The organism is Plantibacter sp. Leaf314 (assembly GCF_001423185.1).
In the GTDB taxonomy this organism is placed as follows: domain Bacteria; phylum Actinomycetota; class Actinomycetes; order Actinomycetales; family Microbacteriaceae; genus Plantibacter.
Map to the genome: position 1 here is coordinate 512,031 of NZ_LMOB01000002.1, position 57,276 is coordinate 569,306.

At 69.9% G+C, this 57,276-nt stretch carries 52 protein-coding genes and 1 pseudogene (2 of these 53 running past the window's edge); 36 read left to right on the forward strand and 17 right to left on the reverse strand.

The window, feature by feature from the left end:
- Together ASF68_RS15565 and ASF68_RS18830 are read right to left on the reverse strand one after the other, a co-directional pair.
- Positions 1-333: the beginning of a hypothetical protein gene (locus ASF68_RS15565; protein WP_056013104.1), read on the reverse strand. 663 nt of this gene lie to the left of the window's left edge; 333 of the gene's 996 nt are visible here — the first part of the coding sequence; its start codon is at positions 331-333; its stop codon lies beyond the left edge, outside the window.
- A 72-nt stretch (positions 334-405) separates the two neighbouring features.
- Complete coding sequence (locus ASF68_RS18830) at positions 406-681, reverse strand: hypothetical protein (protein WP_056013107.1); 276 nt, start codon at positions 679-681, stop codon at positions 406-408.
- 97 nt (positions 682-778) lie between these two features.
- Here ASF68_RS18830 and ASF68_RS15575 point away from each other — a divergent pair, with 97 nt between their 5' ends.
- The 9 genes from ASF68_RS15575 to ASF68_RS15615 all read left to right on the forward strand — a co-directional run bounded on the left by ASF68_RS15575 (position 779) and on the right by ASF68_RS15615 (position 11,209).
- Positions 779-1,474 (forward strand): HAD family hydrolase, encoded by a 696-nt coding sequence (locus ASF68_RS15575; protein ID WP_056013110.1) that lies wholly within the window; start codon positions 779-781, stop codon positions 1,472-1,474.
- 144 nt (positions 1,475-1,618) lie between these two features.
- Entirely contained in the window at positions 1,619-3,112 is a 1,494-nt protein-coding gene (locus tag ASF68_RS15580; RefSeq protein WP_056013113.1) for a glycoside hydrolase family 32 protein, read from the forward strand.
- A gap of 92 nt (positions 3,113-3,204) precedes the next feature.
- On the forward strand, positions 3,205-4,566 hold the full coding sequence (locus tag ASF68_RS15585) for an ABC transporter substrate-binding protein (protein ID WP_235522652.1): 1,362 nt from the start codon (positions 3,205-3,207) through the stop codon (positions 4,564-4,566).
- Positions 4,567-4,636: 70 nt separating this feature from the next.
- Entirely contained in the window at positions 4,637-5,518 is an 882-nt protein-coding gene (locus ASF68_RS15590) for a carbohydrate ABC transporter permease (protein WP_056013507.1), read from the forward strand.
- Positions 5,515-6,429 (forward strand): carbohydrate ABC transporter permease, encoded by a 915-nt coding sequence (locus ASF68_RS15595; protein WP_056013116.1) that lies wholly within the window; start codon positions 5,515-5,517, stop codon positions 6,427-6,429. Before ASF68_RS15590 ends, ASF68_RS15595 begins: the two co-directional genes overlap by 4 nt.
- Positions 6,426-7,466 (forward strand): LacI family DNA-binding transcriptional regulator, encoded by a 1,041-nt coding sequence (locus tag ASF68_RS15600; protein WP_056013119.1) that lies wholly within the window; start codon positions 6,426-6,428, stop codon positions 7,464-7,466. The genes ASF68_RS15595 and ASF68_RS15600 overlap by 4 nt, the downstream gene beginning before the upstream one ends.
- 10 nt (positions 7,467-7,476) lie before the next feature.
- Positions 7,477-8,919: a glycoside hydrolase family 32 protein gene (locus ASF68_RS15605; protein WP_056013121.1), complete on the forward strand. Its 1,443-nt coding sequence runs from the start codon at positions 7,477-7,479 to the stop codon at positions 8,917-8,919.
- 81 nt (positions 8,920-9,000) lie between these two features.
- On the forward strand, positions 9,001-10,587 hold the full coding sequence (locus ASF68_RS15610) for a glycoside hydrolase family 32 protein (protein ID WP_056013124.1): 1,587 nt from the start codon (positions 9,001-9,003) through the stop codon (positions 10,585-10,587).
- Positions 10,588-10,621: 34 nt separating this feature from the next.
- Positions 10,622-11,209 (forward strand): DUF1349 domain-containing protein, encoded by a 588-nt coding sequence (locus ASF68_RS15615; RefSeq protein ID WP_056013127.1) that lies wholly within the window; start codon positions 10,622-10,624, stop codon positions 11,207-11,209.
- A 9-nt stretch (positions 11,210-11,218) separates the two neighbouring features.
- Here the strand turns inward: ASF68_RS15615 and ASF68_RS15620 are convergent, their stop codons facing one another.
- On the reverse strand, positions 11,219-12,199 hold the full coding sequence (locus ASF68_RS15620; protein ID WP_056013130.1) for a YafY family protein: 981 nt from the start codon (positions 12,197-12,199) through the stop codon (positions 11,219-11,221).
- Between the two features lie 98 nt (positions 12,200-12,297).
- On the opposite strand from ASF68_RS15620, the gene ASF68_RS15625 reads away from it, so the two are divergent.
- The gene (locus tag ASF68_RS15625) at positions 12,298-12,756 is read left to right on the forward strand and encodes a VOC family protein (protein WP_056013508.1); all 459 of its coding nucleotides are present in this window, start codon (positions 12,298-12,300) and stop codon (positions 12,754-12,756) included.
- 101 nt (positions 12,757-12,857) lie between these two features.
- Here the strand turns inward: ASF68_RS15625 and ASF68_RS15630 are convergent, their stop codons facing one another.
- Positions 12,858-13,451, reverse strand: coding sequence for a DUF805 domain-containing protein (locus ASF68_RS15630; RefSeq protein ID WP_056013133.1), 594 nt, complete (start codon positions 13,449-13,451; stop codon positions 12,858-12,860).
- 357 nt (positions 13,452-13,808) lie between these two features.
- Here ASF68_RS15630 and ASF68_RS15635 point away from each other — a divergent pair, with 357 nt between their 5' ends.
- Positions 13,809-15,077, forward strand: a complete 1,269-nt coding sequence (locus ASF68_RS15635; protein WP_056013136.1) for an HNH endonuclease signature motif containing protein — start codon at positions 13,809-13,811, stop codon at positions 15,075-15,077.
- Positions 15,078-15,254: 177 nt separating this feature from the next.
- Entirely contained in the window at positions 15,255-16,658 is a 1,404-nt protein-coding gene (locus ASF68_RS15640; RefSeq protein ID WP_056013139.1) for a BNR-4 repeat-containing protein, read from the forward strand.
- Here ASF68_RS15640 and ASF68_RS15645 read toward each other — a convergent pair.
- On the reverse strand, positions 16,630-16,941 hold the full coding sequence (locus ASF68_RS15645) for a GNAT family N-acetyltransferase (protein ID WP_056013142.1): 312 nt from the start codon (positions 16,939-16,941) through the stop codon (positions 16,630-16,632). The two genes, ASF68_RS15640 and ASF68_RS15645, sit on opposite strands and share 29 nt — an antisense overlap.
- Positions 16,942-17,121: 180 nt before the next feature.
- On the opposite strand from ASF68_RS15645, the gene ASF68_RS15650 reads away from it, so the two are divergent.
- Together ASF68_RS15650 and ASF68_RS15655 are read left to right on the forward strand one after the other, a co-directional pair.
- Positions 17,122-18,390 (forward strand): ammonium transporter, encoded by a 1,269-nt coding sequence (locus ASF68_RS15650; RefSeq protein WP_056013145.1) that lies wholly within the window; start codon positions 17,122-17,124, stop codon positions 18,388-18,390.
- A gap of 56 nt (positions 18,391-18,446) precedes the next feature.
- Positions 18,447-19,070, forward strand: a complete 624-nt coding sequence (locus ASF68_RS15655; protein ID WP_056013148.1) for a hypothetical protein — start codon at positions 18,447-18,449, stop codon at positions 19,068-19,070.
- On the opposite strand, the gene ASF68_RS15660 is transcribed toward ASF68_RS15655, so the two are convergent.
- Both ASF68_RS15660 and ASF68_RS15665 read right to left on the reverse strand, forming a co-directional pair.
- Complete coding sequence (locus tag ASF68_RS15660) at positions 19,061-19,579, reverse strand: DUF3592 domain-containing protein (RefSeq protein WP_056013151.1); 519 nt, start codon at positions 19,577-19,579, stop codon at positions 19,061-19,063. The genes ASF68_RS15655 and ASF68_RS15660 overlap by 10 nt on opposite strands.
- A 66-nt stretch (positions 19,580-19,645) precedes the next feature.
- Positions 19,646-20,143 carry a DUF4188 domain-containing protein gene (locus ASF68_RS15665; RefSeq protein WP_056013154.1) on the reverse strand — a complete coding sequence of 166 codons (498 nt, stop codon included), beginning with the start codon at positions 20,141-20,143 and terminating at the stop codon, positions 19,646-19,648.
- A 70-nt stretch (positions 20,144-20,213) separates the two neighbouring features.
- On the opposite strand from ASF68_RS15665, the gene ASF68_RS15670 reads away from it, so the two are divergent.
- Positions 20,214-20,855: a MerR family transcriptional regulator gene (locus ASF68_RS15670; protein WP_056013156.1), complete on the forward strand. Its 642-nt coding sequence runs from the start codon at positions 20,214-20,216 to the stop codon at positions 20,853-20,855.
- A 19-nt stretch (positions 20,856-20,874) separates the two neighbouring features.
- On the opposite strand, the gene ASF68_RS15675 is transcribed toward ASF68_RS15670, so the two are convergent.
- Positions 20,875-21,792 carry a carbohydrate kinase gene (locus ASF68_RS15675; RefSeq protein WP_056013159.1) on the reverse strand — a complete coding sequence of 306 codons (918 nt, stop codon included), beginning with the start codon at positions 21,790-21,792 and terminating at the stop codon, positions 20,875-20,877.
- 25 nt (positions 21,793-21,817) lie between these two features.
- Positions 21,818-22,870 (reverse strand): LacI family DNA-binding transcriptional regulator, encoded by a 1,053-nt coding sequence (locus ASF68_RS15680; protein WP_056013162.1) that lies wholly within the window; start codon positions 22,868-22,870, stop codon positions 21,818-21,820.
- A 150-nt stretch (positions 22,871-23,020) separates the two neighbouring features.
- Here ASF68_RS15680 and ASF68_RS15685 point away from each other — a divergent pair, with 150 nt between their 5' ends.
- The 4 genes from ASF68_RS15685 (at position 23,021) to ASF68_RS15700 (ending at position 27,586) form a co-directional block, all read left to right on the forward strand.
- The gene (locus ASF68_RS15685; RefSeq protein ID WP_056013165.1) at positions 23,021-24,403 is read left to right on the forward strand and encodes a sugar ABC transporter substrate-binding protein; all 1,383 of its coding nucleotides are present in this window, start codon (positions 23,021-23,023) and stop codon (positions 24,401-24,403) included.
- Complete coding sequence (locus ASF68_RS15690) at positions 24,403-25,353, forward strand: carbohydrate ABC transporter permease (protein WP_082456108.1); 951 nt, start codon at positions 24,403-24,405, stop codon at positions 25,351-25,353. Before ASF68_RS15685 ends, ASF68_RS15690 begins: the two co-directional genes overlap by 1 nt.
- An 8-nt stretch (positions 25,354-25,361) precedes the next feature.
- Positions 25,362-26,195 (forward strand): carbohydrate ABC transporter permease, encoded by an 834-nt coding sequence (locus tag ASF68_RS15695; RefSeq protein ID WP_082456107.1) that lies wholly within the window; start codon positions 25,362-25,364, stop codon positions 26,193-26,195.
- Between the two features lie 68 nt (positions 26,196-26,263).
- Positions 26,264-27,586 (forward strand): glycoside hydrolase family 32 protein, encoded by a 1,323-nt coding sequence (locus ASF68_RS15700; RefSeq protein WP_056013513.1) that lies wholly within the window; start codon positions 26,264-26,266, stop codon positions 27,584-27,586.
- A 187-nt stretch (positions 27,587-27,773) separates the two neighbouring features.
- Here the strand turns inward: ASF68_RS15700 and ASF68_RS15705 are convergent, their stop codons facing one another.
- Both ASF68_RS15705 and ASF68_RS18835 read right to left on the reverse strand, forming a co-directional pair.
- A complete protein-coding gene (locus ASF68_RS15705; RefSeq protein ID WP_056013171.1) occupies positions 27,774-28,610 on the reverse strand; it encodes an alpha/beta fold hydrolase in 837 nt (278 codons plus the stop codon).
- Positions 28,611-28,748: 138 nt separating this feature from the next.
- On the reverse strand, positions 28,749-30,347 hold the full coding sequence (locus ASF68_RS18835) for a LuxR C-terminal-related transcriptional regulator (RefSeq protein ID WP_056013174.1): 1,599 nt from the start codon (positions 30,345-30,347) through the stop codon (positions 28,749-28,751).
- A 303-nt stretch (positions 30,348-30,650) separates the two neighbouring features.
- Here ASF68_RS18835 and ASF68_RS15715 point away from each other — a divergent pair, with 303 nt between their 5' ends.
- Positions 30,651-33,674, forward strand: coding sequence for a DUF11 domain-containing protein (locus ASF68_RS15715; protein ID WP_162239364.1), 3,024 nt, complete (start codon positions 30,651-30,653; stop codon positions 33,672-33,674).
- A 146-nt stretch (positions 33,675-33,820) separates the two neighbouring features.
- Here ASF68_RS15715 and ASF68_RS15720 read toward each other — a convergent pair whose 3' ends face one another.
- Positions 33,821-34,447 (reverse strand): amino acid deaminase, encoded by a 627-nt coding sequence (locus ASF68_RS15720; RefSeq protein WP_200936455.1) that lies wholly within the window; start codon positions 34,445-34,447, stop codon positions 33,821-33,823.
- A gap of 144 nt (positions 34,448-34,591) precedes the next feature.
- On the opposite strand from ASF68_RS15720, the gene ASF68_RS15725 reads away from it, so the two are divergent.
- The 8 genes and pseudogenes from ASF68_RS15725 (at position 34,592) to ASF68_RS19430 (ending at position 41,270) form a co-directional block, all read left to right on the forward strand.
- Complete coding sequence (locus ASF68_RS15725) at positions 34,592-35,305, forward strand: HAD family hydrolase (RefSeq protein ID WP_056013180.1); 714 nt, start codon at positions 34,592-34,594, stop codon at positions 35,303-35,305.
- A gap of 31 nt (positions 35,306-35,336) precedes the next feature.
- The gene (phnD, locus tag ASF68_RS15730; RefSeq protein ID WP_056013183.1) at positions 35,337-36,347 is read left to right on the forward strand and encodes a phosphate/phosphite/phosphonate ABC transporter substrate-binding protein; all 1,011 of its coding nucleotides are present in this window, start codon (positions 35,337-35,339) and stop codon (positions 36,345-36,347) included.
- A 56-nt stretch (positions 36,348-36,403) separates the two neighbouring features.
- On the forward strand, positions 36,404-37,228 hold the full coding sequence (gene phnC, locus ASF68_RS15735; protein WP_056013186.1) for a phosphonate ABC transporter ATP-binding protein: 825 nt from the start codon (positions 36,404-36,406) through the stop codon (positions 37,226-37,228).
- Positions 37,225-38,040: a phosphonate ABC transporter, permease protein PhnE gene (gene phnE / locus ASF68_RS15740; RefSeq protein WP_235526846.1), complete on the forward strand. Its 816-nt coding sequence runs from the start codon at positions 37,225-37,227 to the stop codon at positions 38,038-38,040. Before phnC ends, phnE (ASF68_RS15740) begins: the two co-directional genes overlap by 4 nt.
- Positions 38,037-38,918: a phosphonate ABC transporter, permease protein PhnE gene (gene phnE, locus ASF68_RS15745; RefSeq protein ID WP_082498724.1), complete on the forward strand. Its 882-nt coding sequence runs from the start codon at positions 38,037-38,039 to the stop codon at positions 38,916-38,918. Before phnE (ASF68_RS15740) ends, phnE (ASF68_RS15745) begins: the two co-directional genes overlap by 4 nt.
- Positions 38,899-39,771, forward strand: a complete 873-nt coding sequence (locus ASF68_RS15750) for a MurR/RpiR family transcriptional regulator (RefSeq protein ID WP_056013189.1) — start codon at positions 38,899-38,901, stop codon at positions 39,769-39,771. Before phnE (ASF68_RS15745) ends, ASF68_RS15750 begins: the two co-directional genes overlap by 20 nt.
- A 37-nt stretch (positions 39,772-39,808) precedes the next feature.
- Positions 39,809-40,279: pseudogene (locus ASF68_RS19425) on the forward strand (ABC transporter substrate-binding protein); the annotation flags it as partial.
- Between the two features lie 100 nt (positions 40,280-40,379).
- Positions 40,380-41,270, forward strand: a complete 891-nt coding sequence (locus ASF68_RS19430) for an ABC transporter substrate-binding protein (protein WP_369796510.1) — start codon at positions 40,380-40,382, stop codon at positions 41,268-41,270.
- Positions 41,271-41,312: 42 nt separating this feature from the next.
- Here ASF68_RS19430 and ASF68_RS15760 read toward each other — a convergent pair whose 3' ends face one another.
- Complete coding sequence (locus ASF68_RS15760; RefSeq protein ID WP_056013191.1) at positions 41,313-41,918, reverse strand: hypothetical protein; 606 nt, start codon at positions 41,916-41,918, stop codon at positions 41,313-41,315.
- Between the two features lie 45 nt (positions 41,919-41,963).
- Complete coding sequence (locus ASF68_RS15765) at positions 41,964-42,593, reverse strand: isochorismatase family protein (RefSeq protein ID WP_056013193.1); 630 nt, start codon at positions 42,591-42,593, stop codon at positions 41,964-41,966.
- Positions 42,594-42,718: 125 nt separating this feature from the next.
- On the opposite strand from ASF68_RS15765, the gene ASF68_RS15770 reads away from it, so the two are divergent.
- From ASF68_RS15770 to ASF68_RS15780, 3 genes are all read left to right on the forward strand, one after another.
- On the forward strand, positions 42,719-43,666 hold the full coding sequence (locus ASF68_RS15770; protein WP_056013196.1) for a GlxA family transcriptional regulator: 948 nt from the start codon (positions 42,719-42,721) through the stop codon (positions 43,664-43,666).
- 9 nt (positions 43,667-43,675) lie between these two features.
- Positions 43,676-44,791, forward strand: a complete 1,116-nt coding sequence (locus ASF68_RS15775; protein ID WP_056013200.1) for a hypothetical protein — start codon at positions 43,676-43,678, stop codon at positions 44,789-44,791.
- A gap of 137 nt (positions 44,792-44,928) precedes the next feature.
- Positions 44,929-46,563, forward strand: coding sequence for a cell wall metabolism sensor histidine kinase WalK (locus ASF68_RS15780; protein ID WP_082498726.1), 1,635 nt, complete (start codon positions 44,929-44,931; stop codon positions 46,561-46,563).
- Positions 46,564-46,578: 15 nt separating this feature from the next.
- Here the strand turns inward: ASF68_RS15780 and ASF68_RS15785 are convergent, their stop codons facing one another.
- The 3 genes from ASF68_RS15785 to ASF68_RS15795 form a co-directional block, all read right to left on the reverse strand.
- Entirely contained in the window at positions 46,579-47,577 is a 999-nt protein-coding gene (locus tag ASF68_RS15785; RefSeq protein ID WP_056013203.1) for a cation diffusion facilitator family transporter, read from the reverse strand.
- Positions 47,574-48,050 (reverse strand): transporter substrate-binding domain-containing protein, encoded by a 477-nt coding sequence (locus tag ASF68_RS15790; RefSeq protein ID WP_056013520.1) that lies wholly within the window; start codon positions 48,048-48,050, stop codon positions 47,574-47,576. Before ASF68_RS15790 ends, ASF68_RS15785 begins: the two co-directional genes overlap by 4 nt.
- Before the next feature lie 136 nt (positions 48,051-48,186).
- A complete protein-coding gene (locus ASF68_RS15795) occupies positions 48,187-49,023 on the reverse strand; it encodes an alpha/beta fold hydrolase (protein WP_056013206.1) in 837 nt (278 codons plus the stop codon).
- Positions 49,024-49,274: 251 nt separating this feature from the next.
- On the opposite strand from ASF68_RS15795, the gene ASF68_RS15800 reads away from it, so the two are divergent.
- The 5 genes from ASF68_RS15800 to ASF68_RS15825 all read left to right on the forward strand — a co-directional run.
- Positions 49,275-50,312: a LacI family DNA-binding transcriptional regulator gene (locus ASF68_RS15800; protein WP_056013209.1), complete on the forward strand. Its 1,038-nt coding sequence runs from the start codon at positions 49,275-49,277 to the stop codon at positions 50,310-50,312.
- Positions 50,309-51,277: a sugar ABC transporter permease gene (locus ASF68_RS15805; protein ID WP_056013212.1), complete on the forward strand. Its 969-nt coding sequence runs from the start codon at positions 50,309-50,311 to the stop codon at positions 51,275-51,277. Before ASF68_RS15800 ends, ASF68_RS15805 begins: the two co-directional genes overlap by 4 nt.
- Before the next feature lie 7 nt (positions 51,278-51,284).
- Complete coding sequence (locus ASF68_RS15810; protein WP_082498727.1) at positions 51,285-52,262, forward strand: carbohydrate ABC transporter permease; 978 nt, start codon at positions 51,285-51,287, stop codon at positions 52,260-52,262.
- A gap of 115 nt (positions 52,263-52,377) precedes the next feature.
- Positions 52,378-55,446, forward strand: coding sequence for a GH32 C-terminal domain-containing protein (locus tag ASF68_RS19255; RefSeq protein ID WP_235526847.1), 3,069 nt, complete (start codon positions 52,378-52,380; stop codon positions 55,444-55,446).
- Between the two features lie 52 nt (positions 55,447-55,498).
- Positions 55,499-57,276, forward strand: partial view of a hypothetical protein gene (locus ASF68_RS15825; RefSeq protein ID WP_056013217.1) — the 5' portion only. The gene runs 370 nt beyond the window's last position; the window shows 1,778 of its 2,148 coding nt (coding positions 1-1,778); the start codon lies at positions 55,499-55,501; its stop codon lies off the right edge, out of view.

Sequence of the window (57,276 nt, forward strand, 5' to 3'; positions counted from 1 at the left end):
GGCCAGGCGCGCGGCGGTGTCGGTCAGGACGGCGGCATCCACGCCCCACTCACGGAGGTCCTTGAGCGCCCAGGTGGTCGCGACCCAGGGCTGGCCGGGTTGCTGGGCCTCGGGGCTGTCGAAGAAGCCGGCCGGGAAGAACGCACCGCCCGCCCACTGCCCGTCCGGGTCCTGATGCGCGAGGAGTTCCGCGCCGAACCCGGTGGAGGGGATGCTCGCCCGGGTCGCCTCCCACACCTCGGGCGGTGCCCCGGCGAGGTCCCGTTCGACCTGCCACCGGAGGGCCGGGTCGGCGTCGAGCATCCAGTCGAGCAGCTTCGCGTTGATCGCCATGCGGGAACGCTACTCCTCGTGGGGCGCGGCCGACAGGGTGGTGTCGACCGCGTCCGGCATCGGATCGGACCGTCAACGCGGGGTGGCTTTGATGCCGTTCGGTGGGCCGTCGCGATCGGACGAGGTGCGGAGGACGTCGTAGCGGACGAGCGCGTCGGCCTGTTCGAGGGTGGGTTGCACGCTCATCAGGACGCGTTTCGTCGGATCGATGTCCCACGCGATGACGAAGTAGGCGTCGGACCCCGACCGGTCGCGGCGGCGTTCGATGACCGCCTTCGGGATGACCGGGTCGTTCCGCATGACGAGCCACGTGTTGTGGTCGAGTCGGATCGGACGGGGGCGGGTCATGTATCGAACATACGTTCGAATCTGCGGTGAGGCAAGCCGAGATGCGCCCGGCGCGTCGGCAGTTGGCGGCCGAGAGGGATGTCGTTACCGTTGGCACGTGCGCACGCTTCGGGCAGTCGGGTTCGACCTCGACGGCACCCTGTTCGACCACCGTGGTTCCGCTCGCGACGGGGTGCGCCACTTCCTCCGATCACTGGGCGTCGAACCGTCGTCAGGGGCTCTCGAGTCCTGGTTCACGGCGGAGGACATCCAGTTCGAACGGTGGCGGGTCGGGGAGATCGGTTTCCAGGAGCAGCGACGACAGCGCCTGCGAGCCGTGCTGCCAGCATTGGGCGTCACGCTGCCGACGGACGACGCCGGGCTGGATGCGCTGTTCGACGGCTATCTTCAGGCCTATCGCCGGTCGTGGCGGGCGTTTCCGGACAGCCGAGACCTGATCGACACCCTCCGTGCCAGCGGCTACCGGGTCGGCCTCCTCACGAACGGAACGCAGGCTCAGCAACTCGACAAGCTGCATCGAACCGACCTGTTCGGCGGGTTCGACGCGGTGTGCATTTCCGAACACCTCGGCGTGCAGAAACCGGATCCCCAGGCGTTCATCGCCCTCGCCACGCAGTTGAGCGTCGCGCCGGAAGCGGTCCTGTTCGTCGGCGACCATCAGGCGCACGACGTCGACGGCGCCCGGTCGGCCGGCATGCGCGGGCTACTCGTCGACCGCTCCGCGACACATACGGCGGGGATCGCGGACGTCGTTCGGGGTGCGCTTCGCGCCGGCGTCGAGCCCGCCCGATAGGCCGATGCCGAACGGCTCGGCGACCACACGGAGCAGGCCACGTCATCGGCGAGTTGCTTAACTTTGCTTAACCGCTTGACCACCCTCTTGAGGTCCCGCTACGGTAACCGCGTAACCGATTAACCACTCAACGCAGAGGACGTCATGAACCAACGAGGGTTCCACCAGCCGAACGGCGCATGGGTCGGAGACGTCATCCCGTGGCAAGAGGACGGTGTCTTCCACCTGCTCTACCTGCACGAGTCGCGTCGCGTGCCGAAGATCGGCATGCCGTGGCACCGCGTGACCACCCGGAACCTCGTCGACTTCGACGACCTCGGCGAGGCGCTGGCGTCGGGCGGCCCGTCCGCACCTGACTTCAACATCTACACGGGCAGTGTCGTCCTGGACCCCGACGGCGTCCACCACGTCTTCTACACGGGCCAGCACCCCGACCACCGCGGTGCCGACGGCCTGGCGCTGCAACTGGTCATGCACGCTGTCAGCACCGATGGCATGCGCACCTGGGAGCGCCGGGAGGCCGACACCTTCGGCGCCACCGCCGGATACGAGACCGCCGACTGGCGCGACCCGTTCGTCTTCTGGGACGAGGAGGCCGCCCTCTGGCGGATGCTGATCACCGCCCGCCACGCCGACGGACCCGAGCGCCGCCGAGGCGTGATCGCCCAGTGCACCTCCACCGACCTCTCCACCTGGGAACCCGTCGAGCCGTTCTGGAACCCGCGCCGCTACATCGCCCACGAGTGCCCCGAGGTGTTCCAGTGGGGTGACTGGTGGTACCTCGTGTACTCCGAGTTCAGCGAATCGTTCACGACGCGGTACCGGATGTCCCGCACGCTGCACGGCCCCTGGCTCGTCCCCGAGCACGACACACTCGACGGTCGCGCCTACTACGCGGCGAAATCCGCCGCCCGCGACGGACGTCGGTTCTTCTTCGGCTGGATCGCCTCCCGCGACGGAGCCCAGGACGCGGGCGCGTGGCAGTGGGCCGGCACCATGTCCGTCCTGGAGGCCGAGCAGCGTACCGACGGCACCCTCGCCTTCCATCCTCCGGCCGAATTGCGTGACACCTTCGCACCCACCGGGGAGCCGAACGACACCGTCGTCCCCTCGGGCACGGTGCTCAGCGCTCCTGACGGCTATGCCGACGCTCTCTCCTCCGCGGACGCACCGGATTCCTTCCGACTCGTCACCCGGTTCGACATCGCCCCCGGCACGACCGAGTGCGGTGTCCTCCTCCGGGCGAGCGCCGACGGCGACGAGGGCTACGTCCTCCGTCTGGAGCCGAAGCGCGACCGCCTCGTCTTCGACCGCTGGCCGCGCTCCACCACCGGCACGGAGCAGTGGCAGATCTCGGGCGACGTCCCGTTCGCCGTCGAACTCGAACGCCCCTGCCACCTCGCCCCCGGACGGCACGAGCTCGAGGTGATCGTCGACGGCGACCTCTGCGTCGCCACCGTCGACGACACGGTCGTCCTCAGCACGCGCCTCTACGACCGGCCGACCGGCCGCGTCGGTGTCTTCGTCGGCGAAGGGACCGTCACCGTCGAGGACTGCACCCTGCTGGAACGTGGTGATGCCGACCCCGACGACGACCACGCGACATCGCGCCGACTCGTCGCCAGCACCACGTCCTGATCCCGACACCACGCGCCGCCCGCCTGCTCCACCCGCCTGCACCGCCCCGCACACCCGCACCCACCTGTGATCGATCAACGGAGATTCCGACCATGCCAACCACCGCACGCACACGCACCATGCGCCCCACCCGCAGCACCGCCTTCGTGGCCCTCGTCGCGGCGTCAGCGCTCGCCCTCTCCGGCTGCGCCGGCGGATCGAGCGCCACAGACCCGACCGACGTCGACCCGAAGGGCGACATCGTCCCCCGCGAGATCTCCTGGCTGCTCTCCCGCCCGGCCGACGGCGGCGTGATCACCGCGATGGAGCAGATCGCCGACGAGTATGCGAAGGACCACCCCGGCTTCTCGCTCAACCTCATCACCACGCCCGACCGCCCGTCCTACATCCAGAAGTACGAGACCCTCGCGGCGGCGAACAAGCTCCCCGAGCTGTTCGACACCGACGCGACACCGTTCGCCCAGAAGCTCGCGAAGCAGGGTCGGATGGTCGACGTCGACCTGCTCCTCGAGGACCTCGGTCTCGCCGACTCCTACCGCGAGGCGGCGCTCAACTACCAGCGGTTCGACGACGGTTCGCTGTACATGGTGCCGTTCGAGTTCCAGCTGGAGTTCTTCTGGTACAACCGCTCCCTGCTCGCGGACGCCGGTGTCACCGTCCCGGCCACGCTCGACGACTTCCCCGCCATGTGCAAGGCGCTCCGAGCCAAGGGCGTCACCCCGATCGCGCTCGACGGGCAGGACCAGTGGCCGCTCGAACGTTACATGGCCTACTACCCGTTCCGGATGGCGGGTCCCGAGTACATCCAGGACCTGAAGGCCGGGAAGGCCTCGTTCTCCGACCCGGCCGGGAAGGCCGCAGCCGAGTGGCTGTACGACCTCGGGCAGGCGGGCTGCTTCCAGGAGGGCTTCTCCTCGACCGGCTACGCGGACGCTCAAGCGCTCTTCACCTCGGGCAAGGCGGCGGTCTACAACATCGGCACGTGGGAGCTGTCGAACCTCGCGACGGATGCGCTCGACCCGGGCGTCCGTGACGCGGTCGGCACCTTCACCCTGCCGACCATCGACGGCGCCGTCACCGCCGACAACGAGTACGTGACCCCCTCCGGCATCGGCATGGCGGTGAACGCGAAGACGTACGATCCGCTGGTCCGCGACTTCCTCGCCTTCGCCCTCGAGCGCTACCCGGAGCTGTACGCGGCGACCGGCGCGCTGTCGCCGACGACCTCCGCGCAGACGACCGTCCCCGCGAACGCGACCGAGCTGTACGCGAGCTCCGTGGCGCAGGCCGACGGCGTCGGACCGGCGATCGCGATGCCCTGGGACACCCAGCTCGACCCGGCCACGAACACCCGACTCCAGCAGGAACTGACCCTGCTCGTGCAGGGCGACATCACGCCGGACGAGTTCATCGCGACGATGGACGCCGCCCTCACGGAGAACGTCGATGACTGAATTCACCCAGACCGCGGTGGGCGCGGCACCGGCCCGCCCACCGCGGCGGCGGAAGCCGATGTCCACGTCGATGCTGCCCCGCCGGTCGACGCTGTCGGTGCTCGTCTTCCTGGTGCCGCCGCTCGTCCTCTACGGCGTCGCCGTGCTCCTGCCGATCGTGCAGTCGCTGTTCCTCAGCCTCTTCTCGTGGGACGGCATCACCGACATGGCGTTCGTCGGACTCGACAACTACGTCAAGATGCTCACCCGCGACGACGTCTTCTGGACCTCGTTCGGCAACGCGCTCGGCTACCTCGCCATCTGCCTGGTGCTCCAGCTCGGTGGGGCGCTCCTCGTCGCCGGGCTGCTCACCGCCCTCCCCCGAGCCCGTGAGCTCGTCAAGACGCTCTACCTCCTGCCGGCCGTCATCTCGACGGTCGCGATCGCCATCCTGTTCCAGCGGCTGTACGCGCTCGAACCGGTCGGACTCATCAACCAGCTGCTCGCCTGGGTCGGTCTCGGTGACCTCCAGACGGCCTGGCTGTCCAACGTGCAGACCGTCCTCGCAGCCGTCTCGATCCCGGAGGGCTGGCGGTTCACCGGGCTGTACATGCTCATCATCTACGCCGCCCTCATGGCCGTGCCCCGCGACCTCGAGGAGGCCGCCCGGCTGGACGGCGCGTCCTGGTGGCAGATCTTCTGGCGGATCCGCTTCCCCTACATCCGGCCGGTGTGGATCACGACGACGGTCATGGCGACGACCTTCGCCCTCCGCGGCTTCGACATCCCGTACCTGCTCACGAACGGCGGGCCCGGTCAGTCGTCCGAGCTGCTGACCACGTACATGTACAAGACGGCGTTCGTCCACACGGACTACGGCTACGCCAGCGCGATCTCCATGTTCATCGTCGTCGAGTGTCTCGTCGCCGTCGGCCTCATCTTCCTGCTGCTCCGACGGAAGGACAAGTCATGACCGCCACCCTCCCCGCCCGGCCGACCGAACAGGTCGCGCCCCCGGCTGCGCCGGCACCGAAGCGGAAGCCCCGCCACACCCCGCGCGTCCGGGTGCAGCGGACGATCCTCACCGTGACCGTCGTCGCGATCGTGCTGGTTCAGGTCTACCCGCTCGTCTGGTTGCTGCTCACGAGCTTCCGGACAGCGGCGGACTTCGCCGGCGGCAACCCCTTCGCGCTGCCGTCCGAGTGGACGCTCGACAACTACGCCAGAGCGTTCTCCACCGGCAACCTCGGGCTGAACATCGTCAACAGCCTGATCGTCACCCTCGGGTCGAGCGCCCTGATCGTCATCGCCGGCATGATGGCGGCCTACGCGCTCCAGGTCCTCGGCTTCCGGTTCAGCGGGCTCGTCCGCGGCCTGTTCCTCCTCGGCATCATCGTGCCCGTGCAGATCGCGCTCGTCCCCCTGTTCATCGACTACTCGCAGGTCGGTCTGCTCGACACCCACCTGTCGATGATCATCCCGCTGGCGGCGTTCGCCCTGCCGATGGCGGTCTACCTGTTCTCCTCCTTCTACGAGTACATCCCGAGGGAGATGTACGAGGCCGCGTCGCTCGACGGCGCGGGCCCGTACCGGATCTTCGGCCAGATCACCTTCCCGCTCTCCGTCAACACGATCATCACGGTCGTGCTCGTCAACAGCATCTTCATCTGGAACGACTTCATCTTCGCGAACACCTTCGTGCTCTCGGACGGATTGAAGACCATCCCGCTCGGCCTGCAGAACTACATCGGGGCGATGGGGAACACTGATTGGACGGCGACGTTCGCCGCCGTCTGCGTCACGGTCACACCGCTGCTGCTGGTGTTCCTCGTGTTGAACAAAGCGATGATCAGCGGCCTCGAGAGCGGAGCGACCAAGGGATGAGCAGCACCGACCAGCCGAAACCCGGCGCGGACCACCCGAAGAACACCTCGGGCATCACGATGCGCGACGTCGCGAAGGCCGCCGGTGTCTCCGTCGCGACGGTCTCGCACGTCGTCAACGACAAGCCGGGCTCGCGGATCGGCGAGGACGCCAAGCGCCGGGTGCACGAGGCGGTGGCCGAGCTCGGCTACCGACCGAACGCCCTCGCGAAGACGCTGTCCCAGGGGCACTCCCGCTTCATCGGCCTCGTCGCCGACGCGATCGCGACGACCCCCTTCGCCGGCCAGATCATCCACGGCGCCCAGGACGAGGCGTGGCGACACGGCTACGTCCTGCTCGTCGCCAACACCGACGGCAACACGGCCGCCGAGGATGAGGCGATCGCGATGATGCTGGAGCACCAGGTCCGCGGGATCCTGTACTCGACCTGGTTCCACCACGAGATCACCGTGCCGGAGGCGCTCCACCAGACCGACACCGTGCTCGTCGACTGCTTCGCCGGCGGCAGCGGACTCCCGGCCGTCGTCCCCGACGAGGAGCAGGGCGGACGGACCGCGACCGAGGCGCTGCTCGCGGCCGGCCACCGACGGATCGCGTTCGTCAACACCACGACCCCTTCACCGGCACAGACCGGACGGCTCGCCGGGTACCGCTCGGCACTGCAGGCCGCGGGGGTCGCGTTGGACGACGCCCTCGTGTTCCCGGCCTCGCCGGAGCAGGAGGGCGGGTACGCGGTGACCGCCGAGGTCGTCGACTCAGGCGCCACCGCGGTGTTCTGCCACAACGACCGCGTGGCCATGGGACTCTACGACGGGCTGCGGGAACGCGGACTGCGGATCCCCGACGACATGGCGGTCATGGGGTTCGACAACCAGGACGTCATCGCCGCCCACCTCAGGCCGCCGCTGTCGACGGTCGCCCTCCCCCACTACGAGCTCGGAGCGGCCGGTGTCCGTCGGCTGCTCGGCCTCGACGCCACGCCGTCCACCGGGCCGCAGCTCATCGCCTGCCCGGCCGTCCCGCGGCACTCCGTCTGAGGGCGCGGCCATGCACGACGAACCGAGCGTCCTCCCGAGGCCTGGCTTCCACCTGACGCCGGAGCGCAACTGGATGAACGACCCGAACGGCTTGGTCTTCCATCGTGGGCGCTGGCACGCGTTCTTCCAGTACAACCCGGAGGGCAGCGACTGGGGCAACATGAGCTGGGGTCATGCGACGAGCGTCGACCTGCAGCACTGGGACGAGCTCCCGGTCGCCCTGCGGTTCACCGCCGAGGAACAGGTGTACTCGGGATCCGTGGTCGCCGCAGGGACCGACGGACGGCTCACGGCGTACTACACGAGCGTGTCCACCGACGGTCGGCAGGCGCAGTCCCGGGCGACCAGTGACGATGACGGGCTGACCTGGCAGCGCGATCCGGACAACCCGATCCTCGACCGCGGTTCGCAGGCGTTCCGCGACCCGAAGATCATCCGATACGAGGACGGCGCGGGGTTCCGCTGGATCATGCTCACCGTGGAAGCCGTCGAGCGGCAGGTCCTCGTGTACTCCTCCACCGACCTCCGCACCTGGGAGCACGTCAGCACCTTCGGTCCGGTCGGTCCCACCGGCGTCGTGTGGGAGTGCCCAGACCTCATCTCGCTCGCCGTCGACGGTCGTCCCGAGGAGACCCGGTGGGTGCTGCTCCTCAGCACCAATCCGGTCGGTGACGCGCAGGATCCGGACGGATCGTCGATGAGCTACCTCGTCGGCGACTTCGACGGCTCCACCTTCATCCCTGAGCGGTCCGAGCCACAGCGGCTCGACCACGGCCGGGACTTCTACGCGGCGGTCGGCTTCGACAGCGCTCCAGGCGGTGAAGCGGTCATCCTCGGTTGGATGGGCAACTGGCGCTACGCCGCCGACCTCCCCGCCTCGCCGTGGCGGGGTGCGATGTCGCTCCCCAGACGGCTCTCGCTGACCACGGTCGACGACGAGCCACGACTCGTGCAGGAGCCGCCGGCCTTCGTGACGGAACGGTTGGCGGCGATCGAACCGACGACCATCGCCGTGTCCTCGGACGCCGTCGATCTGCCGCTCGACGGCGACGGGGTGGTCGCGCTGCACTGGGATCCGTCGATCACGGGCGAGCTGCGGCTCCGGCTGACGGCCGACACCGACGGCGAGGTCGTCATCGTCCACGACCCGACGGCGGCGACACTCGCCGTCACCCGGTCGGGCGGCACCATGGACACGGTGCACCCCGACTTCGCCTCGACCAGCATCGTCCCGCTCGCCGGTGACCGGCCGGCCCGGCTCCTCCTCAGCCTCGACGGCCCACTGCTCGAGCTGTTCGTCGACGGTGGTCTCGCCACCGTCTCCGACCTCGTCCTCCTCGGGAGCGGGCAGCCCCGACTCACCCTCGCGAGCGAACGCGCCAGCCCCGTCTCGGTCGCCGTCGCCGTCCTCCACCGGGCGTCCGTGATCGACCAGGCGCACGCGTTCGCCTGACCCTCCTCCACCCGCACGATCCAGCACCATCCCGCCACGGGTGCCTTCGGCGCGCCCGTAGCACCGACGAAAGGAACCGCAATGACGCACGACCTCTCCAGACGGACCATCCTCCAGGGCGCAGGCCTCGGGGCGCTCGCAATGTTCGCGAGCACCGGGGCTCCGCTCACGGCCCAGGCCGCTCAAGCGACGACCGCCGCGCAGGCACAGGCCTCGCTCCGCTCGGTGTTCCACATGACGCCGCCCTCGGGGTGGCTCTGCGACCCGCAACGACCGGTGTTCACGAACGGCGCGTACCAGCTGTACTACCTCCACTCCGGCCAGAACAACGGTCCGGGCGGTTGGGATCACGCGACGACGACCGACGGCGTCGCATTCACCCACCACCGGACGGTCATGCCCCTCCAACCGGACTTCCCGGTGTGGTCGGGATCCGCCGTCGTGGACACCGCGAACACGGCGGGCTACGGTGCCGGGGCGGTCATCGCCCTCGCCACGCAGCCCACGGACGGGGTCCGGAAGTACCAGGAGCAGTACCTCTACTGGTCCACCGATGGCGGCTTCACCTTCACGATGCGCCCGGATCCGGTGATCGTGAACACCGACGGACGGACGGCCCAGACCGCGGCGGAGATCGACAATGCCGAGTGGTTCCGGGATCCGAAGGTGCACTGGGACGCGGCGAGGAGCGAGTGGGTCTGCGTCATCGGCCGTGCACGCTACGCGGCCTTCTACACCTCGACGAACCTCACGACGTGGCAGTTGCAGCACAACTTCGACTATCCGAACCACGACCTCGGCGGCATCGAATGCCCCGACCTGTTCCAGATGCGAGCGGGCGACGGCAGCTGGCACTGGGTGTTGGGCGCCAGTATGGACGCCTACTCGATCGGCCTGCCCATGACCTACGCCTACTGGACGGGCACCTGGGACGGGACGCGGTTCACGGCCGACGACCTCACCCCGCAGTGGCTCGACTGGGGGTGGGACTGGTATGCCGCGGTCACCTGGCCGAAGGCGGAGTCGCCCGAAGACCGCCGGCTGGCGATCGCCTGGATGAACAACTGGAAGTACGCGAACCGCGACGTCCCCACCGACGCCTCAGACGGGTACAACGGCCAGAACTCCGTCGTCCGGGAACTGCGACTCGAGGCCCAGTCGGGTGGTCGGTACAGCCTGCTCAGCTCGCCCGTCGACGCCCTCGCCGGGTATGCGACCGCGACCCTCACCCTCCCCGACCAGACGGTCACCGGGAGCGCCGTCCTGCCCTGGAGCGGCCGAGCGTACGAGATCGAGCTCGACCTCACGTGGGATGCCGCGAGCAACGTCGGGCTCTCCGTCGGACGCTCGGCGGACGGCTCCCGGCACACCAACATCGGCAAGGCCGGGGCCGAGCTCTACGTCGATCGGGCGCCGTCCGACCAGGCCGGCTTCTCACTGCAGCCGTACACGCGGGCCGCAGCGCCGATCGACGCGGCTGCGCGCTCCGTCCACCTGCGGGTCTTCGTCGACACGCAGAGCGTCGAGGTCTTCGTCAACGCCGGTCACACGGTCGTGTCGCAGCAGGTGCACTTCGCCGAGGGCGACACGGGGATCTCGTTCTACGCCGACGGTGGACCGCTGACCGTCTCGGGGATCACGATCCGCGAGTTCGGAACAGCGATCTAGGCGAGCGTGCACATCCGTGCGTCAGGATGGACGGATGGATCTCCTAGACCTGACCGAGCACGGACGCTGGACGACGGCCCCTGCGGCGGTGACGAAGGAGCCTGACGGTTCCCTCCTCGTCACCGCCGACGAGGGCAGCGACGCCTGGCGCCACACCTCGTACGGGTTCGTCCACGACACGGAGCACGCCCTGGTCGCCCCGATGCCACGCCGCGGGGCCGTCGAGGTGACGTTCGTCCTCGACGGCTCCGAGCAGTTCGATCAGGCAGGGGTGTTCCTGCGGGTGTCCGAGACGGACTGGATCAAGGCCGGCGTCGAGGTGTCTGACGGGGTCGCCCAGCTCGGCGCGGTCGTCACGCACGGCACCTCCGACTGGTCGGTCGCGCCCGTCCCCGACTGGCTCGGCCGTCCCGTGACCATCCGAGCGAGTCGGGACGGCGACGCGGTGACGGTGCGCGCCCGGGTGGACGAGGAGGACTGGCGCCTGGTCCGGGTGGCGCACCTCGACCCGGATGCCGAGGTCGAGGCCGGGCTGTTCTGCGCGGCGCCCACCCGCGCGGGACTCACCGTCCGGTTCACCGCCGTCCGCCTCGGCCCGCCGGACGAGGCGCTGCACGGCTGACCGCGGTCATCACCGGGGAGTTGCCGCCCCGCGGGTCGCCGTCGCCACGTTGCGCTCGGCGAGCACCGCGAACGCCGCAGCCAGTTCCGGGGGCTCGACCACCTCGATCTCCGTGTCGAAGCGGTTGAGTGAGGCGGCGAGCGCGACCCACGACCAGGCACCGGCGGTGTATCGGGTGCGGTCATCGCCTGCCGCCTCGGCCGCGCCGTCACCGACGAAGGGCTCGACGGCGGACAGCGGGAGGTGCAGGAGGACGGTTCCGACGCACGGCCACCGGTCGGCGTGCTCCGAGCCCTTGAACCGCGCGGCGACGAACGCCCGCACGTCTTCCCCGGGCACCTCGCGCGGGCGGAAGCGCGGTCCGGTCGGCGTCCGCGGCTCGATGAGATCGGCACGGAAGATGCGCCAGTCGTCGCGGTCGAGGTCCCAGGCCACGAGGTACCACCGCTCGTCGGAGAGCACCAGGTGATGCGGTTCCACCCGACGCGGCGGTTCCGGGTCGTCGACCGCCCGACCGAAGCGGAGCACGTGTCGGTCCCGGATGGCGGCTGAGACCGAGAGCAGCACCTCGGAGGAGACCGTGGGCGTCGGCGCGGCTCCGGTGCGGGCCACGTTCGCGACCTCCAGGGCCTCCAAGCGGTGACGGACCCGCGAGGGCAACACCTGTCGGACGGTGGTCAGGGCACGCAGCGCCGCCTCGCCGATCCCCGCACCCGCCACGGCGGCGGTCTGGAGCGCCACGGTCAGCGCGACCACCTGGTCGTCGTCGAACAGGAGCGGTGGCAGTTCGCTCCCGGCGTCCAGGCGATACCCACCGTCCGGACCCATCGTCGCCTCGATCCGGTAGCCCATCTCGCGCAGGCGGTCGACGTCGCGCCTGATCGTGCGGTGACTGACGCTCAGTCGATCGGCGAGGAGCGCGCCCGGCCAGTCCCGCCGGGCCTGGAGCAGGGAGAGCAGCTGCAGCAGACGCGAGGTCGGTGAGGACATGATGCGAGCGTAAACCAAGTAGCGGACACGATCTGTCCTAGACGCCGATGATCATGGTGCTCAGCCGGGAGGAGCCCGGTCCGAATCGAGGAGCACTCATGAGCATCACGACCACCACCCACCTGAACTTCGGCGGCGACGCCCGCACGGCACTGGCCTTCTACGCGTCCGTCTTCGGCGGGCAGACGACGATCGCGAGCTATGCGGACTTCGGCATGCCCAAGGACGCTCCCGGGGCGGAGCTGGTCGTCTTCGGACAGCTCGAGTCCGCCGACGGGTTCCGGATCATGGCCTACGACAGCCCGGGCGCTGTGGGCGGCTCGCTCATCGGAGGAGGCGCCACGCGACGCGAACACGGCACGACCGTCACGGAGCAGTCGTGCTTCGTCTCGGTGCGCGGCGAGACGCTCGCGGAGGTCGAGGCCTTCTGGGCCAAGCTCACCGAAGGCGGCACGGTCGTCGAGGAGCTCGCGGCGTCCGCTTGGAGTCCGGGCTTCGGCATGGTCACCGACCGGTTCGGGGTCACCTGGATCCTCGACGTCGCCGCGGCGTCCTGAGACGACCGCTCGCTGAGCGACCGCACTCACTGAGGCGGAGACAGAACGGGCCGGCGCGGAGGACATCCGCACCGGCCCGTTCCCGGTGATCAGTGTGCGGCTCAGCGCAGCTTGTCGAACCGCTGACCTTCGGGCTTCGAGGGCAGGAGGAAGAGGACGAGCAGGATGATGCCGCCGATCGACGGGATGAGCGAGAAGAAGTAGAACGGGCCGGGGAAGTTGGCGTCGTGCAGTCGGCGCCAGATGAGGGCGAGGCTCGGCACGATGGTCGCCAAGCCGATGAGCATCAGCAGGACGAAACCGACGATGATGAGCGGTGCAGCCCCCGGGATCTCGAGGATGCCGGGCTGGGTGTAGTAGGTCTTCGAGCCGGCACTGTTGTCGAACACGATCGCCTCGCGCTGTGCGGCAGCCGACGACGCACCGATCGCGACACCCGTGATCAGCAGGATGTTCGGGATGAGCGTGACCAGGAACAGGAACAGCGTGACCCACCAGTACTCGCTCCGCGAGGCACGGCCGGAGAAGGTCGCGTACTTGCGGAGGTAGCGCTTCGCCGCCTGCGTGAACGTCGCCCCGTAGAGCGGAAGCGAGAGGTCGTCGGGCGAGGTGGCGCCGCGCGGAGCCTGGGGAGCGTCGTTCGGGGCCGCGTACGACGGGGTTGCGGGGTATTCGGGTGTCGGGTTGGAACTCATGGCTGCTTTCGGTCGAAGTCGGTCGATGACTCAATTCTGGCAGCGCCGGAAAGCACCCCTGGACGGGTTGCGTTCCGGCGGGGTGGACGGTTCCCTTCCGGCGCGATCCACTGAGCCCGAGTCGGTCGCCGAGCCTGTCGAGGAGCGCCCTTCGACAAGCTCAGGGACCGAAACGTGTCCGGTCCGCGACACCCGGTCACTGAGCCTGTCGACGCGCGCCCAGCAGCAGGCGCGCGGCCCGAGCGAACCCATCAACCACACCCGGTCACTGAGCTTGTCGAAGTGCTCACGGAGATGCCTCCACACCCACTCGTACTCGGCATCTGGAATGTCAGTGGTCCATGGTGGACTGGAGTCATGACCGAGACCACCACCGCGACTAGCGCGAGCGACGAGTACGCCGCGCAGCTCGCCGAGTTCTCGGACGAGTACGCGGAGATCGGCCGGCTGCGGGCCGTGCTCGACGCGCGTGAAGCGCGGTTGCTCGCGCGGTCCGCTGCGTATGCGGACGCTCTCGCTGACTCCGTCGTCCCCGCGATCTACCCGCCCGCAGAGCGGCGTGCACTCTCGCGGCGTTCGACGTGCGCGATGCTCGCGATGGCCACCCGCTCGGCCGAGCGGACAGTCCTGCACGCGACGGACGACGCCGAGCGGCTCGTGAACGAGGCCCCCGCAGTGTTGGCGGCGCTTGAAGCGGGCATGATTTCCGGGCGGCATGCGCGGACGATCACCGACCAACTGCGTGAGGTCCCGTCCGCTGGTCGCGCATCGTTTCTCGCCGAGGTACTCCCGATGGCTGAGCGATTGACCGCCGCGCGGCTCAAAAAGCGCGCGAAAGACCTCCGCGAACGACTCCACCCCGAATCCATCACCGCGCGCGCACTGCGTTCCGAGGCGGACCGCCGCGTCGAACTCGAGCCGGCCTCAGACGGCATGGCCTGGGTGCACCTCTTCACCACGGCACCCATCGCGCAGGGCATCGTCGAGCGACTCGAGGCCGCGGCTGCGGAGTCACGCAAGGCCGGCGATACTCGCACCTGTGGGCAGTTGCAAGCCGACGCCCTCGCGGCCCTGGCCCTCACCGGTGTCACCCCGGACGATGTCGCTTCGAACCCGGTCCTCCCGCATCCGATCGAGGTGCAGGAGCACATCAAGCCGACTGTGCAGATCACTGTCCCGGCGCTGAGCATGGCCGGGGTGAGCGACGCACCCGGCACCCTCGACGGATACGGGCTGATCGACCCCACGACCGCAGCGCGCATCGCGGTCAACGCACCGTCCTTCACCCGCATCCTCGTCCAGCCCGAAACCGGCGCCGTTCTCTCCGTTGGGCGGAATCAGTACCGTGTGCCAGCCGATCTTCAACGGGCAGTGCGCCTTCGGGACGGCACCTGTCGCGCACCCGGCTGCGGGAGGCGAGCCAGGGCCTGCGACCTCGACCACTCGGTCGCCTGGCAGGACGGCGGAACGACAGACGTGGGGAATCTCGCCTGCCTGTGCCGACATCACCACCGGATGAAGCACCTGCCGGGCTGGAACCTCGAGCACCGGCCGGGCGGTGTCCTCGATTGGACGACACCCGATGGGAAACACCACCGCACCGATCCGGATCCCGCACCGTTCTGAGCCCCGCCGGTGCCTGAGCCTGTCGAAGGGCTCCTCGCGAGCACTTCGACAAGCTCAGCGACCGACGGAAGCGCGCCTGAAACGTCTCGCTCCCTGAGCATGCCACCTCAGGAAAGCGCTTGCCGAGCGCGCGGTCACGCCGGTAGCCTCGTCCGGAACCCCACCCGGAAGGTCGCAATGCCGCGCCGACACGAGCGTCACTCCACCCGTGACCGCCCCACACCGATCGTCGTCAACGACAACGCCGCCTGGTGCTGGTTCCAGGACGAACGGGCACTCGTCGATCCGGTCGCCGGCGTCCTCCTCGTGGGATCGATCGCCTCGACCACTGGTATCGACGGCGAGCGCCGCGGCGGCAACGTCGAAGTCACCGTCGTCGACCTCACCACCGGCACCGCCGACGTCGTCGTCCTCCACGAGCGACTCGAATCCGACGACCACGACGTACCCGCCCTCTGGCACCGCCCCGACGGCCGCTGGCTCGCGATGTACACCCGCCACAAGACCGACGACCTCACCCGCTGGCGCATCAGCGAACCCGACGACCCACGCCACTGGGGACCCGAGCAGACCTTCGACTGGAGCCCCCACACCGGCGGGTCCGGCGTGACGTACGCGAACGTCCACGAGCTCGACGGTCGCCTGTACTGCTTCGCCCGCGCCGTCAACGACGACCAGTGCGCGCTCGTCTCCGACGACCACGGTGACACCTGGCGGTACGCCGGCAAGCTCTTCACCCGCCCGAAGGTGGGCTACGTGAACGGCTACACCCGCTACACCTCCGCGCCCACCCGCATCGACCTCATCACCACCGACCACCACCCGCGCGACTACGACAACAGCGTCTACCACGGGTTCCTCGACGCCGACGGCCTCCACCGCACCGACGGCAGTGTCGTCGACCCGCACCCACTGAGCGGCGACGCGCCCTCACAGGTGGACCTCACGACGCTCGTCGCCGCCGGGTCCACCCTTCCCGAGGGCGGCCGATGGCCGGGTGTGCGTGTCGGCCACGGCTGGACGGTCGACCTCCGGCGAGCCGCCGACGGCACCCTCGCCGCCGTCGTCTCCGCCCGCGCCGACGACGATCCGGCCCACCCGGACGAGGCCACCGAACGCTTCCGGCCCGTCCTCGACCACCGCTTCCTGTACGCCCACCTGCCGCCGGGAGGCGACTGGTCCGTGCACCCGCTCGCCCTCGCGGGCGCCGGGCTCCTCCCCCACGAGCAGGACTACACGGGTCTCGTCGCGATCGATCCCGACGACCTCGACTCCGTCTACCTCTCGAGCGCGATCGACCCACGCGACGACACGACCCTGCCGCACCACGAGATCTTCCACGGACGGACCACCGACGCCGGGGCGAGCTGGTCGTGGACGTCCGTGACGGAGCATTCGGCGCACGACAACCTCAGACCGATCGTCGCACCTGGCGATCCGTCGACCGTCTCGCTGCTCTGGTTCCGTGGCAGCATGGCGAGCTCTCAGGACTACCGATGCGAAGCCGTCCTCCTGCGCCTGCCCCGCGCCCCGCACCTCTCGCGCGAAGCGGTCACTCCGGCCAGGACACCTCGCCGCTGAAGTCCGGGTGCTTCCGCAGGTAGGCCTGGATGAAGGGGCAGTAGGGCACGATCGTCAGACCGCGCTCGGCGGCGTCGTCGAGGGCCGCTGACGCGAGGACGCTGCCGAGCCCCTGCCCGCCGAAGTCGGGATCGATCTCCGTGTGGGTGAAGAGGATCCGGCCCGGTTCGTCGCGGTACCCGGCGATCCCCGCGACGCGGTCGCCCACGCGGATCTCGTACTCGTGGCTCTCGTCGTTGCGGACGACCTCCGGGGTGTCCGCGTCGGTGCTGGGTGTCGTCATCGGGGCTCCGTTCCACTCGGTCCTCACTGTACGTCCGATGCGCCCCGTCATGAGCTGTTTACACGGCGTCCGGATCCGCAACCTGCCGGAAACATGGGCACACGCCGACGGAAACACGGTGGTGTCACGCTGGGCGCACCCGACGCGCTCCAGCCGCGTCCCTGCGGAGAGGCACCTCGAATGGATCAAGGAAACACAGCGTTCATCCTGATAGCTGCGGCACTCGTGCTGCTCATGACTCCAGGGCTCGCGTTCTTCTACGGCGGCCTGGTGAAGGCGAAGAGCGTCATCAGCATGATGATGATGAGCTTCGGCGCACTCGGCCTCATCGGCGTCCTCTGGGTGCTGTACGGCTACGCGATCGCGTTCCCCGGCTCCGAAGGCACCGTCGCCCCGTGGGCGATCGACACCGCGAACATCGGCCTGACCGGTGCCCTCGAGACGCCGGAGGGTGCCTCCTACCCGCCGCTCGCCTTCGTCGCGTTCCAGGCGACCTTCGCGATCATCACCGTCGCGCTCGTCTCCGGCGCGATCGCGGACCGCGCGAAGTTCGGCTCCTGGATGATCTTCGCCGGCATCTGGGCGACCGTCGTCTACTTCCCCGTCGCCAGCTGGGTCTTCAACTTCGGCCTCGCCGATGACGGCAGCTTCGCCTACGGCGGCTGGATCACGCACGGCCTCCAGGACGTCTTCGGCGTCGGCGTCATCGACTTCGCCGGTGGTACCGCGGTGCACATCAACGCCGGTGCGGCAGCGCTCGCCCTCGCGCTCGTCCTCGGCCGTCGCGTCGGGTTCAAGAAGGGCGCCTACGTCCCCCACAACCCGCCGTTCGTCCTCCTCGGCGCCGGCCTCCTCTGGTTCGGCTGGTTCGGCTTCAACGCCGGCTCCGAGCTGGCCGCCGACGGCACCGCTGCACTCGCCTTCGTCAACACGATCGCCGCTCCGGCCGCCGCCCTGCTCGCCTGGCTCGTGGTGGAGCGCGTCAAGGACGGCAAGCCGACCTCCGTCGGTGCCGCATCCGGTGCGGTCGCCGGTCTCGTCGCGATCACCCCGGCGTGCGCCTCGCTGCACCCGATCTGGGCGATCGTCCTCGGTATCGTCGCCGGCGCGGTCTGCGCACTCGCGATCGACCTGAAGTTCAAGCTCGGCTTCGACGACTCGCTCGACGTCGTCGGCATCCACCTCGTCGGTGGCCTCATCGGCACGCTCTACCTGGGCTTCTTCGCCAACGGCACCGGCCTGTTCATGGGTGGCGACGGTTCGCAGCTGCTCGTCCAGGCGATCGCCGCGTTCTCCGTCCTCATCTACTCCTTCGTGCTCGCCTTCATCATCGGCTTCGCGATCGAGAAGACGATCGGCTTCCGCGTGAAGAACGAGGACGAGATCGCCGGCATCGACACCGTGGTCCACGGTGAAGAGGGCTACATCCTCGTCGACGCCAAGGCCTGACCGACCGACCGCACCACTAACCGACCTGCACCACCTCCCGACCCGACGAGGACGAGATGCGCGCAGCAGCTGGACCCGAACCGGCTGCCACTCCCGCTCATCTCGTCCTCGTCGACGTCGTCCCACGACCACCCGCGACACCAGGGCCGTCCCGGATCATCCGCTTCGACGACCTCGTCCGGCAACCACTCGACCGGGGCCGCGGCAGCGTGCGGGACGTCTGGATCAGCACCGACGTCGACCATCGCATCCGCTGGCGACTGCAGCTCGTCGAGCTCCGTGACGCGAGCGGCCTCATCTCCGCCCCCGACGACCTCAACCACGCCATCGTGGGGTTCGCCGGCCCGCAGGTCGTGGTGCGCGCCGGCGGGAGCGCCGCGACCGGCCCTGGCCGGATCCTGCACCGGGAGGAGGTCCTCACCGTGCACGAGTCGTCGGTGCGGTTCTCCAGGCCGCGCCTCCGGGCGTCCGGGTCGAGCTCGATGATCGTGCTCAGCTACAGCGTCGCCGAAGACCCGCCGGCCCTGACGTTCCGACACACGGACGCCCCGACCGGACCCGTCGACGGCCTGCAGATCGTCCTCGCCCTCGGGACGCCGGTACCGCACGACTCGGGCGAGATCCCACGCGGGGCCGCGCTCGTCTCCGCGCCGCTCGCCGTTCCGCCGCGCTACCGCTGACCGGCGGGTGGCTGCATCGCTGCACGGCGCGCCTGTGCGCGTTCCGACCGGCCCCGAGCGGCCATCACCAGCATCATGACGCCCGTCCCGCCGAGGATGACGGTGAAGACGGCTCCGAGTCCGGTCATCCACTCACCCTCGCCGCCGTAGCCCTCCACGACCGCCGTCCCCGGATCGGAGTCCCGGTACACGATCGCGACCTCGTCGCCGACGGATGGTCGATCGCTGATGTCCCACGACTCCCAGACGGTGTGCACGCTGTCGTCGGTGGCGCGGTACTCGACCCGGAAGTCGAGGTCCGAGGCCTCCACACCGTCCTGCACCTCGGTGATCGTGCCGGTGGTGCGCGTGCCCGTCTGGAGCAGCTCGTCATCGGCCATCCGGAGGCCGACCCCGATCGCGATCATGACCGGACCGACGAGCAGCATGCCGAGGATGAGGGCGACCATGCCGAAGCTCTTGCGGGTCGGGTGCGACGCCGCTGGCGCCGGCTGCTTCTGGAGGTCCACCCGCCTATTCCAACACACGTCGGCTGGGGCTCGACACACGTCGGGTGGGGCTCGAGACACCGTCGGTCAGGCCGCTTCCGTCCCACCGGTACGGCCGTCGGCGAACCGCTGACGCGCGTGCTGGTTGCGGGAGCCGATGGGGACCGCCTCGGTCGCGGCCGGCAGTCCCATGGCGGGCGTCGACACGTAGATGCTCTCGGCGCGCTCGACGAGGAACGTCTCGTGCCAGACGCCGACCGCCTTCGGGGCCGACCGGGCACGACGGTTGAACCGCGACCAGGCCGGTCGATGCTCGGAGGCGGGCGCGGACGCGTAGGCGTAGAGCTTCTCGATCGACGACCAGTACTGCACGAGGTACGGTCCGGACGCACCGAGCAGGATGTGCGAGCCGAGCAGACCGGAGTCCGGGTCGGTCATCAGCTCGCGCAACATGCGCGGCATCTCCCCGAAGATCGGCATCCACTGGTCGGGACGCCACCACTGGTTGACGGTCATCCCGATGTGGAAGACGACGAGCTCCCCCTCGTGACGGTGGGTGATTCGGCCGGCGACGACGCGTGACATACACTGCTCCTTGTTCGATAGGGACGCTATCCAAGTTGGATAGTAGCACTATCCATGCGAGAAGGACACGATGCGGATCTCCGAACTCGCCGCGGCATCCGAGGTGCCGGTGGCGACCATCAAGTACTACCTGCGCGAGCGACTCCTCCCGGAGGGTGAGCGCACCTCGGCGACCCAGGCGCGGTACGGCGACGCCCACCTGTCCCGGCTCCGAGTCATCCGAGCCCTCCTGACCGCCGGCGTCAGCATCGCCGAGACCCGGAACGTCGTGGCCGCCCTCGACGCACCGCCGCCCGGCCCGTACGACCTCCTCGGTGTGGCGCACGCCGCCGTCACCCCGCGCCCCTCGGGGCCTCTCGACACCACCGGCGCACTCGAGCTCTACGAACGGCTCGGCGGCGTCGCGGCGCAGTGCGACCCCGGGCTCCTCGCCGGCCTCGCCCAGGCGCTCGACACCCTGGAATGCGCCGGCTTCACGGTGCCGTCCGAGGTGCTCGACCGCTACGTCGAGGCCGCGCGTCGCATCGCCGAAGCGGAGATCGACGGCATCCCCACCGACTCCCCGGAGCTCGCCGTGCAGTACATCGTGCTCGGGACGGTCCTCACCGAACCACTCATCCTCGCCCTCCGCCGGGCGGCGCAGCAGGTGGTGTCCTCGGCGCGGTTCGGCGGGCCGGACGCGACGATGCCGATGACGCCGCAGGAGTCCTGAGCGTCAGGCGTCCTGAGCGTCAGGCGTTCAGTTCCGCCAGCGTCGGCGGGTTCGCCCCCGGGCGCGACACGGTGACACTCGCGGCGCGCGCAGCACGCTCGAGGAGTCGACGGAGCTCGTCGTCGGAGATCGCCCCGAGCCGCTCCTCGGCCTCCGGCCCGGAGACCCCCGCGGTCAGCAGGCCGTCGATGAGCGCACCCATGAACGTGTCGCCGGCACCGACGGTGTCGGCCACCGTCACCCGCGGCGACGCGATCTCGAACACCGAGCCGGCGCGCACCACGAGCGCTCCGTCGCCACCCCTCGTCACGACGACGAGGCCCGGCCCCGACGCCACCCACTGCTTCGCCGCGTCGACGAGCGCGAGGTCCGGGTGCAGGAACGCTACGTCCTCGTCGCTCGCCTTCACCACGTGGGCCCGTGCGATGCACGCGAGCGCCGTTCGCCGAACACGCTCGGCGTCGTCGACGAGCGTGGGACGGATGTTGGGGTCGTAGGTGATGAGCGCCGATGCCCGACGGGCCTCCACCAGCGCGCTCAGGCGACCGGCACTGGGCTCGAGGACGGACGCGATCGAGCCGGTGTGCACGACGGACGCCTCCGGAGCATCCGTGGCGTCGAGGTCGAGGGAGAGGTCGAACTCGTAGGTGGCCGCACCGTCCGCGTCGAGCGTCGCCTGCGCCGTGGAGGTCCGACCGGTGGGCGCTGACACCAGCGAGACCCCGGACGCGTCGAGCCAGGCCCGGATCGCCGCGCCACGCTCGTCGTCGCCGACGTGGGTCACGAGCGCCGGGACCCGGCCGAGTCGGCCGAGGGTGATGCCGACGTTCGCCGGGCTGCCGCCGGGACTCTCGGCCTGCGTCCCGTCGAGTCGACGGACGATGTCGATGAGCGTCTCGCCGGCGATGAGCACGTCGGTCGTCGGGGTCGTGTGCATGGCTGTTCTCTCTGCTGGATCCGGGTCAGACGACGTCGGGTGACGGGGTGGCTGGTGACAGGGTGGCGAGCGAGTCCCGCTCGATGATCGGCATGGTGACGAGCTCGTGCCCGAGGGCGTGCCGACCGAGGAGCATCGACGCTCCGAGCGCGCCGATCTCCTGGTAGGGCAACCGGGCGGTGGTGAGCCCCGGCCGGAGATAGCCCGCGAGGATCTCGTCGTCGAAGGAGACCACGGAGACGTCCTGCGGGATCCGGCGTCCCCGCTCGAGCAGCACCTGGTACCCACCGAAGGCGACGCCGTCGTTCGCGGCGAGGATGGCGGTGACGTCGGGGTGCCGGTCGAGGAGGGCGACCGTCGCCTCGTAGCCAGGTTCCGGCTGCCACTCGACGATGTCGACCCGGGCCGGTTCGATCCCGGCCTCCGCGAACGCGGCGGCGATGCCCTCGAAGCGGAGCGCGACGGTCGCGGTCTGGCGGAGATCGCTGATGACCTCGCGCGGGAGGTCGCCGACGACGCCGATGCGGCGGTGGCCGGCGTCCACGAGTCGCTTCGCGACCGCGTACCCGGCGGCGCGTTCGTCGGGCAGGACGTTCGCATGACCCGACGAGGAAGCGCCGTTGAGGACGACCACCGGGACCCCGGTCGAGGTACTCGGGAGGTCGATGAGACGGGCGCCGAGCAGGCCGATGAGGATACCGTCGACACGGTGGTCGATCATCGTCTCGAACGCCCGGGCGAGGCCGCCCTCGATCCCCTGGGTCTCCGCGATGAGCATCGTGTGGTCGTTGGCCTTCGAGACCTCGAGCGCGCCGCCGATGAGCCCCGAGGCGTGGCGGGTCAGCGTGACCTCGTCGGAGATGAACCCGATCGTCCGGGTCTTGCCTCGCCGGAGCACCTGGGCCGCGGGGTTCGGGCGGTAGTCGAGTTCGGCAGCGGCCGCGCGCACCCGCTCCACGGCGTCCGCCGACAGCCGCGACCCCGGGCGGTCGTTCATGATCATGCTGACAGCGGCCTTCGACATGCCCGAGCGCTCGGCGACGTCCGCGAGGGTCGTGCGGCGGCGCTGGGTAGACATGACACTCCTTCGTGCGGGTTGCTGAATCAGTTCAGCATATCGCGCGGAGCTGTGTTATGTTTCGTCTGCTGAATCCGTTCAGCACTCCCATTCATGGCTCATCGTCCGCGCCCTGCGAACGGTCGGCCCCGATTTCGCAGGAGCAACAACGTGGTTGATCTGAGTCGCAGGGCGGCACTCGCCCTGCTCGGTCTCGGTCTGGCGGGCACGGCCATCTCCTGGCCGCGCCTCACCGGCGGAGACATCCCAGGCCGTGGCGACGACGCCCTCACCGTCGCCCTCTTCGGCACCGCCCAGGACGCCGCCGCCCGACAGTCGCTCGTGGACGGCTTCCAGAAGCTGCACCCCGACATCCCCGTCCGGATCATCGCGATCCAGGGCCAGGACTGGGGCAACTTCTTCGCGAAGATCCTCACGATGGTCGCAGCGGGCACCCCGCCGGACATCGTGTCGGTGGCGACCGAGGGCACCCAGCTGTTCGCCGAGCGCCTCGCCCACCCCATCGACGAGTACGTGCAGCGCGACGCCGCCGAGCTGCAGGAGTACTTCGACGACGTGAACCCCTCGCTCATCGAGTCGTTCATGTACAAGGGCAACCTGTTCCAGCTGCCCGACAACTTCAACGCCGCGAACATGTACTACAACACCTCGGCGTTCGAACGTGCAGGGCTCGAGCGCCCCCGGGACGACTGGTCGGTCGACGACTTCTTCACCGTCGCCCGCACCATGCAGGGCAGCGCCCCCGGCTCGTTCCTCCCGTACTTCTGGAACAACCGGCTCTGGGGCGGCGTCGTGCCGTGGCTGTACATCAACGACACGAGCTTCCTCACCGAGGAGAAGGCGGCAGGCGGCGACTGGATGTGGTCGCAGTTCTACCCGAACGAGACCCCGCGAGGTGGCGGGTACCTGTGGGAGAACGCCGACGCGCTGAGCGACCGCACCGTGGAGAGCTTCGAGGTCCTCGAGCGCATGGTCTCCGAGGGGATCGCCGCGAACCCCGCGCAGGGTGGTGGCAACGAGCTCGTCTCCCTCTTCTCCCGCGGGTCGGTCGGCATGACGCCTGCCGGCGGGTTCTGGGTGAAGGGGCTCAACGACGCCGGCCTCGGCAACGACGAGTACGACGTGACCTACTTCCCGAAGATGCGCGGCCAGCGGCACCAGTTCGGCGCCGGCGGCTACGCGATGATGCGGACCTCCGAGCGCAAGGACGAGGCGTGGGAGTGGATGAAGTACTGCATCTCCGTCGAGGGGATGTCGATCGCGCACCAGCAGCCCGACTCCTCGCTCCCCCGCCGGTCCCTCAACGCCGAGCTGTACGGCGGCGACATCGGGCCGAAGCACTGGGAGGTCTTCTACGACACCCTCGACCGCTTCCCGACGACGGGCCCGATGCCCGCGCCGCCCCAGCAGGCCGCCGTCGAGTCGGCCCTCATCAAGAACGTGGTCGGCACGATCACCAACGGCCAGAACGGTGTCCGCCGGGGCCTCGAGACGATGCAGCGGGACCTCGAACTCGCACTGAAGGGACGATGATGGCACTGCAGTCACCGACGGCGACCCGCGCGCTCGTCGTCCCGCCCGAGGCCAAGTCCGGCCGCCGACGTCCCGCCCCGCGCGGCAGCCGGCTGCTCGTCTGGGTGTTCCTCGCCCCGACACTCATCGGGCTCGGGCTCTTCAGCTTCGTCCCGATCATCGGCTCGTTCCTGCTGGCGTTCTTCCGCTGGGACATCATCTCGGCACCCGAGTTCGTCGGTGTCGGCAACTTCGTCGACCTCGCCGCGAACCCCACGGTGCGTGTGTCGTTCCTCAACACCGTCGGCTTCGTCGTGGTCGCCGTGACGCTGCAGCTGGCCGTCGCCCTCCTCCTGGCGATCCTCGTGCAGTCCCGCATGCCGGAGTGGATCCGGACCTTCTTCCGCTCGGCGTTGTTCTTCCCGCTGGTGCTGTCGGCGGCGTCCGTGTCGCTCGTGATGTCGTACCTGTTCAACCAGGAGTTCGGTCTCGTGAACGAGTTCCTCGGGCTCTTCGGCGTCGGGGACATCGGCTGGTTGACGACCGGGTTCGGCGCGAAGATCGTCGTGCTGCTCGTCTACGTGTGGCAGAACTTCGGCTTCACCTTCCTGCTGTTCATCGGCGGGCTCGCCGCGATCCCGCGCGAGGTCTACGAGGCGTCGTCGCTCGACGGCGCGCACGGCTGGAGCCAGTTCCGACACGTGACCCTCCCGCTCGTGAGCCCGACGATGCTCGTCGCCTCCGTCATGGCCATCATCAGCGCCCTGCAGATCTTCGACCAGCCGTACGTCCTCACCCGCGGCGGGCCCGGAGACGACACCCGCACCGCCGTCATGGTGATCTACGAATCCGCGTTCCAGCAGCTCGACTTCGGTCTCGCTGCAGCGATCGGCATCGTGCTGACGCTCCTGATCATGCTGGTCACCGCCGCGCAGTTCCGGCTCAGCAAGCGTTTCGTCTTCTACGGATGAGGTCCACGATGTCCACCGCAGTTATCGCCCCGAACCAGACGCGCCGCCGACTGGCCACGGCGGGGAAGTTCCTCGTCCTCATCATCGCCGCCTTCCTCACGCTCGCTCCGGTCGTGTGGACGCTCGTCACGGCGCTCACGCCCGCGAACGTCGACACCGGGCAGACCGAGTTCGGTCCCGGCGCGTTCATCGACGTGTTCCAGAAGATCCCGATCCTGCTGTACACCTGGAACAGCGCGCTCGTGACCCTCCTCATCGCCGCCGGGCAGATGCTCAGTGCCGCCATGGCCGGCTACGTGTTCGCGCGCTTCGACTTCGGCGGCAAGCGCATCCTGTTCGGGCTCATCCTCGCCACGATGATGGTGCCGATGCAGGTGACGATCGTCCCGGTGTTCATGCTCATCCGCGGCATGGGGCTGTCGGACACCCTGCTCGCACTCATCATCCCGATGATCCCGACGGCGTTCGGCACCTTCCTCATGCGGCAGTACTTCATGGGGTTGCCGCCGGAACTCGCCGAGGCGGCACAGATCGACGGTGCCGGGCCGTGGAAGATCTTCTTCCGCATCTACCTGCCGTTGGCCGCACCCGGCCTCGCGATCGTCGGCATCCTCGCGTTCAACTACCACTGGAACGAGTTCTTCCGACCACTCATCCTCACGATCAGCGAGCAGAACTTCACCCTCCCGCTCGGGCTCGTGACCCTGCAGGGCAACCTCGGCACCGGGTCCGTCGCGACCGTGCTCGCCGGCGTCGTCCTGTCGATGATCCCTGCCGCCCTCGTGTTCGTCTTCGGGCAGAAGCCGTTGCGCGAGGGACTCACCGCCGGCGTCAGCAAGTGACCGACGTCGACACCCGCACCGCGATCCGAACCACCTCGACCAGACCGATCTCCGACCGAAAGGGAGCCATGACCGGCCTCCAGTCCCCGCAGCACGCCGACCGCAGCTTCCCGCGGTTGCACCCGAGGCCCGAGGCCGGCTGGGTGAACGACCCCAACGGCATCATGTTCGTCGACGGACGCTGGCACGTGTTCTTCCAGTACAACCCGGGGTCCGCCCGGCACGAGGACATCCACTGGGGCCACACGAGCTCCGCGGACCTGCTGGCGTGGGAGGAGCACCCGGTGGCGCTGCACCCTCGCCCGGGCACCACGGACGGCTTCGGGTGCTGGAGCGGCGTCGGTGTCGTCGACGGCGGTCTGCCGGCGGTCGTCTACTCCGCCGCCCGCGACCGACACGGGCGCTCCGAGGTGGTCGTCGTGCACGGCTCGGCCGACGCCCGCGACTGGAGCGGCGAGCGCCTCGTCGCCGCCGCCCTCCCCTCGGACGAGCGGGTGACGATGGTGCGGGACCCGTTCCTCTTCGAGCTGGGCGGGCGCCGCTGGGCGATCCAGGGTGCCGGCCGCTCCGACGTCGGCGGCGCACTGTTGCTCTACGGTGCGGACGACCTCGACGCCTGGACGGAGGAGGGGTACCTGCTCGACGCCGAGGCGCCGGTGGTCTCGGACCTCGCGCCGTGCGAGGGCTGGGAGTGCCCGCAGCTGGTCCAGGTGGGCGAGGACTGGGTGCTGATCATGTCGCTGTGGTTGGACGGGCAGCCGCACCGCGGGGTCGCGTGGGCGCTCGGCTCGCTGACCATCGACGAGGGCACCGGCCGCCCCGTGTTCAGCGCGCGCCGCACCGGCCTCATCGACGAGGGCTCGAGCTTCTACGCGCCGCAGGCCGTGCAGTCCGACGGCGCCGACGGGCAGCCGGCGCGCGTGCTCCTCTGGGGGTGGGCGCAGGAGCTCGCGCCGGCCGGCGTCCGCGGTCGGACCCAGGCGGAGGCCGACGAGCACGGGTGGTCCGGCATGCTGACCTTCCCGCGCGAACTCATCGTCCGAGACGACCAGGTCGAACTCGTCCCGGCGAGAGAGCTGACCGCGCTCCGCGCCGAGCCGGTCGACGTGACCGCGCTCCCCGACCAGGCCGAGGTGGTGCTGACCGGGGCGGGGACGGTGGAACTCGTCCTCGGCGGCTCGGCCGAGCAGACCGTCTGGCAGGGCGAGCTGTCCGCCGGCGACGAGGTGCGGGTCCTCATCGACACGTCCATCGTCGAGATCCACCGGAGCGGCCACCCGTCGCTGACCTTCCGTGCCTACCCCTCGGACGGCGAGCACTACGCCCTGCGGCATGACGCGGGTGTGACGGCGGAGGCGTGGTCGTTGCGGGTCCCGACGCCGGCCGCCTGATCCGCTGACGAGCTGATCGCCAGACGGCCTGATCGATCGACCACCGGGCGCCGAGGGCCGACCGCGAACCATGCGCGGCCCCTCGGCGTCACGGTCTCAACCCGGGTTCGCGCAGCGGCGTAGCGTCCCCGCAGTCGGGCGATGGGGCACGAGGCACCCACCGCCCGACGCTCGCGCGCTTCCGCGACTACCGCGCGAGGAACTCCAGGACGACCCGGTTCCACTCCTCCGCGTGGCTGACGTTCACGCCGTGTGGAGCTCCCGCCACGACGTGGAGCGTCGACGACGGGATCGCCGCATGCGTCCGCGCGCCGGAGCCCTCGAGCGGCACGGTCGCGTCGCTGTCACCGTGGATGACGAGCGTCGGCACGGTGACGTTCGGCAGGTCGTCGCGGAAGTCGGTGTTCGCGAACGACGCCATCGCCTCGAGGGCGGCCGGCTTGAAGGCCTGGTGCGCGAGCGCGAGCGCCTCCTGACGCTGCTCCTCGGTCACCTTGAGCTCACCGTCGACCGAGAAGAAGTCGGTCGTGAACTGGTCGTAGAAGGCGTCCTGGTCGGCCGTCAGACCGGCCGTCATCTTCGCCGCCTCGCTGACGGGAAGCGGGCCGTCCGGGTTGCCGGGCGTCTGCAGCAGGTAGGGCGGCACGGCGGAGGCGAACACCGCACTGTGGATGCGCTCCGAACCGTGGCGGGTGAAGTAGCGGGCGACTTCGCCGCCACCCATCGAGAACCCCACGAGGGTCACGTCGCGGAGGTCGAGCGCTTCGAGCACGGCCTGCAGGTCGTCGGTGAGCCGGTCGTAGCCGTAGCCGGTCAGCGGCTTGTCGCTGCGACCGAATCCACGTCGGTCGTACGTGATGACCCGGTAGCCGGCAGCCTCGAACGCCGGGACCTGCTCCTTCCAGGATTCGCCCGACAGCGGCCAGCCGTGGATGAGGACGACCGGGCGACCGGAGCCGCCGGTGTCGTCGACGTGCAGCTTCGTGTCCTGCAGCAGGCCGTGGTGGGCGGTGATCTCCGTCATGGCATTCCTCTCCCGGGCTGCGCGTCGCAGCCCCTCGTCCTCAGCTTCGGAGCTGCCGGCCGGAACCGATGGGGGCTTGCGATCGGCCATGCGATGTCCTAACCGTGCCGTTCGGCGCGCCACGCACAGCGCTGCGGCTCACCGCTCGGGCGGCAGCAGTCCCAGTCGTCGAGCGGTGGCCAGGGCGTCCTCGCGGGAGTCGACGTCGAGCTTCCGGTAGACGTTCCGGAAGTGGAACTTCACCGTGTTCGCGGATACGTACAGCTCCAGTGCGATGTCCTGGCGGCTGCGTCCCTCGGCCGACAGGAGGAGGATCCGGCGCTCGGTCGCGGTGAGTTCCACGAGGTGCGCGCGCTCGGGTGTCGGCTCGGGACTCGACACCAGCATGCGGTCGATCCGCGTGTGCGTCTCGCTGGGCGTCATCGTGCCGAGCAACTGACGGAGAGGCGTCCGGGGTGCGACCACGAAGGGGGTGAGCATCCCCGTCCGCGCCGTGGTCGCGATCGCCTGCGTGAGGTGTCGCCGGCCGTCCTCGTCGGACGCGTCGGCGAGCGCCGAGGCGATGAGGAGGTCCGTCTGCGCGCCCGCGTCGATGTTCACCTCCGCGAGGCCGGCGGTGGCGAGTTCGCGGGCGAGTGGTTTGCGGTCCGTGAGGAGTGCGAGCCGCGATGCGACGGCGGCGGTGTAGGCGTTCCGGTCGCGGTCATCGAGGAGGGCGTTCGCCTCGGTCGGGCGTTCGAGGGCGAGCAGCAGGGAGGCCTCCACCGCGTCGAGGAGTCGTTCCGCTCCGGCCTGGCGCAGGCTGCGACCGGCGAAGACGCGGGTGCGTTCGATGATCTGCAGCGCCGCCCGGCGGTCGCCCCAGAGGAGCGCGTACTGCGCCTGGGCATAGGTGATGAACGGCGCCCAGGACCGCTCCCGGTTCACCTGCAGTTCGAGGGTCGCGAGGGCCGCCTGCGCGGCGGGTTGGTCCATGCGGGCGATCGCGATGAGCGCCCGGGCGATCGCCCCGGAGAGTCGGACGAGCGGCACCATCCAGCCATGGGCACCGTCGCCCTCGTCGTGCCGGTCGAGCCAGCGCTCCGCCTCGACGATCTCGCCGCGGACGGCGTTCAGCAGGGCGAGCTTGCCGGAGGCGTCCGGCCCGTTCCGGCCGTCCCAGGACTCGTGGCGGAGTTCGTAGGCCTCACGCAGCACCAGGCTCGCCTCGTGGTGGTCGCCGACGAGCAGCTTCGTGATCCCCACCTGCAGGAGGGCGGTGGGCACCCTGGGCACGAACTCGTTCGGCTGGTGCACGCGGGCCCGCCGGGCGAGCTCCTCCGTGATCCTCGCGTAGTACAGCGCCTGCTGATGCCGGCCGTGCACCCGGTAGGCGATCATGAAGGCGGTCGCCGCGCTCAGGCTGATCCGGGCGAGCTCGGAGCGGGCGCGGTCGCGGAGGTCGTCCGGGTGGGTCGGGAGGTCGACCCGGCCGGCCGAGTGGTCGAGTGCGTCGGTCTCGCCGCGGATGTTGAGCCGGATCTCGCGAACGGCGAACACGATCGGGTGGGCGGAGAGCATCCGTGCTGGGAGGGCCCGCAGCGCCCGGTCGAGCGTGGGCAGGTCGAGGGCCATGAGGATCCCCCACTCGTGCTCGATCACCGAGACGACGGTCTCCCACTCCTCATCCTCGATGGCGGTCGCGAGGAGTCCGGTGACGGGGGCGACCTCTGCGGGGTGCAGGAACCCGGCCCCCAAGGAGGGAAAGTACCTATTCCGACCGATGTGCACGCGTCCACCCTAGGTGACCCTCACCTGTCGCGGAACATCCGGGGCTGGATGGGGGGTGGTCTTTCCCCGATCCACCCGAACGGCAGCCCGTCCACCGGTCTACTGATCGTCGGCCCCTCAGCTGGGGCCAGGTTTTCGGCGGGCGAACCGCCGCATCACGGGGAGGCAACACACATGCAGCAGCACACGGCTCGAAGGCGCCATCGCGCGCGATGGCGGAACCGGTGGCAGGCACCGTCCGCCGGTCGCACCACCATGGGGATCATGGGGGTGACCCTCCTCTCAGCGCTCTCGCTCGTCGGGGTGGGGTCGAGCGCACAGGCGCTCCCCGGCACCCCGGGAACCGCGCAGAGCGGTTCGGTCGTCTACTCGGAGGACTTCGAGAGCGGGACCGTCTCCCCCACCTCCCTCCAGGACTACGTCGGCGCGGACGGCGCCCGGTACACCTCCGACCCCTCCTGGCGCGACCAGACGCAGTGCAACGGCACCATCACGAGCTTCGCCTCGTCCGCCGAGCCCCGCTGCCTCGCCGCGACCGCCTCGGGTGAGGGCCGCACGCGGCAGCTCGCCTGGGCCCTGGGCGGCGGCGACACCACCAACCACTCCGTCAGCGCATGGACGTCCACGCAGACGCTGACGATGAACCCGCCGAACGCGGTCGAGTTCGCGACGGTCGACCCGATCGCCCTCGTCAGCGCGAACCGCTACCTCACGACCTCGGTCGGCCTCGCCGCCGTCTCCTGCACCGCGTCGCAGCAGCCGATCCTGGAGTTCTTCCTCGCCGACGACCAGGGCACCGAGCACTCGGTCGGCGCGATCAACGGCTGCACCGCTCCCGGCTCCCGCTCGGTCACCGCTCCCGCGACCGGCGCCGCCGGGGCCGAGACCGTCCGCGTCGGCACCTACGTGTCGCCCGGGGCCGTCCTGCTCCCGGGAGCGACCGTCGGCATCGTCGCACGGAACCTCACCGGTGGTGGCACCGCCGGTAACGACCACGCGTTCGACAACATCCAGGTGCTCGACGTCTCGCCGCAGCTCGACAAGTCCTTCAGCCCCGCGAGTGTCGTCGCCGGTGAGACCTCGACGCTGACGCTGACGGTCACGAACACCGACGAACTCGCCGCGAAGAACGGTTGGTCCTTCACGGACGCACTGCCCGCCGGCCTGACCATCGCCGACGGCGACGCCTCGACCACCTGCCCCTCCGGCGTGGTCACCGCTCCCGAGGGCGGCACCTCGATCGCCGTCACCGGCAACCTCAGCCAGGGCATGACGTCCTGTGCGATCACCGTCGAGGTCACCTCACCGGTCGCCGGGACGTTCACGAACGGGCCCGACAACATCACGAGCGTGGGCCTCAACCCGCCGGCCGATGCCACGGTCGAGTTCGTGCCGCAGGCACCCGCGATCACCGTCGTGAAGTCGGCGTCGCCGGTCGCGGCCGAGTACGCCGTCGGTGACGAGATCACCTACTCGTTCCTCGTCACGAACACCGGCAACGTCCCGCTCACCGACGTGCAGGTCGACGAGGGCGCGTTCACCGGAACCGGTGACCTGTCCGACGTCGTGTGCCCGGCAGGTGCCGCGACCCTCGCGCCGGCTGCCGCCGTCACCTGTGAGGCGACGTACACGATGACGCAGGCCGACGTGGACGCCGGCACCGTCATCAACTCGGCCACCGCGACGGGGACGCCGCCGCAGGGTCAGCCGCCGGTGTCGCCGCCGTCCGAAGTCACCATCCCGGGCGTCGCGCAGGCCCCGGCGCTCACGGTCGTGAAGTCCGCGACGCCGACCACGGTCTCGACCGCCGGCGAGGACGTCACGTACTCGTTCCTCGTCACCAACACCGGCAACGTCACCCTCTCGGACGTGTCCGTCGTCGAGGGCGACTTCTCCGGCACCGGCGAGCTGTCCGACGTCGTCTGCCCACCTGCAGCCGCCTCGCTCGCCCCGGCTGCGACCGTCACCTGTGAGGCCACCTACTCGGTGACCCAGGCCGACGTCGACGCCGGCTCCGTGACGAACTCGGCCACCGCGACGGGCACCCCGCCCGGCGGCGGCACCCCTCCGGTCTCGCCGCCGTCGGAGACGACCGTCGAGTTCCCGGCAGCACCCGCCATCACGGTCGTGAAGTCGGCGACGCCGACCACGGTCTCGACCGCCGGTGAGGACGTCACGTACTCGTTCCTCGTCACCAACACCGGCAACGTCACGCTCTCGGACGTCGGCGTCGTCGAGGGTGCGTTCACCGGCACCGGCGAGCTGTCCGACGTCGTCTGCCCGGCAGGGGCATCATCGCTCGTACCCGCTGCGACGGTCACTTGTGCGGCCACCTACACGGTCACCCAGGCCGACGTCGACGCCGGCTCGGTGACGAACTCGGCCACCGCGACGGGCACCCCGCCCGGTGGCGGCACTCCCCCGGTCTCACCGCCGTCGGAGACGACCGTCGAGTTCCCGGCAGCACCCGCCATCACGGTCGTGAAGTCGGCCGACACCGCCGCCCAGGACCGCCTCACGGTGGGCCAGGTCGTCACGTACTCGTTCCTCGTCACCAACACCGGCAACGTCACGCTGACGAACCCGCGCGTGGTCGAGGGCGACTTCTCGGGAGCCGGCGAGCTGTCCGAGGTCGTCTGCCCGACGGACGCCGGCCCGCTGGCGCCCGGAGCGACCGTGACCTGTGAGGCGACGTACACCGTCGTGCAGGCCGACGTCGACGCCGGACAGGTCACGAACTCCGCGACCGCGACCGCGACGCCGCCGAGCAGCGTGACGGGCGTCCCGCCGGTCTCGCCGCCGTCCGAGGTGACGATCCCGTCCCCGCCCGTGCCAGGCCTCTCCGTCGTCAAGACGGCGGACGTCGAGCGCGCGACGGCGGTCGGTCAGGTCATCACCTACTCGTTCCAGGTGACGAACACCGGCAACGTCACGCTCCGTGATGTCGCCGTCTCCGAGGGCGACTTCACCGGGACCGGCACCCTGTCGGCGATCGCCTGCCCCACGGGCACGGCGCTCCTCGCCCCCGGTCTCCAGGTCGTGTGCACCGCCACCTACACGGTCACCCAGGCCGATCTGAACGCGGGATCCATTCGCAACACCGCGTTCGGCACCGGGACGACCCCGGGCGGCGACCTGTTCACCTCGGACCCGTCGACGGTCACGGTGAGCACCCCGGGCCCCGTCCTCGCCTCGACGGGCGCGAACGTGGCACCGCTGGCGATCGGCGCGGCGGTCCTGCTGCTGCTCGGTGCCGGGCTTGTCGTCCGACGCCGCCTGCACACCGGGCGCTGATCCGGAACTGATCAGGAGCTGATCGACACGGACGGGTCGGGCCTTCGGGCCCGGCCCGTCTGTGCGTGTAGGTGGACATCAATCGGGCGCCGACGAGCTCGATGCGGGTGCCGCCGGTGACCGCGATGGTGGGGGCGCGGGCGAGGTCAGCCGACGGTGTCGGCGACGGCGTTCCAGCGGAGGCGCTCGGGATCGGCGTCCCACTCCTCGAGGACGCCAGCGACGGAGGCGACCGGGAACGTGGTGATCAGGCGACCCGCGACCCCGTAGACCACGGCGGACGACGACCCCGCCACGCCGACGACCGCGAGGCGGCGTGCTCCGCCCAGGCCGACCGCCGTCCGCACCGGCTGGTCCAGTGCCGGGAGCGCCGCAGCCGTCACCCGCGCCAGCAGCGTCGCCTCGCGAGCCCACGGGACGAACGCGTCCGCCGGCAACTCGAACCCATCGGCGAGCGCGCCATCGAGCCAGCGCTCGCGCTTCAGGCCGTACGGGGTCGGCACCGTCGACAGCAGGTAGCCGTAGGTGTGGAGGAGTCCGGCGTTGCCGATCGGCCAGGCGGCTCGGAGTCCGGCCCGCTCGTGTAGCGCCTCGAACAGCGCACGGGCGACGACCGGCGTGCCCGCGTGCTCGTCGACGACCGTGGACGCACCCCAGGCGGCGAAGCGGCGGGCGGCGGCATCCTCGTCGATCGCCGAGCCGAGCCAGGAGTGCTCGTCGAGCACCGCTTCCGGTTCCGCCTCGGCACGCCGCGCCAGCTCCTCGATCGTCACAGCACCACAGCCTAGGGGGCCCGGTCGTCGACGAATTCACCCGGCGTTCACATTGCGTGGTGATTGCGTCCACACTCATTGGTCATCATGGACGCAGCGTCCGCAGGTGCGGTCGCACGAACGACACGCTCAGAAGGACCGCCTGTGCCCCCCACCATCCTCTTCGACTTCGACGGGACCCTCGCCCTCGGCGACGGACCGATCACGGCCTTCGCCCGTGCCATCGCGAAGCGCACCGCGGACGCCTCGTTCGCCGCCCGCGCCGAAGCGGCCCTCGCCGCGTTCGCAGCCGGCACCGCCGACGCCCGGGATGGCTACGACGCCGTCACCCGGATCGCCCGCGACCAGGGCGTCGACGCCGCCGTCATCGGTGCCGCCTACGACGACTCCCGCGCACTCCTCGGCTCCGACGAAGCAGCGGTCGTCTCCCCCGACGGCCTGGCGGAGTTCCTCGACACGCTCAGCGGCCATGCCCGCCTCGTCCTGGCCACCAACGCGCCCGGCGACGGCATCACGGAACTCCTCGACACCTGGGGCGTCACCGAGCGGTTCGACGCCGTGCACTTCGCCGTCGGAAAGCCGGCCGGACTCGTGCCGCTCATCCGCGAGGCCCTCGCCACCGGCCCGCTCCTCGCCGTCGGCGACATCGTCGAGAACGACCTGGCGCCGGCCATCGAACTGGGCGCCGACACCGCGCTCGTCGGTGCGACGTTCGAACGTTCCTCGGCGGACGCGACGATGCGCGGGCAGTCGCTCGCCGAGCTCTACGACCGGATCCTCGACTGGGCACGATCCGCCTCGTCCGCCCCCGCGTCGTCCTCCGGCTCCACGTTTCCCTCTTCCACCCTGCAGTCCTGATCACCCTCCATCTCCGAAAGGCACCCTGAACATGCGCAAGATCCTGCTCGTCTCCGGCGTCGCGGCCATCACCGCCCTCGCCCTCGCCGGCTGCAGCCCCGCCGCCTCCACCCCCTCCGCCACGGGGACCGCCGCCTGGCCGGACTCGATCACCATCTCCCTCGTCCCCTCCGTCGAGGGCGAGGACCTCGCGGAGGCGCTCGACCCGCTCACCTCCTACCTGTCGGAGAACCTCGGCATCGAGGTGAACGGGGTCGTCGCGACCGATTACGCCGCCACCGTCGAGGCCCTCGGTAGCGACCAGGCGCAGGTCATCATCACCGACGCCGGCTCCCTCTACAACGCGACCGAACGGTACGACGCGAACCTCGTCCTGCGCGACGTCCGGTTCGGGGCGACCTCGTACGCGTCGGTCGCGTACACGAACAACCCCGACAAGTACTGCGACGACGCACCCGTCATGGTCACCTACGCGGCGAGCGACACCCCGCTCTCCTACTGCAACGGGATCGAACCGGGTGCCGAGGCCGCGACCGGCTCCGGACCGGCGGCGTTGAAGTCCCTCGACAAGATCTCGAAGGGCACCAAGGTCGCTCTGCAGGCCGCGACCTCCCCCGCGGGTTACCAGTACCCCGTCGTCGCCATGCGCGACGCCGGCATCGACACGGACGCCGACATCACCCAGGTGCCGGTCGAGGGCAACAACAACGCGGTCCTCTCCGTCTACAACGGTGACGCCGAGGTCTCCTTCGGCTACTGGGACGCCCGCACGACCGTCCTGAAGGAGGCGCCCGACGTCGCCGACAAGGTCGTCGCCTTCGCGTACACCGAGATGATCCCGAACGGCGGCGTCGCGGTCTCCAAGTCGCTCCCGAAGGACCTCACCGAGCAGCTCACCAAGCTCATGGCGGGCTACGCGGACTCCTCCGACGAGGCGAAGCAGGTCATGTTCGACCTCGTCGGCCTCTCCGGCTGGACCGACAAGACCGCACCGGACGAGATCACCCGCTACGGCGAGATCCTCGACCAGTTCTCGAACTGATCAGGCTCTGTCCGCTCCCCCACCCCACCCGTCACCCCCCTCCAGGAATCCGGTGCATGAACACTGATCAGCATCGCGCGGAGGCCCGAGCCCAGCTCGCGGCCTCCGCGTCGTGGTCCATCCGTCTCGACGACGTCTCGGTCACCTACCCGAACGGCACGAGGGCGCTCCGCAACGTCTCCCTCGACATCGCCGCCGGTGAGATGGTCTCCGTCGTCGGGTTGTCCGGCTCCGGCAAGTCGACGCTCATCCGCACGATCAACGGCCTCGTGCCCGCGACGAGCGGGACCGTGACCGTCGGCCCGCACCTCGTCACCGGCCTGCGCGGCCGGCGGCTCCGCAGCCTCCGCGGGCACATCGGCATGATCTTCCAGGGCTTCAACCTGGCCGACCGCGCCAGCGTGTACCGCAACGTGCTCGTCGGACGGTTCGCCAGCACACCCACTTACCGCACGCTCCTCGGGCTCACGACGGCGACCGATCGGGAGCTCGCCCTGCGCTCGCTCCAGTCGGTCGGCATGCTCGACAAGGTCTGGACCCGAGCGGCACAACTCTCCGGCGGCCAGCAGCAGCGCGTCGCGATCGCCCGCGCCCTGACCCAGCAGCCGAGCGTCATGCTCGCCGACGAGCCGGTCGCGAGCCTCGACCCGCCGACCGCGCATACGGTGATGAACGACCTGCGCCGCGTGAACACGGAGACGGGCCTCACGGTGCTCGTCAACATCCACCTGATGGACCTCGCCCGCACCTACACGACCCGCATGATCGGACTGCGTGACGGCGAACTCGTCTACGACGGGTCAGCTGCCGACGCGACCGAAGCGGACTTCGAGCGCATCTACGGCCGTCCCATCCAGCCCGACGATCGGCTCGACCGGTGACCGCCACCGGCACCGGCACCGACTGGAAGCTGCCGCCGAAACCGACGGCGAGACTCCGCACCGCCCTGATCCTCGGAGCGGTCGCGGCGTTCACGATCGCGACGTGCCTGCCGGCGATCGGTGGGGTGCAGCTCGACTTCGGCGCGCTCATCAGCCACAGGGACAACGGCTCGGGCCTGCTCCTCCAGCTCTTCCAGCCCGACTTCGCGTTCCTGCCGCGGACCGTCCAGCCGATGCTGGAGACCCTCCAGATGGCGCTCGTCGGAGCAGTGGCGGCCGCACTCCTGTCGGTGCCGCTGACGCTGTGGGCGGCCGCGCCCACGAACCCGAACGCGGTCACACGACGCATCCTGCGCGCCGTCGTCAACGTCGTCCGCGCCGTGCCCGACCTCGTGTACGCCACGATCCTCGTCGCGATGGTCGGCGTCGGAGCGCTTCCCGGCCTCCTGACGCTGTTCCTGTTCGACATCGGCATCATCGTGAAGCTCGTCTCCGAGGCGATCGACTCCGCCGACCACCCCTACCTCGAGGCCGGGCGGGCGGCGGGCGGCACGCAGACGCAGATCAACCGCGCCACCGTCCTCCCGCAGGTGTGGCCGTTGTTCGCGAACCAGTGGCTGTACACGCTCGAACTCAACGTCCGCATCTCGGCCATCCTCGGCATCGTCGGCGCGGGCGGCATCGGGCGCCTCCTCGACGAGCGCCGGGCGTTCTACGCCTACGACGACGTCTCGATCATCGTGCTCGAGATCCTCGTGGTCGTCGTCCTCATCGAGATCGCCTCGAACGTGCTGCGGAGGCGACTCGTATGAGCACCATCGACCTGCGGCCCGAGCTGCCGCGTCACCCGTCCCGCCTCCTGCCGACCCTCGCCGCCGTCGCGGTCGCGATCGTCGTGGTCGCAGCCACCGCCGGCCTCCCCATCGACTGGAGCGATCTCGGCGCGGTCCCGGCGCAGCTGGTGCACTTCGGCGGGCTCATGTTCGAGAGCCCGAACTGGGAGAAGCTGCCTCGCGCCCTCACCGAGATGTGGCGGTCGATCTCGATGGCCTGGATCGGCGCGATCCTATGCGTGCTCATCTCGATCCCGCTCGGTATGCTCGCCGCCCGGTCCGTCGGGCCGGTCTGGCTGCGGCTCCCGCTGCGCGGCGTGTTCGCCGTCATCCGGGCCGTACCCGAGGTGATCATCGCGCTCATCCTGCTCACCATCACCGGGCTCACCCCGTTCACCGGGGCGCTCGCGCTCGGCATCGCCGGCATCGGCACCCAGGGCAAGTGGGTGTACGAGACGATCGAGTCCGTGCAGGAGGGGGCGTCGGAGGCCGTCCGCGCCGCGGGCGGTGGCACGGCCGAGGTCACCCGCTGGGCGCTCTGGCCCGCCGCAGCCCCGGCCCTGCTCTCGCTCGCGCTCTACCGCTTCGAGATCAACCTCCGTACCTCGGCGGTCCTCGGGCTCGTCGGAGCCGGCGGGATCGGCAGCATGTTGGCCAACTACACCAACTATCGGCAGTGGGATACAGTCGGGATGCTGTTGATCGTGGTGGTCGTGGCCACCATGACGATGGACGCGATCTCGGGGGCGATCCGCCGCCGGATCACGCAGGGGCCGGGCGTCCGGACCACGCGCACCACCCGCACCACCCTTCCCGCCCGCACGACGAGGAGCCGCAATGTGGACAGGGTCGGCTGACGCCCCACCGACGGCGCGGATCGCGATGCTCGCGCCGTCGCTGCAACCGAGCGAACGACGCGTGGCCGAGACGGTCGCCCTCGACATCGAGGCGAGCATCGAGCGCACCGCGCAGGAGGTCGCCGACCTCGCCGGGGTCGGGCGGGCGACGGTCATCCGGACGGCGCAGTCGCTCGGCTACGAGGGCTACCCGCAGCTCCGGGTCGCCCTCACCCGTGAGGTCGCCCTCGGCACGCCGGCCGCGCGGAACGACGGCGACGACACCATGCTCGGCTCGCTGCGTGGTGCCATCGACCGGTTCGCCGGTCGGCTCGGGCAGACGACGTCGGCGATGACGGAAGAGACGCTCGAGCGCTTCGTCCAGGTGCTCGACGAGGCCCCGCGCCTGCTGATCGCCGCGAACGGCCTCTCCTCACCCCTCGGCTCGGACCTCGCCATGCGCCTCATGTCGGCCGGGCGCCCCGCCGAGTACCTGCCCGACACCATCGGCCAGCGGATCGCGGCGACCCACCTGGGGCCGGGTTCGGCATGCCTCGTCCTCTCCGGCTCGGGGGCCAGCCGCGCGTCCGTCGAGGTGGCCGCCGCCGCCCGAGCAAGCGGTGCCACGGTGCTCGCGATCACCTCGTTCCCCCGATCCGCGGTCGCCGAGCTCGCCGAGGTGGCGCTCATCGTCGCCCCCATCGACGCCACCTTCCGGGACGAGCTCGTGCACACCTCGCGGGCCGCCATCATGCTCGTCACCGAATCGGTCGTCGGCCTGCTCGTCGCCCGGCGCGGCGAGCGCGCGCAACGCGCCCAGTCGGCGACGCTCGCCGTCATCAGCGATTCGCTCTCGGACGACGCCTCGGGGTGATCCCGGGCCGGGGTCCCGATCGGCGAGAATGTTCCCCATGCCCCAACACCGACTGCGTCGTCAGCTCTTCACCGCCGCGATCGCCGTCGCCGCCCTCGTCCTCACCGGCTGCACCGGCCCCTCGGCAGAGCCGACCCCCGACGCCGACGCCACCCTCCGGGTCGGGCTCGTGCTCGAACCGTCCGACCTCGACATCCGGACGACCTCCGGTGCCGCGCTCGAGCAGATCCTCATCGACAACGTCTACCAGGGGCTCGTCTCCCGCACTGAGGACGACCGCATCGTCGACACGCTCGCGTCGAGCCACGAGATCAGCGCCGACGGCCTCACCTACACCTTCGTCCTGCGCGACGGGGTCACCTTCCACGACGGCGCACCGCTCACCGCGGCGGACGTCGTCGACTCGCTCACCCAGGTGCAGCAGGACGCCTCGTTCGTCGACCACCTCGCACTGGAGCAGGTCGAGAGCATCACCGCGGTCGACGACGGCACGGTCCGGTTGCAGCTCGGCTCCCCCGACGCCAACCTGCTGTGGGCGCTCACCGGCCGGGCGGGCCTCGTCCTGCACCAGGGCGCCACGAACGACCGCTCCACGACCGCCGGACAGCATCACCTTCGAGCGGTACGACGGCTACTGGGGCGACGCCCCGAAGGTCAAGGAGGTCGTCTTCAGCTACATCCCCGACGCCGCCTCCGCCGTSAACGCGACCCTCGCSGGCGAGCTCGACGYGCAGATCGGCCTCGACGCCAATCTGCGCGACCAGGTCGCGCGGGCCGAGGGCTTCACCGTCACCGAGGGCAAGACGACCGACAAGTACACCCTCGCCTTCAACAACCGGCGCGCGCCGCTCGACAACCCGCGCGTCCGTGAGGCGCTTCGCACGGCGATCGACCACGCCGCGATCGTCGAGGCCGTCGGTGGCGCCGCCGTCGAACAGTACGGTCCCATCCCCGAGCTCGACCCGGGCTACGAGGACCTCACCGGGGTGGTCACCTACGACCCCGATCGGGCGAAAGCGCTCCTCGCCGAAGCCGGTCAGGAGGACCTCGCCCTCACCCTCGTCATCCCGAACCACTACGGGACCGCCGCGTCCAAGGTGCTGGTCTCCCAGTTCGCGGCCGTCGGCGTCACCCTCACCGTCGACAGCGTCGAGTTCCCCACCTGGTTGAACGACGTGTACACGAACCACGACTACGACCTCAGCTTCGTCAACCACGTCGAGGCCCGCGACTTCCAGAACTGGGCGAACCCGGATTACTACTACGGCTATGACAACCCGCGGGTGCAGGCCCTGGCCGCCGAGGCGAGGACCGCGACCGACCCCGCGACGGCGGACGCGAAGCTGCGGGAGGCCGCCGCCCTGGTGTCGAACGACCATGCCGCCGACTGGCTCTACACCGCGATCACCCTCACCGTGGTGCGCGACGGGGTGACCGGTTTCCCCACGGACTTCGTGAGCGAGCACCTCGACCTGTCGGACGTCGCGGTCGCCGACTGATCCAGGAGCCTCGCACGCAGCTCGTCCTGCCGCCGGATTGGATTACCGGGGTGTGAGCGGGGTGATCGACCTGCTGGCCGGGACGGTCTCGCCGTTCTTACTGCCGCCGATCACCTTGCCCTCGTTGCGGTTGTAGACGAGGTCGTACTCCGTGACCTCGTCGGAGAGCCAGGCGCCGATCCACCCTGTCTGGGTCTTGCCGGCGGGAACCGCCTGCAGCGGGGTGTAGCCGGCCGCGGACATCGCCGTCACGAGTTCCTTCGGGTTGCCCATGCCGAGGGTGATGTAGTCGAGGTTGCCGTTCCGACGGGTGATGGACGCCACCGAGGGGTGGACGCTCCCGCCGTAGACGTCTCCCGCCTCGAGCTTCACCTTGATGAGCACCGGGTGAATGCCGGCGGTCGACCCCTCGGGGGCCGGGAAGTCGGTCACGATCGCGAGCGGGGTCACCTTCGTCCCGTCGATGTCGTCGGACAGGGTGGTCTCCACGACCGGCGTGCTCGGCGGTTCGGACACGGTCGGGGTGGAAGACGCCGTCGGTGAACCTGCACCGGCACCACCCGGCGAGGACGCGCATCCGCCGAGGGCGAGTGCGGAGAGCACGACGATGACGGGGAGGAACCGGGTTCGGGCGGAGTGCGAGCGCATCGACCCATCCTGTCATCCGACGCACCGAACCCACCAGCTTCGCGACTACCCGCGCTGCGCACCACGGGTTGCCGAGGAGACCAGGTCGTCCTTCGGCAGCGCCGTCCCGTCGGCCAGCGCCTCCGCCCAGGCCTCCGTCGTCGCGACCGCGGCGAAGTTCGAGTCGAGGATGGCCATGAGCGTCGTGTGGACGGTCTCGGCGGTCGCCGACCCGGCCGCGTTCTCGATCGCGATCGCGCCGGTCGCGTCGGACAGCACTTCGACGGCGATGCCGAGCTCCTCGGCAGCCGCCGCGGACGCGATGATGCAGTTGTTCGTCATGTAGCCGACCAGGGTCACCGTGTCCGCACCCTGCTCGCGGAGCCAGGCCTCGAGGCCCGTCCCGGCGAAGACCGAGCCGTACTGCTTCACGACGGGCTTCCAGGACGGCTGCACGCGACGCGCGACCTCGGGGTGCAGCTCGAAGGCGGCGGTGTCCGGGTCGAACACGGGAGCGCCCGCTCCGGAGGTGTGCTGGACGACGGCGACGGGGAGGCCGGCGTCCGTCGCGGCGTCGATGGCCGCGCCGATCCGTTCGACCGACTGATCGCGCGGCGGGTACTGGATCGCGAGCGGCCCTGCGAAGTACTCCTGCTGGACGTCGACCAGGACCAGGGCGCGGCGGGTGGTGTTCACGGGTGTCTCCTCTGTTCGGTGCTGGCGTCGGGACGACGACCGGTCCATCGTCCCCTGGGTCCGACGGCGACACCATTGGCACGAATGCACAATACTGATGAGATCAGGCCAGATCGGAGCCGACCATGCGCATCGCCATCCACGCCTTCGACGACGTGACCATGTTCCACCTGTCCGTGCCGCAACTGGTGTTCGACGAGGTCCGCCATCAGGGCCTCGCCGACTGGGAGTCGTTCCTCGTCGCCGACCACGCGGGGCCGATCCGCACCGCCGAGGGGTACACGATCGCCGACGTCCGGGGACTGGCGGCGATGACCGACGCGGACATCGTCGTGCTCCCGTCATGGACGGACGACGGGAGTGCGGTGTCACCGGAGCTCCGGGCAGCCGTCCTCGACGCCCACGGACGCGGCGCCACGATCGTCGGGCTCTGCCTCGGAGCGATCGCCGTCGCCGACACCGGACTCCTCGACGGCCGGACGGCGGCGACCCACTGGCACGCAGCGGGGCACCTGGCGGAGCGGCACCCGGCGGTGACCGTGGACGCGACCGCCCTCTACGTCGATCACGGCGACGTCCTCACCTCGGCCGGCACCGCCTCCGGTCTCGACGCCTGCCTGCACCTCGTCCGCACCCGGCTCGGCGCCGAAGCGGCGAACCGCGTCGCCCGGAGCCTCGTCGTCGCCCCGCACCGCGAGGGCGGCCAGGCACAGTTCATCGAGCGACCGGTGCCGCAGGCGGAGACGCAGGATCCGATCGCGGTGGCGACGGCCTGGGCGTCCGCCCACCTCGATGAACCGCTCACCGTGGATCGCCTGGCCGCCGAGGCGCACCTCAGCCGGCGGTCCTTCGTGCGCGCCTTCCGGTCGGCGATCGGCACGACCCCGGCCGCGTGGGTCCGCGCGCGTCGCCTCGACGAGGCCAGACGGCTCCTGGAGACCACCGACCTCCCGGTCGACCAGGTCGCCGTGGCCTGCGGATTCACCCCGGTCACGTTCCGCCAGAACTTCGTCGCCGCGTTCGACAGCACGCCGTCGCGGTATCGGCGTCGGTTCGACGCGCGCCACCGATAGTCTCGGCGGATGGGGATCAGGGGCGCAGGAAGACGATCGTTCGGCATCGGTGCGGGGATCGCGGTGGTGGTCGTGTTGACGGCCTCGTCGTGCGCCTCGACGGCGACACCGAACACGCCACCGACGTCTGAGGCTCCGAGCACCTCGGCGTCCACCGGGCTCCTGGGGTGCGACGACCTCGCGACGCTCGACACCGTCGCCGCCGTCCTCGCCGCCGAACCGGCCGACGTCGTCGAAGCGGTCCAACCGACCGACGCCGTGGACCGGGCCGTCCTCACCGCGGCCGGCGGGCTCGCCTGCTCCTGGCGGGTGGGCACCGCTCAGCAGTCGATCGGCGATGGGGCCGGCGACTGGGCCTACCTCTCGATCGAGGTCCTGCCGGACGCCGCCGACGACTGGGCCCCGCCCTACGCCGGCGACACCCCCTCGGAGGACACGAGGATGATCGCGGGCGTCGAGGCGACCACCGCGTCGGGCGAGACCGGCTGGCGGGTGTCCGCGCCCGTCGGCACCGCCTGGGTCGAGCTGTCGATCACTGCCGCGGGACTCACCAGCACCGGGAGCCGCTTCGACGACGCGCCCGCGGGCGAGGTCCTCGACAACCTCGCCGAAGCCGCCGAGGCGACCTTCACGACGGTGGAGCCTGCCTCGAAGGCCCAGCTCGCCTGGCCCGCGCTCGCGCCGCGCGAGGGCGACGCCACCTGCGACGGCGGACTCGACGAGGCCGGCATCGCGGCGGCGCTCCAATACGGCGCCACCCCCACGACCTACACCGTCATCGATCCACGCACCCAGCCGATCGTCGACCTGGAGGATGCGGCGAGCGCCCGCGTCGGCGCGTTCAGCTGTGAACTCTTCGCGGAGGGCTTCGGGTACACCGACATCCTCGTGGTCCGAGGCGGCGCCACGATCATCGACGGGCTGGCAGCGCAGCCCGACATCGCGGCGGCGCTCGAGCCCATCACCCTCGAGGGTGCGGTCGACGGCGAATCAGCCCTTGTCGCGCGTCGCAGCGACGGACCGCGCTCCCCGCTCTCCTTCACCCTCGGTGACACGTTCTACACGGTGAACTCCGGCGACGGTGCGCAGACGGTCGCCGAGGCGATCATCGCGCAGACGAGGTGACGGCACCCATCCGCTGAACGCGCTCCCCAGGTGTCCGCGGTCCGGAACCCTCGGACGGGTTCGCGCCCCAGCGCCGTGATGCTGCGGATCTCCCTGTAGATTTCGATGCACACCATCGACTCCGGAAAGCAGGCGCCGTGCCACTCCTGGAACACGAGGCGTCCCGGCCGGGCCGGCTCCGGGTCTTTCTCCGCGCTCAGCTGCCGTTCGCCGTCGCGACCGCTGTCGTCGGCGTCGCGATCGCCCTCGCACTGCCGCAGCACGTCACCGCTCCACTGTTCCTCGGCGGCCTGTCGGTGGCGGCGCTCAGCACGCTGCTGTCGGTGCTCGTGCCCTGGGAGCGGTGGTCGAGCAACACGATGGCGTGGATCGCCCTGCTCGACCTCGTCGCCGTGGCGTTCCTCCGCACCGAGCTGGTCCACGTCGTGCCGGCGGTCAGCTTCCTCTGCGTCTTCCCGATCCTCTGGCTGGCCTACGGCTTCACCCAGCGGATGATGGTGGTCGCCGTCGCCGGTGCACTGCTCATCGCCGCGTTCCCCTTCATCGTCGAAGCCCGCGTCCCGACCACCCCGCTCGACTGGCTGAGCCTGCTCCTCCTGCCGTTCCTCACCATCGGGATCGCCATCGCGGTGAACATCGGCGCCCGGCAACTCCGGCGCACGCAACGCGCCGTGCGTCAACATGCCGCCGAGGTGGAGGAGTCGCTCGCCCGCGCGCTCGATGCCGAGACGTTGGCGGACGCCATCCTCAACACCGTCGAGGCGGGCGTCGCCTTCTACACCCCCGACGGCCAGCTCAGACTGTCGAACCAGCGAGCGGCCGACATGGTCGCCGCCGTCGGCTTCCGGCTCGACACGCCTCCGTACGCCGGCACGCACGTGCTCGCCGCCGACCGGAAGACGACCATTCCCCTCGAAGAGCAGATCATCCCGCGAGCCCTTCGCGGCGAGGAGATCGCCGGACACATGGAGTGGTTGGGTCCGGTCGGCGAGCAGCACGCGATCCTCGCGACCTCGAGCCGGGTGGTCCGTCCCGACGGTGAACTCCTCGGGACGGTCGTGGTCGCGCACGACGTCACCGAGCTCGCGAACGCCGTCAGCGTCCGCGAGGAGTTCCTCACCACCGTCTCGCACGAGCTGCGCACACCGTTGACGTCCATCCACGGGTACCTCGAACTCGTCACCGACGACGCTGAGGTCGACGCCCCGCAGTTGCTGCCCGCGCTCGCCGTCATCCGGAGGAACGCCGAAGCGCTGGAGCGGCGGGTCCAGGAGTTGCTGACGGCCTCGGACAGCACCGTGGTGCTGCAGCGGAGCGACGTCGACCTCGCCGTCGTCGCCGCGGACGCCGTCGCCGATGCGCAGGCCACGGCCCCGAACGCGACGGTCACGCTCTCCGCCGACGGGCCACTCATCGCCGCCGTGGACGCCGTCCAGGTCCGGCGTGCGATCGCCGAGCTCGTCGTCAACGCCGCGAAGTTCTCACCCGACGGCCGGATCCAGGTGACGCTCACCCGGGCGGAGCAGGCCGTGCAGCTCCGCGTCTCCGATGACGGCGTGGGGATGACCGCGGACGAGCTCCGTCAGGCCTTCGACAAGTTCTACCGCACGCCGTATGCGAACGAGCGCGCCGTCCAGGGGGTCGGGCTCGGCCTGCACGCCGCTCGGTCGATCGCCGAAGCGCACGGCGGATCACTCGTCCTCGCCAGCACGCCCGGCGTCGGCACCGAGGCGACGTTGACGATCCCCGCCGCCGGCCCCGCGGCCCCATGACCGGCCGAGGACCACTCAGCTCCGGCGCTCCGACTCCCGGCTCCGGTCGGAGCCGCCGACGGCTTCCGGCAGGGCATCGGTCAGGACGATGACGAGGTCCTGGGCCTTCCAATCGAGGGCGACGCACCCCTCACGCGCCTCGGTGAGCTGACGGAGCGTCGGCGTCCGCCCCTTCCGCGGGACGACGAACGACTCGATGTGCAACACGTGTCCCTGGTCGCGGACTCTCGAACCGACCTGCTCTGCCCACGGCAGGCTCCGGAGGTACTCGTCGACCTGGCCGGTGACCGGGTGGGGCTTGGCGTCGTCGAAGGTGGTCGCCCTCGTGTCCATGAGGTCCGTGATCGCCGCGCGCAGGTTCTTCACCCCGTCCCAGAGGATGCTGGCCGCGATGAACAGGGCTGCGGCGGAGTCCGCCCACCAGAACCCGAGGCCGATCCCGGCGACGCCGACGATCGATCCGACGGCGGTCATCCAGTCGGCCTTGTTCATGTCCGCGTCGGCGTACAGCACCTTGTCGTGGAGCTGGCGCGCCAGGCGCATCTTGATCCGACCGAAGACGATCGGTAACGGGATCGTGAGCGCCATCGCGCCCATCATGAGCCAGCCGAGCCAGACCGGTTCGCCGAACAGGACGACGGCGCCGATGGGCGGGTGCTCCGCCGTGATGAGGCCCGACACGGAGTCCACGGTCAGAAAGGCTCCCATGGCGAGGAGCGCGACACCGGCGACCAGATGGGCGACGCCGACGGCCCGGTGGAAGCCGTACGGGTACTTCGCCGTCGGCGGGCGGCGGATGATCCGCACGGCGACGAGGAACGCGATCGGCGGAGCCAGGGAGAGCAGGTCCTCGATCCACGCGGCCTTCATCGCCTGCGAACTGCCCATGACCAGGAAGACCATGGTGATCGCGACGGCCAGGAATGCGAGGCTCGCCCACTCGATCCTGATCGCGGCGCGCAGTGCACGTTCCTCCGCCTCCGGCAGCTCGGCGTGACCGAACCGGGCGGTCACGAGCGTCCCGCCTCGTCGAGGAATCGTTCCAGGGCCACCTGGAACCCGTTCTCCCCCAGGCGGACGATCATCACGTGCCGCTCCACCCCGTCGACGCCCTCGACCTCGCGGTACGGGCGGGTGACGGCTCCGAGGTCCACCCATGGGGTGTCGTCGCGGAACCCGCCGAGCACGACGTCGAGCTCGCCCCGATCGAGCGCCTCGAGCAGCGCGGTCTCGCTGCCGTCGGTCCATTCGATCTCCGCGCCGAGTCCGTCGGCGAACCGCGCGATGAGGGCCGGCTCGGTGCCTGCGGGATCACCCGAGCCGTCCAGTTCCACCCACGGCCGGTTCTCGGTCACGCCGACCCGCATGACCCCGTCGGTCACCCGGTCGAGGGTGCCCTCGGGGTCCTTCGGCACCTGCAGGCCGCATCCGGTCAGGAGCAGGATCGCCGACACGACGGCGATGGATTTCAGGCGGGCGTTCCTCATGCGGCAGACGATAGCGAGGTTCGGTGCCGCCCGCACCGGCCTCCACGCGGCGCGCAGGAGGTGTATAGGGCCGACCCGCGACGACGACCAGGGGCACCCCGCTCGGGCGGGACACCCCTGGCACCGCTCGCCTCGATTACGCCTTGATGAACGCGAGGAGGTCCGGGTTGATGACGTCGGCGTGCGTCGTGAGCATGCCGTGCGGGAAGCCCTCGTAGATCTTCAGGGTGGAGTCGCTCAGGAGTTCGTGCTGCTTGAGCGCCGCGTCCTTGTACGGGACGACCTGGTCGTCGTCGCCCTGCGTCACGAGCACCGGCACCGTGATGGCCTTGAGGTCCTCGGTCTGGTCCGTCTCCGAGAACGCCTTGATGCCCTCGTAGTGCGCGAGGGCGCTGCCGGTCATCCCCTGGCGCCACCAGTTGGCGACGACGGGCTCCGACAGCTCCACACCCGGGCGGTTGAACCCGTAGAACGGACCGGAGGCGACGGCCTGGAAGAACTCGGCGCGGTTCGCGGCCAGGGCGCTGCGGAACCCGTCGAAGACCGAGATCGGCGTGCCCTCGGGGTTCGCGTCGGTCTGGACCATCAGCGGGGGCACCGACGAGACGAGGACCGCCTTCGCGACCCGACCCTGCGGCTGCCCGTACTTCGCGACGTAGCGGGCGACCTGGCCGCCGCCGGTCGAGTGGCCGATGTGGATCGCGTCGTGCAGGTCGAGGTGCTCGACGACGGCCGAGACGTCGCTGGCGTAGTGGTCCATGTCGTGCCCGGTGCCGATCTGCGAGGAACGCCCGTGCCCGCGTCGGTCGCTCGCGATCACCCGGTAGCCCTCGGCCAGGAAGAACAGCATCTGCGCGTCCCAGTCGTCGGACGACAGCGGCCAGCCGTGGTGGAACACGATCGGCTGTGCGTCGGTGGAGCCCCAGTCCTTGTAGTAGATTTCTGCGCCATCGTCCGTGGTCACAAACGGCATGATCAACCTCCGCGTTCGAGTCGGCCCCGAACCGCTCGGAGCCAGTGGGTGAGTGGTGTCCCCGCTCCCCGGTGGATGAGCAGGCGCTTCACGATATCCACGTGGATGCGGGCGGGTCCGGCCCGACCCCGATGTCTCGACAGCTGTCGAGACGAGCTGCTGACCCCGTCGGATCGGTGCGGGCTTGCCAAGCCTCCGCCGGGCGGATAGCATCACGTCATACGATTAACCGACTCGATGACGAGGACACCATGGCACGCAGGAAGCAGACGGTCACCATGTGGCAGGTCGCCGAGCGCGCCGGGGTGTCGCAGGCGACGGTCTCCCTCGTCCTCAACAACGTCGAGGGCAATCGGGTCGCCGAGGCCACCCGCAACCGCGTCCTCGACGCCGTGAAGGACCTCGACTACCGCACGAACGCGTTCGCGAAGTCCCTGCGCAGTGGCGAGTCCGGCATGATCGGCTTCATCTCCGACGAGGTCGCCAGCGCACCCTTCGCCGGCCAGCTCCTCAAGGGCGCCCAGCTCGCAGCCTGGGAGACCGGGAACGTGATCCTCAGCGTCGACACCTACAACGAGCCCGACCTCGAGGCCGCGGCGATCGACATGATGCGGTCCTACCGGGTGCGGGGCGTCGTCTACGCCTCGATGTACCACCGCCTCGTCGAGCTGCCCGCCTCCCTCGACGGGATCCCGACCGTGATCGTCAACGCCCAGGACCGGGCCGGCACCGTTCCGAGCGTCTTCCCCGACGAGGAGCTCGGCGGATACGCGGCGACGCGCCACCTCATCGAAGCCGGCCACACCCGGATCGCCATGATCAACATCCAGGATGTCGACAGCGACCTGCCCGCCGGGATCGGCCGCCTGGCCGGGTTCCGGCGAGCCCTTGCCGAGGCCGGTATCGCCGAACGGCCGGACTGGATCCGACACGGTTCGGGCATCGTCGAGGACGGCCTCGAGATCACGACCGCGCTGCTCACCGCCGACGACCGGCCGACGGCCATCTTCTGCGGCAACGACCGCACCGCCTGGGGCGCCTACCGCGCCATCGAACGACTCGGCCTCTCCGTCCCCGACGATTGCGCGATCGTCGGCTTCGACAATCACGAGATGATCGCGCCCTATCTCGACCCCGGACTGACGACCGTCGAGCTGCCCTACGAACAGATGGCGCGCGCCGGTCTCGAGATCCTGCTCGCCGGTGGCGGCGAGCAGCCCAGCAGAACCCCGATCGAATGCACACTGATCCCCCGCGGATCCGTGTCGAAGGCGAAGGTGCCATCATGACCACCGCATCACCACCCCGTGTCAGCGCGAAGCAGCGCGCCGTCAGGTCCCGTCGCGGGCCTCGCGAACATCTGAAACGAGCGCTGCGAAGCTGGCAGTTATACGTATTACTGCTGCCGGCGACCATCTCCGTGCTGCTCTTCAAGTACTGGCCGATGTACGGCGCGCAGATCGCCTTCCGCGACTACAACCCGGCGGACGGCTTCGCCGGCAGCCGGTGGGTCGGACTCGAGCACTTCGCGCGCTTCATCGAGTCGTTCCAGTTCGAACGCCTGCTGGTCAACACGCTGACGATCAACGGGCTCGGCCTGCTCATCGCCTTCCCGGTGCCGATCATCCTCGCGCTCATCGTGAACCAGTTGCAGAGCGAACGCTTCAAGAAGTTCACGCAGACGGTGCTCTACTCCCCCTCGTTCATCTCCGTGGTGGTCGTCGTCGGCATGATCCACCTGCTGTTCTCGCCCCGGGCCGGCATCGTCAACAACGCGCTCGTGGCGTTCGGCGGGGAACCGATCTTCTTCATGGGTTCGCCCGACTGGTTCCGCCCGCTCTACATCGGCTCGGACATCTGGCAGAACGCCGGGTTCTCGATGATCGTGTACCTGGCGGCACTGACCGCGATCGACCCGGCACTCCACGAGGCGGCGCGCGTCGACGGCGCCAACAAGTGGCAGCGGATCCGCCACATCGACATCCCCGGGATCCTCCCGGTGATCACGATCCTGTTCATCCTCGCCATCGGCAACCTCTTCAACCTCGGGTTCGAGAAGGTCCTGCTCATGCAGACCGACCTCAACCTGCCGACGTCCGAGGTCATCCAGACCTACGTCTACAAGGCCGGACTGCAACAGGCGCAGTTCAGCTACTCGGCCGCGATCGGCCTCTTCAACTCCCTGATCAACCTGGTCCTGCTCCTGACGTTCAACTGGATCGCCAGGCGAGCAGGCCAATCGAGCCTTTGGTGATGACGCGATGACGCACACGATCTCCACCCCGCCCCAGCAGACCGAACGGCGCACCGTCCGGACGCCCGTCCGCCCCGGGCCACCACCCGCCCGGCCGGACCGCCGAGGCCGCCTCGCCGATCCGCTCTTCAACGTCGTCGCGATCGGCACCCTCGTCCTCGCGATCTGCGCCATCATCTACCCGCTGTACTTCATCGTCATCGCGTCGTTCAGCGAACCGGCGGAGATCCTCAACGGCAACGTGTGGCTGTGGCCGCAGGGCTTCACCGTCGAGGGGTACGCCCGGATCTTCGCGGACGCGACGATCTGGCGCGGCTTCGCGAACTCCGTCCTCTACACGGTCCTCGGCACGGCCATCAGCGTGATCTGCATCCTCTGCGGCGCCTACGCCCTGTCGCGCAAGGACCTCTACGGCCGCACCGTCTTCATGCTGTTCTTCATCATCACGATGTTCATCGACGGTGGGCTCATCGCCCGGTATCTCGTGGTCCGCGACCTCGGCATGCTCGACACCGTCTGGGCCGTCGTGCTCCCGGGGGCGGTCGGCGTCTGGAACCTCATCATCGCCAGAGCGTTCTTCGAGAACAACGTGCCGGCCGAGCTCCGTGAGGCCGCACAGCTCGACGGGGCGAACGACTTCCGGTTCTTCCTGCAGATCGTGTTGCCGCTGTCGAAGCCGCTCATCTTCCTGATGATCATGATCCACCTCGTCGCGAACTGGAACGCCTTCTTCGACGCCCTCATCTACCTCGACGACGAGAGCAAGTACCCGCTCCAGCTCGTGCTCCGCAACGTGCTGATCCAGTCCGAGGTCACCTCCGCCGGAGGCACCGGCGGGCTCGACTCGTACGCGGCCGCCCAGCGCATCGGCGAGCTGATCAAGTACGGGATGATCGTGATCTCCAGCATCCCGTTGCTGATCATCCTCCCCTTCATGCAGAAGCACTTCACCAAGGGCGCCCTCCTCGGCGCGGTGAAGAGCTGATCCGGTGCGCCTCCACATCCGCCGCCCGATCACCGCGGCATCGCCCTCCCATCAGCATCCCCGTGCCAGCAGCACCACCGTCCCAGCACCATCACCACACCGAAGGAAGACCATCATGAGACACCGTCGTTTCACCGCCATCACCGCCCTCGCGGCGGGTGGCGCCCTCCTCCTCGCCGGCTGCACCGGCGGCGGAGGTTCCACCGAGGTCGCGGACAAGTCCGACGACTTCGGCTTCAACCAGACCGGCCTCCCGATCGTCGACGACACCCTCACCCTGTCGTTCGGCGGGACGAAGTCCGCGCTCGCCCCGGACTACGGCGACATGCAGCTCGTCCAGCAGTGGCAGACCGACACCAACATCGCCATCGACTGGAAGAACCTGCCCGAGCAGGTGTACGCCGAGAAGAAGAACCTCATGCTCGCCAGCGACGAGCTGCCGGACGTCCTCTACAACTCGGGACTGACCGACGCCGAGATCGTGCAGAACGGCGAGAACGGCACCCTGCTGCCCCTCGAGGACCTCATCGAGGAGTACGCGCCGACCCTGTCCGGCATCCTCGAGGACCGCCCCGACATCCGCGCGGCGATCACGGCGTCCGACGGCCACATCTACACGCTGCCGTCCGTCGAGGAGCTCGGCATCCTGCAGTACCCGAACTTCCTCTACATCAACACCGCCTGGCTCGACGCGCTGGGGCTGCCCATGCCGACCACGATCGACGAGTACCACGCCGCCCTCGAGGCGTTCAGGACGCAGGACCCGAACGGCAACGGCAAGGCCGACGAGATCCCGCTCTCGTTCCGGACGGACTCCTTCTGCGCCAACCCGAACGACCTCATCGCGGCCCTCGGCGGCCAGCCCGAGAACAACGACCACCGCATCGTGCGTGACGGTGAGGTCGAGTTCACGGCCAACACCGACGGCTACCGGGCCGGCGTCGAGGCCCTGTCCGACTGGTACGCCGACGGCCTGATCGATCCCGAGTCGTTCTCGCAGGACGACCTGGCCTACCTCTCGAAGGGCAAGGCCGACACCGCGGTCCTCGGCTCCTTCTTCTGGTGGGAACTCAAGGAGATGGTCGGCGAGGACCGGATGGGCGACTACGCCATGCTGGGCGTCCTCAAGGGTGCCGACGGTGAGCGTCTCGCCAGCGTCGCGAACAACCAGGAGATCAACCGTGGCGCGATGGCGATCACGCGCGCGAACCAGTACCCGGCGGCCACCATGCGGTGGGCCGACCGACTCTTCGACCCGGTGATGAGCGCGCAGGTGAACTGGGGCCCGGTCGGGGTCACCCTCGAGGAGAACGCCGACGGCGTCCTCGTGCAGATCCCCGCGCCGGCGGGCGAAGCCGAAGGCGAGCGTCGTCAGAAGGTCGCACCCGGTGGACCGAAGATCACGACGACGGAGGACTTCGAGAGCGTGGTCGCCCCGGAGCCGCGGGCGAAGGAGCGTCAGGACCTCGTCAACGAGTTCTACGCCCCGTTCAAGGCCAACGAGGCCTACCCGCCGGTCATGCTCTCGAACGACGAGCTCGACGCGACGTCCTTCGCCGTGACCGACATCAACACCCTCGTCAAGGAGAAGTTCGCCACCTGGATCGTCAACGGCACCGTCGACGACGAGTGGGACGGCTACGTCTCACAGCTCGATTCGATGGGCATCGAGGACGTCATCGCCACCTACCAGCAGGCCTACGACCGCTTCCAGGCGGGGGCGGCGTCCACGCCGCCCCCGACTCCCCTCCTCCACCACATCGATCCACCGCCCGCACACCGACCGACATCCGTCAGGAGCACCATGACCACGCCCTCGACCGCCACCGAGCGGTCCCTTCGCCCGACAGCCCACTTCACCGCCGAATCCACCTGGCTGAACGACCCGAACGGGCTGGTGTTCCACGATGGCGTGTACCACCTCTTCTTCCAGAACAACCCGACTGGTTCCACCTGGGGCAACATCTCCTGGGGGCACGCGGTGTCCTCCGACCTCGTCAGTTGGGAGCACCGTCCCGTCGCCATCCCGGCCGAGGACGGCGAGATGGCCTTCTCCGGGAGCGTCGTCATCGACCACCGCGACACGACGGGATTCGCGATCGACGACCACCCGGCGCTCGTCGCCGTCTACACGGCGGCCCGCCACCCGGAGGGCGACACTCCCGGGTCGCAGGCGCAGGCGCTCGCGTACAGCACGGACGGGGGCGAGGTCTGGACCCGGTACGCCGGCAACCCCGTCCTCGACATCGGGTCGACCGAGTTCCGGGATCCGAAGGTGTTCTGGTTCGGCGACGACGGCGGCCACTGGGTGATGGTCGTCGCCGATCCGCTGGAACACCGGATCGGGTTCTACACCTCGCCGAACCTCATCGACTGGACCCTCGTGTCCCACTTCGGTCCGGCGCACGCCACGGGCGGCGTCTGGGAGTGCCCCGACCTGTTCCCCCTCCGCATCCGCGGTACGGACGAGGTCCGGTGGGTCCTCGTCGTGAGCCTCAACCCGGGGGCGATCGCCGGCGGGTCCGGCACGCAGTACTTCGTCGGCGACTTCGACGGACACGTCTTCACCGCTGAGCGGCTCACCGCCTCGTCCGATCCGGCCGAGTACGACTGGCTCGACTTCGGCCGCGACTACTACGCGGCCGTGTCGTTCAGCGATGTTCCAGACGGACGTCGCCTCATGATCGGCTGGGCGAGCAACTGGGACTACGCGAACGACACCCCGACGGGACCGTGGCGGTCGGCGATGTCGCTCGCTCGCGAGATCGAGCTCGTGCGCACGGAGGACGGCCGGGTGCACGTCGCGCAGGCGCCCATCCTCCCGGGGGACGATGTCACCCGCTTCGACGTCGCGGTGCCCTGCGCCGACGGCGTGCACACGACGCTGACGCTCACGCCTGAGACGAGCACCGACGAACGCTTCGTCATCACCGTCGACGGCTCGGAGCGCAGGATCAGCTGCGACCGCACCGACGCCGGGAATACGACGTTCCACCCGGCGTACCCCTCGGTCGACTGGGCGGCACTCCCTGCCGACACCGGCGACTCCGTCCAGCTGACGATCATCGTCGACGCCCACCTCGTCGAGGTCTTCGTCGGCGACGGACGGGTGACGTTCACGGAGCAGGTCTTCCCCGCGGCGCCGTTCACGCGGCTCCACCACGGCGAGATCGACGAACGCTGAGGGTTCAGCCCGAGCGTCTGGCGCCAGGGCTCTGACGCGGCAGACTGGCACCATGACGGAACACGCGAATCCACCCCGAGCCCGGCGGCGGATCGGCTGGTTCCTCCCCCTCGTCGGCGCACCGGTCGTGTTCTTCGTCGGCATCTTCATCGCGGGCGTGCTCGACCAGCTCGGCGCTCCCGAACTGCTCTGGCGGGTGCCGTGGGCACTCGCCATCGGCGGCTCCCTCGTCGCGGTCGTCGTCTTCCTCGTCCAAGTCGTGCGGGCCCTCGGTCCGAACGCCGGTCGACTGACGCCTGCGGAGGCGGCCCAGCAGGCGGCCGAGGTCGAGGAGTACGTCCGGCTCACCGGTGAGCAGCCGGCGCCGCGCCGGATCAGCGGGGTCCTGCTCGCGGTCGCCATCGTGCTCACGATCCTGTCGGCGATCATCCTGGTCGTCGCGTTCCAGGACATCGCCTCGATCCTGACCGCCCCCGGCGGCTCGAAGGCGTGGCTCCTCCTCGCGATCGTCGCGACGCCCGCCGCGTGGTGGCGCTTCGCCACCGCTCGGGCAGCTGAACGGACCTACCGCTCGGGGCAGGAGGCTCGCCAGGCACGGACGACGCCTGGCCTGGGAGGAGAGCCGGGCATGGCAGGGGGCTGGCCGCAGCCGGTTCCGGGCACCGTCCGCACGCGCCGCCATCGCACGTGGGTCCTGCCGCTCCTCGCCATCCCGGCCGTCATCGTCGTCGCCGTGCTCGTCATCGTCGGACTGCGCGCGGTCGACGCCCCGACGGAGGCCATCCGGACGGTCTCGTTCACGATGGTCGCCGGGATCATCCTCGCGCTCGTCGCACTCGTCGTCGGTGTCGTGCGGTTCCTCAGCGCTCCGCCGCGTCCCCGAGCGCCGCGCGCTCCAGGGGTGCCGACGGCACCGCGACAGGCCGGACTCTACGCGGACCTCGCCGCACAGGACGCTGCCCGGCAGGGGCTCACCCTCGAGGAGTACGGCGTCTACAAGGGCGACGTCGGCAGCCTCGTCCGGCCGGTCAACTCGGCCGGCGGACTGTTGTTCATCGCCATCCTGCTGACCGTCCTCAACGTGTTCATCCTCGTCCTCATCGGCGTCGGGATCGCGCAGGCGAACGGGCTGGTGCCCACCAACCCGGACGACCACGGGCTGTCACCCGTGCAATGGGGCTTCGGCATCCTCGAGATGCTGTTCGTCCCGGTCGCGTGGCGGTACTACCTCGTCGAACGGCGGGCGCAGAAGCTGCGGATCGCCCGAGGTCTGCCGAAGACGCTGAGCTCAACCGAGCTCCCGCCTCCCCTGGGGGTCGAGACCGTTCCCTCGAACGCGGAAGGCGCCGGGCCGGTGCCCGTGTCAGTGCCGCTGCCGGCGCCCGGGTGGGCCGATGGTCCCGCGCCTCATTGGGCCGGCGGCCCTCACTGGGAGGCGAGCGTCGACGTCCACCGACTCGATGGGCTGCGGTGGAACATCGAACAGGAGATCAGCACGCTCCGGGGGTTCCGACGCCGGTTGAAGGCCGACGGCGAGTCTTCGGTCCTCGGACTGGCCCTCGGCATCCCGTTCCTCGTTCCGCAGCTCTTCGGAGCGATCGAAGCGTTCACCTCGGCGCCCGAACCAGGCATCGGCGCGCTCGGGGAATGGATCTCCCGACCGGCGGTCGCCGGCTGGGTCACCGTCGGTCTCCTCCTCATCGCCGTCTCGGTGGTGTCCATCCAGGTCCGGATCCGGCGGGAGTTCGCGATCTACCGGCGAGCCGGGTGGGTGGCGTTGCAAGCGCCGACGGGCCTGGTCGAATGGACCGGTGAAGGCTCCACGCGCGT

What these genes read in the sequence shown, in the direction of transcription:
- ASF68_RS15805 (WP_056013212.1), top strand. Translation starts at nt 50,309, where the DNA reads ATGACCACCGCATCACCACCCCGTGTCAGCGCGAAGCAGCGCGCCGTC.
- ASF68_RS15610 (WP_056013124.1), top strand. Translation starts at nt 9,001, where the DNA reads ATGACGCACGACCTCTCCAGACGGACCATCCTCCAGGGCGCAGGCCTC.
- ASF68_RS15705 (WP_056013171.1), bottom strand. Translation starts at nt 28,610, where the DNA reads ATGACGGAGATCACCGCCCACCACGGCCTGCTGCAGGACACGAAGCTG.
- ASF68_RS15750 (WP_056013189.1), top strand. Translation starts at nt 38,899, where the DNA reads ATGTGGACAGGGTCGGCTGACGCCCCACCGACGGCGCGGATCGCGATG.
- ASF68_RS15590 (WP_056013507.1), top strand. Translation starts at nt 4,637, where the DNA reads ATGCTGCCCCGCCGGTCGACGCTGTCGGTGCTCGTCTTCCTGGTGCCG.
- ASF68_RS15580 (WP_056013113.1), top strand. Translation starts at nt 1,619, where the DNA reads ATGAACCAACGAGGGTTCCACCAGCCGAACGGCGCATGGGTCGGAGAC.
- ASF68_RS15605 (WP_056013121.1), top strand. Translation starts at nt 7,477, where the DNA reads ATGCACGACGAACCGAGCGTCCTCCCGAGGCCTGGCTTCCACCTGACG.
- ASF68_RS15620 (WP_056013130.1), bottom strand. Translation starts at nt 12,199, where the DNA reads ATGTCCTCACCGACCTCGCGTCTGCTGCAGCTGCTCTCCCTGCTCCAG.
- ASF68_RS15795 (WP_056013206.1), bottom strand. Translation starts at nt 49,023, where the DNA reads ATGCCGTTTGTGACCACGGACGATGGCGCAGAAATCTACTACAAGGAC.
- ASF68_RS19255 (WP_235526847.1), top strand. Translation starts at nt 52,378, where the DNA reads ATGAGACACCGTCGTTTCACCGCCATCACCGCCCTCGCGGCGGGTGGC.
- phnD (WP_056013183.1), top strand. Translation starts at nt 35,337, where the DNA reads ATGCGCAAGATCCTGCTCGTCTCCGGCGTCGCGGCCATCACCGCCCTC.
- ASF68_RS15690 (WP_082456108.1), top strand. Translation starts at nt 24,403, where the DNA reads ATGGCACTGCAGTCACCGACGGCGACCCGCGCGCTCGTCGTCCCGCCC.
- ASF68_RS15775 (WP_056013200.1), top strand. Translation starts at nt 43,676, where the DNA reads ATGGGGATCAGGGGCGCAGGAAGACGATCGTTCGGCATCGGTGCGGGG.
- phnE (WP_082498724.1), top strand. Translation starts at nt 38,037, where the DNA reads ATGAGCACCATCGACCTGCGGCCCGAGCTGCCGCGTCACCCGTCCCGC.
- ASF68_RS18830 (WP_056013107.1), bottom strand. Translation starts at nt 681, where the DNA reads ATGACCCGCCCCCGTCCGATCCGACTCGACCACAACACGTGGCTCGTC.
- ASF68_RS15615 (WP_056013127.1), top strand. Translation starts at nt 10,622, where the DNA reads ATGGATCTCCTAGACCTGACCGAGCACGGACGCTGGACGACGGCCCCT.
- ASF68_RS15585 (WP_235522652.1), top strand. Translation starts at nt 3,205, where the DNA reads ATGCCAACCACCGCACGCACACGCACCATGCGCCCCACCCGCAGCACC.
- ASF68_RS15600 (WP_056013119.1), top strand. Translation starts at nt 6,426, where the DNA reads ATGAGCAGCACCGACCAGCCGAAACCCGGCGCGGACCACCCGAAGAAC.
- ASF68_RS15760 (WP_056013191.1), bottom strand. Translation starts at nt 41,918, where the DNA reads ATGCGCTCGCACTCCGCCCGAACCCGGTTCCTCCCCGTCATCGTCGTG.
- ASF68_RS15680 (WP_056013162.1), bottom strand. Translation starts at nt 22,870, where the DNA reads ATGTCTACCCAGCGCCGCCGCACGACCCTCGCGGACGTCGCCGAGCGC.
- ASF68_RS15635 (WP_056013136.1), top strand. Translation starts at nt 13,809, where the DNA reads ATGACCGAGACCACCACCGCGACTAGCGCGAGCGACGAGTACGCCGCG.
- ASF68_RS15645 (WP_056013142.1), bottom strand. Translation starts at nt 16,941, where the DNA reads ATGACGACACCCAGCACCGACGCGGACACCCCGGAGGTCGTCCGCAAC.
- ASF68_RS15655 (WP_056013148.1), top strand. Translation starts at nt 18,447, where the DNA reads ATGCGCGCAGCAGCTGGACCCGAACCGGCTGCCACTCCCGCTCATCTC.
- phnC (WP_056013186.1), top strand. Translation starts at nt 36,404, where the DNA reads ATGAACACTGATCAGCATCGCGCGGAGGCCCGAGCCCAGCTCGCGGCC.
- ASF68_RS15810 (WP_082498727.1), top strand. Translation starts at nt 51,285, where the DNA reads ATGACGCACACGATCTCCACCCCGCCCCAGCAGACCGAACGGCGCACC.
- ASF68_RS15770 (WP_056013196.1), top strand. Translation starts at nt 42,719, where the DNA reads ATGCGCATCGCCATCCACGCCTTCGACGACGTGACCATGTTCCACCTG.
- ASF68_RS15700 (WP_056013513.1), top strand. Translation starts at nt 26,264, where the DNA reads ATGACCGGCCTCCAGTCCCCGCAGCACGCCGACCGCAGCTTCCCGCGG.
- ASF68_RS15665 (WP_056013154.1), bottom strand. Translation starts at nt 20,143, where the DNA reads ATGTCACGCGTCGTCGCCGGCCGAATCACCCACCGTCACGAGGGGGAG.
- ASF68_RS15670 (WP_056013156.1), top strand. Translation starts at nt 20,214, where the DNA reads ATGCGGATCTCCGAACTCGCCGCGGCATCCGAGGTGCCGGTGGCGACC.
- ASF68_RS15640 (WP_056013139.1), top strand. Translation starts at nt 15,255, where the DNA reads ATGCCGCGCCGACACGAGCGTCACTCCACCCGTGACCGCCCCACACCG.
- ASF68_RS15630 (WP_056013133.1), bottom strand. Translation starts at nt 13,451, where the DNA reads ATGAGTTCCAACCCGACACCCGAATACCCCGCAACCCCGTCGTACGCG.
- ASF68_RS15675 (WP_056013159.1), bottom strand. Translation starts at nt 21,792, where the DNA reads ATGCACACGACCCCGACGACCGACGTGCTCATCGCCGGCGAGACGCTC.
- ASF68_RS15625 (WP_056013508.1), top strand. Translation starts at nt 12,298, where the DNA reads ATGAGCATCACGACCACCACCCACCTGAACTTCGGCGGCGACGCCCGC.
- ASF68_RS15695 (WP_082456107.1), top strand. Translation starts at nt 25,362, where the DNA reads ATGTCCACCGCAGTTATCGCCCCGAACCAGACGCGCCGCCGACTGGCC.
- ASF68_RS15790 (WP_056013520.1), bottom strand. Translation starts at nt 48,050, where the DNA reads ATGAGGAACGCCCGCCTGAAATCCATCGCCGTCGTGTCGGCGATCCTG.
- ASF68_RS15650 (WP_056013145.1), top strand. Translation starts at nt 17,122, where the DNA reads ATGGATCAAGGAAACACAGCGTTCATCCTGATAGCTGCGGCACTCGTG.
- ASF68_RS15800 (WP_056013209.1), top strand. Translation starts at nt 49,275, where the DNA reads ATGGCACGCAGGAAGCAGACGGTCACCATGTGGCAGGTCGCCGAGCGC.
- ASF68_RS15595 (WP_056013116.1), top strand. Translation starts at nt 5,515, where the DNA reads ATGACCGCCACCCTCCCCGCCCGGCCGACCGAACAGGTCGCGCCCCCG.